The sequence below is a fragment of the Sutterella wadsworthensis genome, assembly GCF_003315195.1.
Taxonomy (GTDB): domain Bacteria; phylum Pseudomonadota; class Gammaproteobacteria; order Burkholderiales; family Burkholderiaceae_F; genus Sutterella; species Sutterella wadsworthensis.
This window is the reverse complement of the sequence record NZ_QNRV01000006.1, coordinates 1-57,671: the sequence shown is the minus strand read 5'-3', so window position 1 is coordinate 57,671 and position 57,671 is coordinate 1. Positions and strand designations below refer to the sequence as shown.

At 53.2% G+C, this 57,671-nt stretch carries 43 protein-coding genes, 1 tRNA gene, 1 pseudogene and 1 riboswitch (1 of these 46 running past the window's edge); of the genes and pseudogenes, 28 read left to right on the top strand and 17 right to left on the bottom strand.

The annotated features are described in order from the left end of the window. The 6 genes from dnaG to DES29_RS04490 form a co-directional block, all read left to right on the top strand. Nucleotides 1-269 carry the end of a DNA primase gene (gene dnaG, locus DES29_RS04510; RefSeq protein WP_021994810.1) on the top strand. The gene continues 2,332 nt to the left of window position 1, outside the view, so 269 of the gene's 2,601 nt are visible here — the last part of the coding sequence; the start codon falls outside the window, past its left edge; the stop codon is at nucleotides 267-269. Nucleotides 270-326: 57 nt separating this feature from the next. Continuing rightward, a complete protein-coding gene (locus tag DES29_RS12345; protein ID WP_021994811.1) occupies nucleotides 327-599 on the top strand; it encodes a hypothetical protein in 273 nt (90 codons plus the stop codon). A 170-nt stretch (nucleotides 600-769) separates the two neighbouring features. Beyond that, a complete protein-coding gene (gene rpoD, locus DES29_RS04505; protein WP_021995954.1) occupies nucleotides 770-3,526 on the top strand; it encodes an RNA polymerase sigma factor RpoD in 2,757 nt (918 codons plus the stop codon). A gap of 714 nt (nucleotides 3,527-4,240) precedes the next feature. Further along, a complete protein-coding gene (locus DES29_RS04500; protein WP_236578847.1) occupies nucleotides 4,241-6,559 on the top strand; it encodes a sigma-70 family RNA polymerase sigma factor in 2,319 nt (772 codons plus the stop codon). Nucleotides 6,560-6,768: 209 nt separating this feature from the next. Beyond that, nucleotides 6,769-6,845, top strand: a tRNA-Ile gene (locus DES29_RS04495). 184 nt (nucleotides 6,846-7,029) lie between these two features. Then, nucleotides 7,030-8,463 carry a DEAD/DEAH box helicase gene (locus tag DES29_RS04490; RefSeq protein WP_016473781.1) on the top strand — a complete coding sequence of 478 codons (1,434 nt, stop codon included), beginning with the start codon at nucleotides 7,030-7,032 and terminating at the stop codon, nucleotides 8,461-8,463. Between the two features lie 137 nt (nucleotides 8,464-8,600). On the opposite strand, the gene DES29_RS04485 is transcribed toward DES29_RS04490, so the two are convergent. Next, nucleotides 8,601-10,133: an SLC13 family permease gene (locus DES29_RS04485; RefSeq protein ID WP_021995955.1), complete on the bottom strand. Its 1,533-nt coding sequence runs from the start codon at nucleotides 10,131-10,133 to the stop codon at nucleotides 8,601-8,603. A gap of 274 nt (nucleotides 10,134-10,407) precedes the next feature. Next, nucleotides 10,408-10,566: riboswitch (SAM-I-IV-variant riboswitch) on the top strand. Between the two features lie 230 nt (nucleotides 10,567-10,796). On the opposite strand from DES29_RS04485, the gene DES29_RS04480 reads away from it, so the two are divergent. Further along, a complete protein-coding gene (locus DES29_RS04480) occupies nucleotides 10,797-11,093 on the top strand; it encodes an AbrB/MazE/SpoVT family DNA-binding domain-containing protein (protein WP_081454024.1) in 297 nt (98 codons plus the stop codon). A gap of 146 nt (nucleotides 11,094-11,239) precedes the next feature. Here the strand turns inward: DES29_RS04480 and DES29_RS04475 are convergent, their stop codons facing one another. Both DES29_RS04475 and ompR read right to left on the bottom strand, forming a co-directional pair. Beyond that, nucleotides 11,240-12,808 (bottom strand): ATP-binding protein, encoded by a 1,569-nt coding sequence (locus tag DES29_RS04475; RefSeq protein ID WP_113854506.1) that lies wholly within the window; start codon nucleotides 12,806-12,808, stop codon nucleotides 11,240-11,242. 166 nt (nucleotides 12,809-12,974) lie between these two features. Then, the gene (ompR, locus tag DES29_RS04470) at nucleotides 12,975-13,697 is read right to left on the bottom strand and encodes an osmolarity response regulator transcription factor OmpR (RefSeq protein ID WP_005431167.1); all 723 of its coding nucleotides are present in this window, start codon (nucleotides 13,695-13,697) and stop codon (nucleotides 12,975-12,977) included. A gap of 491 nt (nucleotides 13,698-14,188) precedes the next feature. Between ompR and DES29_RS04465 the strand changes: the two genes are divergently transcribed. After that, nucleotides 14,189-14,659, top strand: a complete 471-nt coding sequence (locus DES29_RS04465; RefSeq protein WP_005431165.1) for a hypothetical protein — start codon at nucleotides 14,189-14,191, stop codon at nucleotides 14,657-14,659. Nucleotides 14,660-14,719: 60 nt separating this feature from the next. Here the strand turns inward: DES29_RS04465 and DES29_RS04460 are convergent, their stop codons facing one another. Beyond that, entirely contained in the window at nucleotides 14,720-15,340 is a 621-nt protein-coding gene (locus DES29_RS04460) for a TetR/AcrR family transcriptional regulator (protein ID WP_005431163.1), read from the bottom strand. A gap of 219 nt (nucleotides 15,341-15,559) precedes the next feature. Here DES29_RS04460 and tsaB point away from each other — a divergent pair, with 219 nt between their 5' ends. The 5 genes from tsaB to panF all read left to right on the top strand — a co-directional run bounded on the left by tsaB (nucleotide 15,560) and on the right by panF (nucleotide 19,960). Continuing rightward, nucleotides 15,560-16,309, top strand: a complete 750-nt coding sequence (gene tsaB, locus DES29_RS04455) for a tRNA (adenosine(37)-N6)-threonylcarbamoyltransferase complex dimerization subunit type 1 TsaB (protein ID WP_021995959.1) — start codon at nucleotides 15,560-15,562, stop codon at nucleotides 16,307-16,309. Then, the gene (rimI, locus tag DES29_RS04450) at nucleotides 16,306-16,872 is read left to right on the top strand and encodes a ribosomal protein S18-alanine N-acetyltransferase (RefSeq protein WP_021995960.1); all 567 of its coding nucleotides are present in this window, start codon (nucleotides 16,306-16,308) and stop codon (nucleotides 16,870-16,872) included. The genes tsaB and rimI overlap by 4 nt, the downstream gene beginning before the upstream one ends. Next, nucleotides 16,869-17,819, top strand: coding sequence for a uracil-DNA glycosylase (locus DES29_RS04445; protein WP_021995961.1), 951 nt, complete (start codon nucleotides 16,869-16,871; stop codon nucleotides 17,817-17,819). Before rimI ends, DES29_RS04445 begins: the two co-directional genes overlap by 4 nt. A 228-nt stretch (nucleotides 17,820-18,047) precedes the next feature. Next, nucleotides 18,048-18,410, top strand: coding sequence for a DUF997 family protein (locus DES29_RS04440; protein WP_021995962.1), 363 nt, complete (start codon nucleotides 18,048-18,050; stop codon nucleotides 18,408-18,410). Further along, entirely contained in the window at nucleotides 18,407-19,960 is a 1,554-nt protein-coding gene (gene panF, locus DES29_RS04435; RefSeq protein WP_021995963.1) for a sodium/pantothenate symporter, read from the top strand. The genes DES29_RS04440 and panF overlap by 4 nt, the downstream gene beginning before the upstream one ends. A 71-nt stretch (nucleotides 19,961-20,031) precedes the next feature. Here the strand turns inward: panF and trpA are convergent, their stop codons facing one another. The 7 genes from trpA to DES29_RS04400 form a co-directional block, all read right to left on the bottom strand. Continuing rightward, a complete protein-coding gene (gene trpA, locus DES29_RS04430) occupies nucleotides 20,032-20,859 on the bottom strand; it encodes a tryptophan synthase subunit alpha (RefSeq protein WP_113854505.1) in 828 nt (275 codons plus the stop codon). A 57-nt stretch (nucleotides 20,860-20,916) separates the two neighbouring features. Then, nucleotides 20,917-22,152, bottom strand: coding sequence for a tryptophan synthase subunit beta (gene trpB, locus DES29_RS04425; RefSeq protein ID WP_021995965.1), 1,236 nt, complete (start codon nucleotides 22,150-22,152; stop codon nucleotides 20,917-20,919). Between the two features lie 50 nt (nucleotides 22,153-22,202). Then, nucleotides 22,203-23,813 carry a bifunctional indole-3-glycerol-phosphate synthase TrpC/phosphoribosylanthranilate isomerase TrpF gene (trpCF, locus tag DES29_RS04420; RefSeq protein WP_021995966.1) on the bottom strand — a complete coding sequence of 537 codons (1,611 nt, stop codon included), beginning with the start codon at nucleotides 23,811-23,813 and terminating at the stop codon, nucleotides 22,203-22,205. A gap of 32 nt (nucleotides 23,814-23,845) precedes the next feature. Then, nucleotides 23,846-24,892, bottom strand: a complete 1,047-nt coding sequence (gene trpD / locus DES29_RS04415) for an anthranilate phosphoribosyltransferase (protein ID WP_021995967.1) — start codon at nucleotides 24,890-24,892, stop codon at nucleotides 23,846-23,848. A 384-nt stretch (nucleotides 24,893-25,276) separates the two neighbouring features. Then, nucleotides 25,277-25,972: a carbonic anhydrase gene (locus DES29_RS04410; RefSeq protein WP_005431147.1), complete on the bottom strand. Its 696-nt coding sequence runs from the start codon at nucleotides 25,970-25,972 to the stop codon at nucleotides 25,277-25,279. Between the two features lie 571 nt (nucleotides 25,973-26,543). Then, nucleotides 26,544-28,382 carry an aryl-sulfate sulfotransferase gene (locus DES29_RS04405; RefSeq protein WP_113854504.1) on the bottom strand — a complete coding sequence of 613 codons (1,839 nt, stop codon included), beginning with the start codon at nucleotides 28,380-28,382 and terminating at the stop codon, nucleotides 26,544-26,546. Between the two features lie 161 nt (nucleotides 28,383-28,543). Then, on the bottom strand, nucleotides 28,544-29,500 hold the full coding sequence (locus DES29_RS04400; protein WP_005431145.1) for a LysR family transcriptional regulator: 957 nt from the start codon (nucleotides 29,498-29,500) through the stop codon (nucleotides 28,544-28,546). A gap of 595 nt (nucleotides 29,501-30,095) precedes the next feature. Between DES29_RS04400 and DES29_RS04395 the strand changes: the two genes are divergently transcribed. From DES29_RS04395 to DES29_RS04325, 15 genes are all read left to right on the top strand, one after another. Beyond that, nucleotides 30,096-32,768 (top strand): autotransporter outer membrane beta-barrel domain-containing protein, encoded by a 2,673-nt coding sequence (locus DES29_RS04395; RefSeq protein ID WP_236578846.1) that lies wholly within the window; start codon nucleotides 30,096-30,098, stop codon nucleotides 32,766-32,768. 22 nt (nucleotides 32,769-32,790) lie between these two features. Next, the gene (locus DES29_RS04390) at nucleotides 32,791-32,985 is read left to right on the top strand and encodes a Flp family type IVb pilin (RefSeq protein WP_005431143.1); all 195 of its coding nucleotides are present in this window, start codon (nucleotides 32,791-32,793) and stop codon (nucleotides 32,983-32,985) included. Further along, nucleotides 32,975-33,409 (top strand): prepilin peptidase, encoded by a 435-nt coding sequence (locus DES29_RS04385; protein ID WP_231293700.1) that lies wholly within the window; start codon nucleotides 32,975-32,977, stop codon nucleotides 33,407-33,409. The genes DES29_RS04390 and DES29_RS04385 overlap by 11 nt, the downstream gene beginning before the upstream one ends. Nucleotides 33,410-33,411: 2 nt before the next feature. Continuing rightward, a complete protein-coding gene (cpaB, locus tag DES29_RS04380; protein ID WP_021994595.1) occupies nucleotides 33,412-34,299 on the top strand; it encodes a Flp pilus assembly protein CpaB in 888 nt (295 codons plus the stop codon). A 56-nt stretch (nucleotides 34,300-34,355) separates the two neighbouring features. Beyond that, entirely contained in the window at nucleotides 34,356-35,921 is a 1,566-nt protein-coding gene (locus DES29_RS04375; RefSeq protein ID WP_021994594.1) for a type II and III secretion system protein family protein, read from the top strand. A 25-nt stretch (nucleotides 35,922-35,946) separates the two neighbouring features. Then, entirely contained in the window at nucleotides 35,947-36,549 is a 603-nt protein-coding gene (locus tag DES29_RS04370; protein WP_021994593.1) for a hypothetical protein, read from the top strand. Nucleotides 36,550-36,564: 15 nt separating this feature from the next. Further along, the gene (locus DES29_RS04365) at nucleotides 36,565-37,734 is read left to right on the top strand and encodes a CpaE/TadZ family protein (protein ID WP_021994592.1); all 1,170 of its coding nucleotides are present in this window, start codon (nucleotides 36,565-36,567) and stop codon (nucleotides 37,732-37,734) included. Beyond that, nucleotides 37,725-38,999, top strand: a complete 1,275-nt coding sequence (locus DES29_RS04360; protein ID WP_005431128.1) for a TadA family conjugal transfer-associated ATPase — start codon at nucleotides 37,725-37,727, stop codon at nucleotides 38,997-38,999. Before DES29_RS04365 ends, DES29_RS04360 begins: the two co-directional genes overlap by 10 nt. After that, nucleotides 38,996-39,874 carry a type II secretion system F family protein gene (locus DES29_RS04355; protein ID WP_021994591.1) on the top strand — a complete coding sequence of 293 codons (879 nt, stop codon included), beginning with the start codon at nucleotides 38,996-38,998 and terminating at the stop codon, nucleotides 39,872-39,874. The genes DES29_RS04360 and DES29_RS04355 overlap by 4 nt, the downstream gene beginning before the upstream one ends. Nucleotides 39,875-39,892: 18 nt before the next feature. After that, complete coding sequence (locus tag DES29_RS04350) at nucleotides 39,893-40,786, top strand: type II secretion system F family protein (protein ID WP_113854502.1); 894 nt, start codon at nucleotides 39,893-39,895, stop codon at nucleotides 40,784-40,786. Nucleotides 40,787-40,818: 32 nt separating this feature from the next. Continuing rightward, a complete protein-coding gene (locus DES29_RS04345; RefSeq protein ID WP_021994589.1) occupies nucleotides 40,819-41,613 on the top strand; it encodes a tetratricopeptide repeat protein in 795 nt (264 codons plus the stop codon). After that, nucleotides 41,610-42,116: a TadE/TadG family type IV pilus assembly protein gene (locus DES29_RS04340; protein WP_021994588.1), complete on the top strand. Its 507-nt coding sequence runs from the start codon at nucleotides 41,610-41,612 to the stop codon at nucleotides 42,114-42,116. Before DES29_RS04345 ends, DES29_RS04340 begins: the two co-directional genes overlap by 4 nt. Beyond that, nucleotides 42,100-42,726, top strand: coding sequence for a TadE/TadG family type IV pilus assembly protein (locus DES29_RS04335; protein ID WP_021994587.1), 627 nt, complete (start codon nucleotides 42,100-42,102; stop codon nucleotides 42,724-42,726). The genes DES29_RS04340 and DES29_RS04335 overlap by 17 nt, the downstream gene beginning before the upstream one ends. A gap of 36 nt (nucleotides 42,727-42,762) precedes the next feature. Then, nucleotides 42,763-44,442, top strand: coding sequence for a TadE/TadG family type IV pilus assembly protein (locus tag DES29_RS04330; RefSeq protein ID WP_236578845.1), 1,680 nt, complete (start codon nucleotides 42,763-42,765; stop codon nucleotides 44,440-44,442). Nucleotides 44,443-45,398: 956 nt separating this feature from the next. Then, a complete protein-coding gene (locus tag DES29_RS04325; protein WP_236578844.1) occupies nucleotides 45,399-46,580 on the top strand; it encodes an autotransporter outer membrane beta-barrel domain-containing protein in 1,182 nt (393 codons plus the stop codon). Between the two features lie 957 nt (nucleotides 46,581-47,537). Here the strand turns inward: DES29_RS04325 and DES29_RS12730 are convergent. The 6 genes and pseudogenes from DES29_RS12730 to DES29_RS04295 form a co-directional block, all read right to left on the bottom strand. Further along, a pseudogene (locus DES29_RS12730) lies at nucleotides 47,538-47,810 on the bottom strand (Arm DNA-binding domain-containing protein); the annotation flags it as partial. A 384-nt stretch (nucleotides 47,811-48,194) separates the two neighbouring features. After that, nucleotides 48,195-49,760 (bottom strand): glutamine-hydrolyzing GMP synthase, encoded by a 1,566-nt coding sequence (gene guaA / locus DES29_RS04315; RefSeq protein ID WP_021995159.1) that lies wholly within the window; start codon nucleotides 49,758-49,760, stop codon nucleotides 48,195-48,197. Between the two features lie 203 nt (nucleotides 49,761-49,963). Further along, nucleotides 49,964-51,433: an IMP dehydrogenase gene (gene guaB, locus DES29_RS04310; protein ID WP_005431116.1), complete on the bottom strand. Its 1,470-nt coding sequence runs from the start codon at nucleotides 51,431-51,433 to the stop codon at nucleotides 49,964-49,966. Between the two features lie 323 nt (nucleotides 51,434-51,756). Beyond that, nucleotides 51,757-53,598, bottom strand: a complete 1,842-nt coding sequence (locus tag DES29_RS04305; protein WP_021994952.1) for an AMP-dependent synthetase/ligase — start codon at nucleotides 53,596-53,598, stop codon at nucleotides 51,757-51,759. 210 nt (nucleotides 53,599-53,808) lie between these two features. Next, on the bottom strand, nucleotides 53,809-55,668 hold the full coding sequence (locus DES29_RS04300; protein ID WP_005431112.1) for an AMP-dependent synthetase/ligase: 1,860 nt from the start codon (nucleotides 55,666-55,668) through the stop codon (nucleotides 53,809-53,811). A gap of 1,162 nt (nucleotides 55,669-56,830) precedes the next feature. Next, nucleotides 56,831-57,671 (bottom strand): IS3 family transposase (locus DES29_RS04295; protein ID WP_249031201.1); only part of this gene is annotated, 841 nt, incomplete at its 5' end.

Sequence of the window (57,671 nt, the reverse complement as noted above, 5' to 3'; positions counted from 1 at the left end):
CTCGTTCTCGACGTGATGAAATCGCCGCGGCTCTGACGGCACAGGCAGAAAAACGAACAGGACGCACGCTCCAGACAAATGACGAATTCATGAGTGAAGAGTCTTCGTCGGGCCCCATGCCGGAGCCTCCCAAAGGACTTACGGATCTGCCTTCAGACGCTGAACTTGCAGGTTGGTCTGACGATTGGAGCGCAGCGGAAGAAGCCCAAGCAGAACCGCAGATTCCTGCGGACATGCCGCCGAGCGGGTTGGGACGAAAAGCGCGATAAAAACGAGTTGTGCCGTTTATTGGTGAAATCCCTTATATTTCATAAGGGGTTGTCGTGATGAATGCCAATACAGCGCATTATGGCAACGTGTTGCAATTGGAAACACAAAAAAGACTTGCATATCTTGCAATCTTGGGGTTATCTCAAAGATTTGTTCGCGGCATTTTCCACCCCGTGTGGCATTATTTGATATTGATCTCTCCGCTTTGCAGTGGTTCTGCTTCAGGTCCCCTTATTGAGAAGGCTTGTCAACCCCGACTCAATCCTAAGGATATTGGCAGTATTTGTTTGCAAGCGGCGCTTTTTTTACTTTCCTTTAATGCAGAGTGACTTGAGCGCTGGAGAGCAGATCGCATCGGTGTTCCGTGCAGGATGGACGGAATGCTCCAGCTGACGGCTGAATGGCGGCAGACCCACGTGATGTCTGCGGCGGTTCGGCAGGGGCGGCCGGCGGCCGAAGAGAGCTTTCGGGTGCTGGGCCCCCCTCGGGAGAGACGCACATGGCGGTGGCTAAGAAAGCGAAGAAAGACGGCGTGGAAGTCAAAATAGAAACTTCCAATGATGCGCAGAAAGATAAGAAGCACTCGAAGCGCAAAACAAAGACAGCGACCCTCGAGACTTCCGGTCTTACGCTTTCTATCGAATCCGTAGAACCTGAAAAAACGTCCAAGAAGGCCGTAAAGGCAAAGAAAGTCAAAGGCGAAAAAACGCCTAAAACCGCTGAACTTCAGGCTGTGCCTGAAGAGAGTCCTGCAGCTGCGGCCGAACCCGTCAAGCCGACTCGTCTGCGCAAATCAGCCAAGAAGGTCGTTGCCAAGGCGGATGCGGATGATTTGAATACGCCGGAATACCCAGCTGGCGATGAGAAGGCCAAGCCTGTCCGGAAGACTCGCGCGGCGAAAAAAACGGAGCCTTCGGAAGAGACCCTGCCTGCGGCGGAAGCGTCTGCAGCTGCTGAGGGGAAAAAAGCGGTCAGAGCACGCAAGGTCAAAACGGTGAAAGCCAAAGCTCCGGCCGAAGAACTTTCAGCAGAGCAGGCTGAGGCGGCGCCAGTCAAGACGCCCAAATCGAAAGCGGCCAAACCTAAGGCGGCCAAGAGCACCGCGAAGAGCAAAGGACGCAAAAAATCAGCAAAGCCTGTCGACGCTGACAGCGAAGACTTCGATTTTGATGACGACGGCGGAGAAGACATCGCTGGCGTCATTGATGATGAGGATGCCGACTATGAAGACATCCCCGAACTCGATGAGGTCGAAGACATCGAGGCGGTTGAAGATGTCGGGGATGAGACTGACGAAGACGGCGCTGCGGATGCAGAGGCTGCGCCTTCTGAGGCTGAGCCCGAAGCGGCGCCAAAAAAGACGCGCCGCTCCAAGAAGTCGCGCGCTGCGCGTGACAAGGCGCTCATGGAAGCTATGAAGCATGGCTACGGGGCGGCTGAAGAGTCTACGGAAGACCGCCGCTCCAAACTCATCAAGCTGATCAGCTTGGGCAAGGAGCGCGGCTACGTCACCTACAGCGAAATCAATGACAACATCCCCAACACGCTGCTTGACGAAGATGCCATCGAGACGATTGTCAACATTCTTGGCAATCTCAACATCGCGGTGCACGAAGTGGCTCCCGATGAGGAGCAGCTGCTCATTCAGGGCGGTGCTGAGGGGGTTAGTGATGAAGACGCCGAAGCGGAAGCCGAGGCTGCCCTTTCGACGGTAGAAAGTGAATTCGGCCGTACGACCGATCCCGTGCGTATTTACATGCGTGAGATGGGATCCGTAGAGCTTCTTTCGCGTCAGGATGAAATTGAGATCAGCAAACGCATCGAAGACGGCCTCAAGCACATGGTTCTCGCCATTGCTCGGTGCCCAGTAACGGTGCACGAAATCCTTGAAAGTGCTGAACGCATCCGGTCCGGTGAAACGCCCATTGATGAGGTGGTTGACGGCATCGTCACGCCCGATGATCAGAAAAACGTCGTTGGCGCCGTGGAGGATGAGACAGACATGGGCGCTTCCGCTATGACGGTGGGGCAGCTCGAAGATTTAAAGGAAAAGAGCCTTGCGGTGTTTGACCGCGTGGAAGCTCATTTCCGTTCGCTCGTTGAAACCTTTGACGGCAAGGGGCCGCATGCGCCTGAACTGGAGGGGCTCAAGGATCAGATTCAGCGCGAACTCATGGAGATTCGCTTTACTGCCAAAACGGCCGATCGGCTCTGTGAGTCGCTTCGCCGCACGATAGGCATTGTCCGCGGCAGCGAACGTACGGTTTATGACGAATACGTCCGACACCTCCATCTGCCCCGCGAATGGTTCCTCGCCAACTTCATTTCCAATGCCACCCGCATCGGCTGGGTCGATGAGGTGGCGGCAGCCTATCCCGACAAGGCGCAGGTCATTCTTCATATGCGGGCGACGGTTGAAGAAGAGCAGCGCCGTTTGGCACAGCTCGAACGCGAATCCCATATGACGGTAGCGGAGCTGCTCGACACCTATAAGCAGATGGCCACGGGCGAGTCCAAAGCGCGCAATGCCAAGCGCGAGATGACAGAAGCCAATCTGCGTCTGGTGATCTCCATTGCTAAGAAGTACACCAACCGCGGGCTGCAGTTCCTGGATTTGATTCAGGAAGGAAATGTGGGCCTCATGAAAGCGGTTGACAAGTTCGAATATCGCCGCGGCTATAAGTTTTCCACTTATGCCACGTGGTGGATTCGTCAGGCGATCACGCGAAGCATTGCCGACCAGGCCCGCACGATTCGTATTCCGGTGCATATGATCGAAACGATCAACCGCATGAACCGCATTACGCGTCAGGAGCTTCAGGAAACCGGTGTGGAACCTGACAGCCGGCGGCTTGCTGAATTGATGGAGATGCCCGAAGACAAGATCCTCAAAATCATGAAGATTGCCAAAGAGCCGATATCGATGGAAACGCCGATCGGCGACGATGACGATTCTCATTTGGGCGATTTTCTGGAGGATACTCAGACGGTGGCGCCGGCCGAGGCGGTGCAGAATGCTTCGTTGTCGGACACGGTCAAGCAAGTGCTCGACAGTCTTTCTCCTCGTGAAGCGAAGGTGCTGCGCATGCGCTTTGGCATTGAAATGCAGTCCGATCATACGCTCGAAGAGGTGGGCAAGCAGTTTGACGTTACGCGAGAACGTATTCGTCAGATTGAAACAAAGGCACTGCGCAAGCTTCGCCATCCTTCACGTGCCGACAAACTGAAGAGTTTCCTTGACGAAACAGACAATTGATTGCGAAATGCTGTGTCTACAAAGGTCTCATCCAATCATGGATGATTGGGTGAGGCCGTTTGGGCTGTCCGCCTAAAAAGTGCTGTACTGAATGCGCGCATACGCCTAGGTAAACCGCGCAGGCGGCACAGCCATTTGTCATAGCACAAGCGCTTATTTCCAACGAACTTCGCTGAAAATTTGGGAAATTTTTTCGGCGTAAAAGGTTGAAAAGATATGCTGTTTAGCGTATCCTACATCCCTTTTTCGCCGCATCGTCCGGATTCGATTTCCCTTCGAAGCCTGGAATTTCAAGCGGCCTGCTGCTCGCTCGAATAAATATTAGGGCTGCCTAGCGCACGAAGCTGCGCTGGGAGCATCAACGCGGAATGAATTCTCCGCCTCGAAGCAGACAGGCTGCATTGATTTCCAATGGGCTCCAAGGGTTCAGTTGGATTTAAACGTGCGGCGCCGGACCCGGAAGGATCCCTCAACAAGAAGCCGGACCGCTTTCAATCAGCAAGAGGCTCGAAGCGGTGCCGGAGCATTCGCAGCTGCTCGTTCCCTAACGAAGATCGAGTAGCTGCGGTCTCCTGTGCGCAGCTTTTCAAGCGTTTGGCACGGAGAATCTTGGAGAGGGTTTCTTACGGCTGTGAATTCAAGAATTATGCCCGACGCGTTCGAACGGCGGACTCTCTTGGGAGAGCCGTTGAGATGAATGCTGCGGAGTGCACAATGGCCAAGACGACAAAGAAGACGACGGAAGATACGGAAGCCGCTGCCGAACTCACGACTGCGGACACCAAGAAGGTGAAGTCCGAACCAGCCGATACGGCCGAGAAAAAACCAGCTCGAACGAAGCGGGTGAAGAAAGCGGAAGGGGATGGTGCGCTTGATGAAGCGCCGGCCAAACCTAAGCGCACGCGTAAGAGTAAAGCAGAAAAGACTGCTGAAGGTGCCGATGGCGCTGAAGCGGCGGCCAAACCTAAAAAACCTCGTAAAACGGCAGCCTCTAAGTCCAAGAAGGTCAAGGCGGCCGAAGAAGTGCCGTTTGATACGGATGCTGATGATGTTGATGACGAGGTCGACGGCGAGCTTTCGAGCGATGCTGTTCTCGCCGATGACGATGACGGAATGGTCGACGAGGAGGTTGCCGAACTCGATGCCTGGCAGCCTGAAGGCGAGGATGCTGAGAATATTGACGCTGCCGATGGGTCTGAGGATTCCGATGAGGATGATCAGGACGCCGACAACCGCACGCCGCGCAACGGCTACGGTGAACTCGTGCGTCTGGGGCGTTCCCGCGGCTGGGTGACGCTTGCAGACATCAACGATTATCTGCCCGAAAGCGCACTTCGTACTTCGGAAAATCTTCAGGAAGTAACCGAACAGCTCGGCCGTCTGGGTATTCAGGTTTTTGAGGCCCCGCCGGATGAGGATGACATCCTCATCAACGGCATGGGCGGCGACAACAGCGATGACATTGACGAAGATGACGCCGCTGTGATGCTGACGCCCGAAGAGTCTGTCGGTCTTTCAAAGGATCCGTTGCGTGCCTATCTGCGCGGCGTCGGTTCGCATAAGCTGCTCACACGTGCCGGAGAAATCGAAGTTGCCAAGTCGATTGAACAATTCACGATCAAGCTTGTGGCAACTATCGTGGAGTACCCGATCGCAGTGGAAGAAATCCTGCGGCTTGGAGAGGCGCTTAAAGACGAGAACACCGCGGTAGATACCGTCGTGGACGGCTTTAATGATGCCGCTGCTGAGGAAAATGCCAACTCATCCGCTGATGAGATTGCTACCGACATTGGCGCAGCAGCCATGACGGTGGATCAGCTCGCGGAAATGCGCGCCCGCGTGCTTTCACTTTTTGAGCTCGCCCGCAAATCGCTCGACCGTGTGCGTGAAACCTATGGCGATCCAAAGCGAGAGAAGGAATACCGCAAGGCGCTTGCTGACATGTCGGCAGCTTTGTCGCCGATCCGCTTTTCCGTGAAGCTCGTTACTCAAATGACGGATCACATCAGCCAGCATATGGATGAAGTGAACAATACGCTCAAGAAGATGCGCGCGACCTTGGCTAACCAATGCCGCATGCCGCAAGTGCAGGTTGTAGAGCTTCTCAAGAGCGACGGCGTCACTGATCCCGAGTGCTTTGAAAAAATATCGGCTGCCGGCAAGCCCTGGTCGGATGCAGTGAGTCATTCGATGGCGGTGCTCAAGGAAGAGCAGGCGGTGCTGATCAGCGCAGAACGAGAAGGCTTGCTCAAACATTCTGAGCAGCGTGAGCTCGGCCGTGCGATGAAGCTTGCGCAAACGAACCTCATGCAGGCCAAGGCAAAGATGATTGAGGCTAATCTGCGCCTCGTAATCTCTATTGCCAAGGGTTACGTCAATCGTGGTCTTGCCATGACGGACCTGATTCAGGAAGGCAACTTGGGTCTCATGAAGGCGGTCGACAAGTTCGAATACCGCCGCGGCTACAAGTTCTCAACCTATGCGACTTGGTGGGTTCGTCAATCGGTTACCCGTGCGGTGGCGGATTTCGGCAACACTATTCGCATTCCTGTGCATATGACGGAGTCCTACAACAAGCTGCGCCGTCAGAAGCAGAAGTTCCTGCAGCAGCACGGTCGTCAGCCGACTGAGCAGGAGCTCGCAGAGCTCGCGGATCTGCCGCTTCAGAAAGTAAATTTGCTCACGCAGGCGATGCGCGGAGTGGAATCCATTGACGCCCCGATCGGTGACGAGGAAGATGCGACTAAGCTCGACTTCGTTCGCGGCAATGAGCGCGACGATCCGGGTGTGGCCTTTCAGGACCGCTCAATGATCGACTGTATTCAAAAGTCGCTCAATGAACTCAATCCGCGTGAAGCTCAGGTGTTGCGTTTACGCTATGGCATCGGTACGAATCAGGATCACACGCTCGAGGAAGTGGGCCGTACGCTCGGTCTCACACGCGAACGAGTGCGCCAGATTGAGTCTGCTGCCATCCGCAAACTCCGCACGCCGGACTTTACGGAACGTCTGCGTGACTATCTCCAGAGCTGAGATAACTTCATCTAATACGATGTTATTTCTGTTAAATCTCAGGTGATACGAAGACCTCCGACAGGCATGCCTGCGGAGGTCTTAAATTTTGCTTGGTTCCAATCTCGCATCAACCAAGTATGGCAGCAAATGCTGCAGACATTCGTTTGTAGCGGCAGCTGATGAACTGCTCAATAATCAGCTACAATCGTCATCTTTCTAAGACATGGGGGCCTGTAGCCAAGTTGGTTAAGGCACCGGACTCATAATCCGGCTATCCTGGGTTCAAGCCCCAGCGGGCCTACCATTCAATTCATTCGCGGACGACGACTGCAGCAACGATCGTCCGTCGACGCTTCTTGTTCCGAGCGCGGGAGACCTTCAGCGTCCCGCTCCGGACGCTTCGACGTGTTGTGTTGAAGCCTGTTCCGAGTGTGGCCGCTATTTTGCGGCTTCGCCGTCCCCGCGTTCTCTCTGCCCAAGATATTCGGATGTCTTCTTTCGATCAGTTCGGTCTCGATCCCCGCATTCTTTCTGCCATTGAGCGTATGGGCTACACCCAGCCAACGCCGATTCAGGAAAAAGCTATTCCTGTGGTGCTCATGGGAGGCGATGTGATGGGCGCGGCACAGACCGGGACAGGGAAGACAGCAGGCTATGGACTGCCGCTCATTGCGCGCATTCTGCCCAAGGCGAATACTTCGATGTCGCCGGCTCGCCATCCGGTTCGGGCACTCATTCTGGCTCCCACGCGCGAACTTGCGGATCAGGTTTCCGACAATCTCGTTAAATACTGTGCCGATACGCCGTTGCGCGCCGGCGTGGTTTATGGGGGCGTCGATATTCGGCCGCAGGCCGATATGCTCCGGCGCGGCGTGGAGATCCTCACGGCAACGCCGGGTCGGCTGCTCGACCATGTGCAGCAGCGCTCGGTCAATTTGTCTCAGGTCGAAATTGTGGTGCTTGACGAAGCTGACCGCATGCTTGACATGGGGTTCCTGCCCGATATTTCCCGCATTCTGCAGCTTTTGCCCCAGCATCGACAGAGTCTTCTCTTTTCTGCGACTTTTTCGCCTGAGATTAAAAAGCTCGCCAAGAGCTTCCTCAAGGACAACCCGACAGTAATCGAAGTTGCCCGCGAAAATTCCACTGCTGAGACGGTGACGCAGGAGCTTTTTGCCGTCAATGACCGCGAAAAGACAGATGTGCTCATCGATATGCTTAAGACGCGCGGTCCGGAAGGGACGCCGCTCACGCAGGTGCTCGTTTTCGTCAATGCCAAGATTACCTGTCGTCGTCTTGCACGCACGCTTGAGCGCGTCGGCATCAATGCTGACGCCATTCACGGTGACAAAACGCAGGAAGAACGTCAGGTGGCGCTCGAGGGCTTCAAGAACGGTGCAATCCATGTGCTCGTCGCAACCGATGTTGCCGCCCGAGGTCTTGACATTAAGGAGCTTCCTTTCGTTATCAATTACGACGTTCCTTACAGCGCAGAAGATTACGTTCACCGCATCGGCCGCACTGGCCGTGCCGGCGCAAAAGGTGTGGCAACAATGCTTGCTACGCCTGAAGACAAACGTCTCGTTGAAGCGATTGAGGCTTTGACAAAACAGACCTTTAAGCCGATTTCGATTTCGCCGATGCCGCGTACGCGCCGAGGCTCAGGTGCACCCTATCGCCGTGACGACCGCTCGTCCTATGCTGAACGTGTCGATACGCCTGAGGATGAACGTCTTGCGCGTGAACGCGCTCGTGCGTACATGCCGCCTGCGCAGCGTCATCGTGACCCCATTTTCGATATGCCGTATCTGGAAAATCCGCGGGCGACCTCGTCGGCGCAGAAGGCCGATGCGCCGGTCTTTCTTGAGCGGCAAGAAAAGCGTCGTCCGGTTGCGGCGCTGCTGGGCGGCCGCGGTCGTTAAGGTTCATCTATCTTCAGAGGAAACACAAAGCGGTACGGCGATGTTCGGCCGCTTTTTTGTTTGCGAATATTGAATGAAAAAAAGCCGGTGACAGCTGTGTCAACCGGCTTTTAGCATGGTGATTGAAAATGGATCGGTTAGGTCATCGGAACAATGCCGCGGCCGAAGAAATAGCTCACCAGAACACCAATGATAACGGCGATGAAATTGAGCCAAATGCCAGCCTTCACCATGTCGCCGATGCGGATGCGTCCGGTACCGAAGACAATGGCGTTCGGGGGTGTGCCCACAGGCATCATAAAGGCACAGGACGCTGCAAAGACCGTGGCAAAGAGAATCGGCTCAGGGTTGAAGTGCAGGCTTCCCGCTGCCGCGTCGATCACCGGCATCATGGTTGCTGCCAACGCCGTATTGGAGGTGACCTCAGAGACGAAGGTGACGATTGTGGAGACGCCAAACATCATGGGCAGTTCGCCGATCCCTTCAAAGACCTGAGCTTGAGCACCGATGAGGGCAGCGACGCCGGTTGACTGAATGGCTGCGGCCATAGACAGACCGCCGCCGAATAAAAGCAGCACATCCCAGGCTACGACATCCTTGGCGCTGTTCCAGTCGAGCGCATGAATGCCGCGCTTCGGATCAACGGGAATGATGAAGAGCAAAACGCCTGCGAGCATGGCGATGACTTCTTCAGTCAGGGGTTTGAGCGGTGTTGCACCGCCAATTTCCAGGCCGCGCAGAAATGGTCCAAAGATCCATAGCAGTGCGGTTCCAGCAAAGACGCAAAGGACGATTTTTTCCCCTCGGCTCATGGGTCCGAGCTTTCTCAGTTCATTGCGAATCCACTCGCGGCCGCCGGGAATCCCATCCATCTTGACCGGAAAAAGCACGTTGAGAAGCAGGAAGGTTGCGGGGAGAAGCAGGAGTGTCACCGGAAGGGCAACCTGCATCCAGTCAAGGAATGACACTTCCGTATGGTAGCGGTCGGCAACAAAGCGCGCGAAGATACCGTTGGGGGGCGATCCGACCAGCGTGGCCATACCGCCGATTGAGGCCGCGTAGGCAATAGAGAGGAGGACGACTACACCAAAGTTTTTTTCGTCCGGCGTGATTTCCGGACTTTCTTGTGTTGAACGAATGACACCCATTACCGCGATGGCGATTGGCACCATCATCGCTGCGGTAGCCGAATTGGAAACCCATGCGGAAAGAAATGCTGTCGAGATCATCAGCCCGAAGATGATCTGCTTGGGTTTAGTGCCGAAGATCGAGATGGTTGCCAGTGCGATGCGTCGATCCAGATGCCAGCGATGAATGGCCGCAGCAATCAGAAAGCCACCTAAAAAGAGGAAGATAGTCCCGGAGGCATAGTGCCGCATTGTATTGACGGGAGTGGCTACTTCAAGGAGCGGATAAAGGACGATGGGGATCATCGCTGTCACAGCGATGGGGATTGCTTCAGTGAACCACCACACAGCCATTAGCGTTGTGACGGCGGCGCAGGCTTTGCCGGCGTGCGTGAAAGGGACGGTCTGGCCGGAGGCGTTCACAAACTGATCGGGCATCAGGTAGTAAACAATAACGGCAAGAATGGGGCCGAGAATAAAGGCCCAGATCTTCGTCTGGTTCGACATGGCGTCGATCGAGACGGATGATGATTGGAGTGGCATGGGTGTCGCTCCTTGATTATTGTCAAAGTGGAGGAAATCTTCTTTACAATCCTATCAGGAGTTTGTCAACTGACAAGCGAAGAGCCGTGCTTTATTTCACTTAGGCTACTGAAATGAGATCTGTTAGATGATCAATTAATTGATGTTTATGAAAAAGATAGAAAATGAGGACTATCGAGAATAAGGAAATATTCGTAGCGTATTTTGGGAGGTTTCCAGCTCAAAAGTCGTTTTGAGACTTGCATAATCGGTTTCAGAGGCATAAGCTTTGTCTTCACAGCATGAAGAGAGGTAATCCAGTAAGGGTTTACCCGCCAACCTGCCTTCTCGGGCAAGGTGGTTCGGAGCTGCATCGGAGCCCACCTCCCTGCAGTCCCATGCGGCCGAGAGCCTCTGAGAGAGGTTTCAGCAGTCGGTAAAGAGAGCGAGATCTTCAGTCTCAGTGTCCCCATCATCATCAATCTAAGGGACGAAGAGACTTCCGCCAGAGTGGTGCTCCCGCGGGGAGCCGCCCTGAGACATCAGGGAATGCGGCCTGCCTGCGCTTCAAAATTCAGAGAGTATTGTTCAGAAGTGCGGTGTTGGCTTTTCCTCAGGCGGAATTGTTCCGGATTGCCGAGTTCTGGTCGCAAAAGATCAGACATCGGCTAAAGAGGAGAAGAAATGATGTCCAACCGTTTGACGATCAAGGGTCAGGTCACAATTCCCAAGGCTGTTCGCGATTTTTTGGGTCTGCAGGAAGGCGGCTCGAGCGTTGAATTCACTATCAATGATGACGGTTCCGTTACGGTTCGTAAGGCCTGCGCAGCAGCAGAGCACACGACTGCGGAGTCCGTGCAGACCGCATCGGCTTCGCCCGTGCGTTCACGTCTGCAGCGGCCAACGCGCGGCTTCCGCGCTTCCGCTCCCCGCGCAGCTTCACATTGCGGCGTGTTGGCACTGCTCGCCGGCGGTATTTGATTGGTTGCCCAAGTGAATGGGATGAGAGCAGTGCAGCAGCAAAAGCGGAGTGCTGCAGGCTAACGTTCTGACCGAAAGAAATCAAAAAACGAGAGGCGCTTCTTTTAAGGAAGCGCCTCTCGATGTCTCTGGACAAAGAACAGAGCTCAGGACTGTTGATTTTTGTCGGAGCTTGATGGCTCATGTTGAGCGGTAATGGACTCGCTGGAACTCAAGCTGCCGGCAGACTGCGCCGTTTCTTGCGGCGTTTGGCCGTTGGTTTGCTCGGACGATTGCGGAAGGGCTTCTTGGCTCTTTTCTTCTTCCTTTTCCAGTTTGAGCGCAGCTTTGTCTTGTTCCTTCAAGGCTTTCTTCAAGGTTGAGCGCTGGATTAACGGGAACTGTACTTTAACAAGGAGCCCGTGCGGCAGTGCGTCGCCCAGCACAACTGTGCCGCCGGAACGACGGACGATGCGGTCGACGGTGGCCAGACCAAGACCCGATCCTGTTACGCCGCTGCGGGCAGATTCGCCGCGCTCAAAGGGGCGCATCACACGCGCACGCTGACTTTCCGGCAAACCCGTACCCTGATCGGCGACGTCGAGTTCTGCGGTTTGGTTGTCGGCGCTCTTTTTCACCGTCATAGTGAGACGAAGCTTCCCGTCGTCACTGCGCCCATATCGCTGTGCGTTGACGATTAAGTTCTGGACAGCACGCGAGAGCTCCAGCGGGTGTGCCATCACGAAAACGTCAGGTGCGAGCTGCGTGGTCACTTCCATGGTCGGGTCGGCATCAATACGGGCATTGTGGATGGCCGTTTGAACCGCTTCGCTGAAGTTCACCATCACCTGTTCTTCGTTGGAGCAGCGGGCATAAGCGAGGAATTGGTTGACGATGTTTTCCATTTGCTCAAGGTCACTCACCATGGCCTCACGGGAGTCCTCTGGCAGATGGGAAGCCAATTCAATTTCCAGACGCAGGCGTGTGATCGGCGTACGCAAGTCGTGAGAGACGCCGGCCAAAAGCAGTTCGCGGTCGGCCTCCATGTGCGCGAGATCTTCCACCATACGGTTGAAACTCACATTGACTGCCTGAATCTCAGAGGTGGAAGCGTCTTCTGGGAGCGGTTCCGGTTTGATGCCTTTACTCACTTGATTGGCAAAGTCGGACAATTTGGCAAGGGGCTGCACCACATGACGAGCAAGCAGTGTGGCGCCAAAGAGCGAAGCCAGCCCAGCGGCCACAGCCCACCATAGCCAGGCAGTGCCATACGGGGGATCCAGCACGTCGTCCTTGGTTTGAAGCCAATACTGGTCGCCGTCAATGTCGAAGGTTACCCAGAGACCGGGATTGCCGTTCACGGAGGTCGCCAGAATTGTCTCGGGTCCCAGCGAACTTTTCACCATTTGATCAATCAGACCATTGAAGCTTTCTGAGGGCATCTTGGTGATCGTATCGGTGGGGTCGCGAGGAGAAATGAGCACCCCTTCGCGCACGGCCAGCGTTTTCAAAAGATCGACGCGGTAGAGCGGATCGGCCGTGACGAGGGCGTACTTCGTGAGGTTGACAGTCGAAACGATGTGTTGCGCAACCCCTTGTGAATAGGGCAGTTCAGAAAGTACGCGAAAGCTTTGTAGCCAGCCGATGACAGAAAAGAAGAGCAGGCCGCAGAGCAGGAGAAACGTGCGCCAGAAGAGACTCGGCCGCCGTGTTTTGAGTTGAGAGATCCAGGCCAAAGCGGACTCCTCGCGTCAGAAGGTGAAAAAAGAAGGCGAAGGAAAAAGTTTAGCCATTTGGCAGATGCCGCGGGCGATGAGATTGCCTTCACTAGAGAGCTCTAAGCGCAAACAGGCCCGTGCGGGCCTGTTTGAGAGACGGTCTGTCGAACGCTCGCTTGCGTAATTAAGCGTGACCGTCCGGGATAAAGACGTATCCCAGTCCCCAGACTGTCTGCAGATAGCGGGGCTTCGAGGGATCGGGCTCAAGGAGCTTACGCAGACGCGAAACCTGAACGTCAAGGGAACGGTCAAAGGCTTCATATTCACGGCCGCGAGCCATTTCCATGAGCTTGTCGCGTGAGAGCGGCTGACGGGGATGGCGGGCAAAGGCCTTAAGCACAGCGAATTCACCGGTTGTGAGCGGCACAATTTCGCCGTTCTTTTTGAGAACACGGGTGCCTAGATCCAGTTCAAAGTCGCCGAACTTCACCACTTCATTTTCCATTGAAGGGGCGCCTGGAGCGTCCTGACGCGGACGGCGGCGCAATACGGCGTGGATGCGGGCAAGCAGTTCGCGAGGATTAAAAGGTTTTCCGAGATAATCGTCAGCGCCGAGCTCGAGACCGAGAATACGGTCGACGTCTTCTCCTCGGGCCGTCAGCATGATGACCGGCGTCATATCCTTTTCAGCGCGCAGACGCTTGAGGATGGCCAGACCGTCTTCCCCCGGCATCATCAGGTCCAGAATCAGCACGTCGAAGTGTTCGCGCACCCAAAGGCGCTTCATAGCTTCGCCGTTTTCGCTGACGAGGACGTTGAAGCCATTTTCGCCGAGATAGCGGCGCAACAGGTCTCGTAGACGGGGGTCGTCATCGACAATGAGAATTTTGGGAGTGCGTTCAACCACTTTGGGCTCCTTGGACCGACTTCTTTAATAAATCTATCAAGAAGTGGCGGATGATTTGCAGATGCATGAATTGTTTCATCAGAAACGGCTTTGCGCCACCCTCTGGCAATCGAGAGTTACAAATAGGCGCCTGTGCTTTCGAATTGCAAACTTTTGCGCTGTTTTTGGTGTTGGCAGGTATGGAACAAGCTAGTCTTCAAGAAGAATAGTCGGACTTGATAACTATGAAGAAGGGTAGAAACGGCGGGGTGAATGGTTCATGTTGAGACAATATATGTCGCTTTGACGTGATTGAATCAGTCGATCCAACAGTGATCCCAAGGCAATGTTCTGTCACGCTTTCGAACGCTTCGCTTCAGCTTCTCACTAGAGCGCACTGATATATTCCAATCAAAGAGAAGACCCTGAATACGTGATCTTCGTCAGCAGGCCTCCCATAGAGGCATCTGCTTCGCGAAGCTCCGCAATCCTCGTAGAGAGGCGTTGATTTTATGCTTCATCATCATTCCTGCAGTGCGCTTGTGCTGGCTTGTTGTCTCGCTGCAAGCGGAGCGGCTTCGGCTTGGCCGGATCCGGCCAATTTGGGCAGCAAGACTGCTGGTTCGGACGGCTGTGAACCCGCCAGTACGCCGTGTTTGCAGCTCTGGAGTGAAATGTCTGCTCAGGAGCGTGCAAAGCTTTGGCCGTATCTGGACGAAGCTTCAAAGACTTCTTATTGGCGAGGGCTGAGCAATGAAGAGCGAAACGAACTTCGCTCTTATATGAGTGCAAGAGATCAAGAGGCGCTTCGCCGTCGTTTTTCGCTTGATGCCCGCGGCGACGGCGGTCAGGTGAAGCACCCTAAGCTCTGCCGCGAAGACATGCGCTTGATGCGAGAGCAAATTATGGAAGTGCACATGCAGCACCTAGGAAGTGCCGATCGACGCCATGGGGCGAAGGATCTCAATGCCCCCGGGCACTGAGACAGGCCATTCAATGAACTTGGCAGCCGCTGCGCTCATGAGCTGCTGCGCAATGAAGGCTCATACTTCTTCGAATTTTTTGACGCCGTTGGCGGCGGCTTCAATCACCGCCAGGCAGAGGTCTGCAGCTGCATCACGCTTATGCGCCAGTGCATTGCGTTCAATATAGGCGAATCGCAGCAGAAATCCCGTAGCAGCTTCGACGGCTGCATGTGATGCGGGAGTGTCGGGAAGCTTCAGCAAATCGAGAATCCGACCCGAAAAAAGGCTGGCAGATGCGTTAAACCGTTCCCGCAAAAGCGGTTTGATGTCTGGTGCATTATGAAGCAGTGAAAAACCGTCAGCGCGTTCAGCCGTAAAGTCGAGAAATGCACAAATAAGTCTGCGCAGTGTCTCGCGCGGCGCTTCGCCGGTGAGCGGCTTTATTTCAGCGGCGCGCGCGGCCAGAATCTCACCTTCGGCAACGAGGAGCGCTTCAAGAAGCGATTCATGGTTCTTAAAGTAGTGATAGACCAGATTCCTCGAAATGCCGGCCTCTTGAGCAACATCGGCCAGCGATAAATCAAATGCGCCGTTTCTGACGCAGCATCGGCGGGCGGCTGCAAGAATGGCCTGCCGGCGTTCTTGCGGCGAAAGCCGAGTGCGCGGGCGGGTGGATGAAGTTTCGCAGGATGGTGTCATGAAGGCTGAAGCGGCGTAAAAGGAGAAAACTGTTCAGATACTGAAGCAGGACAAGAGTCGCCGATCAAATCGGTTTAACAATTGAATTTCTTATTATCCTGCAGGCGCGGTGAGCAGACCAAATCGGCCTGAGTGAACAAATGCCCCGACCGTATAATTGCAGCTGTTCCCAGACTTTAAAGGGACGGTTTATGTGTTGAACCGCAGCCCGAGCTTTCCATGACTGACACCTTGATTCCTCATATTCTGGCGCTTGATACAGCGCAGGAAGACTGCGGCGCTGCGATTCTTCTTGCGGACGGTTCGCTTTTCATGCATGTGGAGCACGTAGGCAGCCGCCACAGCGAACGACTGCTGCCGATGGTGCGGGACCTCATTCATGAAGCCGGTATTGAAAAGACGGATTTGGGATTGATCGCGTTCGGCGAAGGACCGGGAAGCTTTACCGGACTGCGCGTCGCCTGCGGTGCGGCACAAGGACTCGCCTGGGCGCTTGAAGTTCCGGTGGCGCAAGTCTCCAACTTGGAAGCGCTGGCTGAATGGCTTCGAGAGACTCATTTGGAGGCTGCTCGTCCGGGAACCCGCATTGCGGTTTTAAACGATGCCCGCATGCACGAGTGCTATGCCGGGATGTGGCGTGTGCCCGCCGCTGCAGAGGATCGCCTCGAGCGGCTGGATGGTCCCGTATTGGTTGCGCCGGAAGATGCTCAGACCTATCTGGAGCGTTTTAAAGCAGATATGCTCTGCGGCAGCGGTTCCAAGGTGTATTCGGAGGCAATGAAGATCAGGAGCGATGGCGGCATCCGCATGGTTAATGCGGCGGATTCGCGTCCGGACGCTATTGCACGCATTGCCCGCCGTATGGCGCTTTCGGGCGGCACCATTCGTCCCGAACTTGCTCATCCCGTCTATGTTCGCAACCGCGTGGCGCTGACGATGGCCGAACGTGCGGCAGGGGAGCGTTTGTGACGACGGCTCCGGCGCCGAATCATTTTTCTGGCGGCCGTCCGCTGAGCGGTCGATCGGATCTCATCGTGCGCGCAATGCGTCCAGACGATGTCGAAACACTGGCTCTATTGGAGGGGCGGGTGGAAGAGTCGCCTTGGAGTGCCGGGAACTTTTTGGATTCGCTCAATACGGGACACCTTTGCCTCGTTGTTCAGTCCGCTTCTGCCTCGGCGTCCGAAGCGGGCTTGGCTGCATGGGCGGTGGCGAGTCTCGTACTCGACGAAAGTGAACTCCTTATCATCGGTACTGCACCCTCCATGCAGCGTCAAGGCATTGGCCGTGCGCTGCTTGCTGAACTAGAAGCCGAGCTCGCGCGGCGCGGTGCATCGTCCCTCTATCTGGAGGTGCGCGAAAGCAATATCCCGGCACGCCGTCTCTATGAGCAGAACGGATTTGTTGTCGTCGGCCGACGCCGAGGTTATTACCGCCATCTGAGCGGTCGGGAAGATGCCGTGCTGATGCGCCGCGAACTTCCGGGAGCCTCTAAAGCGCCGGCAGCGTTAATCGTTGAGGAGGCACTATGACGCAAGAGCTTCAGCAGCCTGCCTTCAGCCGAGAATCGATAGAAATGCTCGATGCCATGGGACTCGGGCCCGTATGGCTTCTGCGTGATTCGATGGATCCGCTGGTGCCGACAGGGGCTTTGCGGCCTGCCGGGCGGCCGCAGTCCCCATCACCGAAACGATCTGCTGTGCCGGCACGGGCTGAACTCACTGCAGCAAAAACGGGAAGTCTCCCGCAGGCTCCTCAATCTGCTCGGGCGGCACAGACTTCCACAGCTTCTCCGACTGTACCCCAGGCAGATGCACAGCCGGCGGTCGGCATGAGTACGGAACTTCTGAACAAAATTGCTTCGGCCGATTGGCAGGCGCTGCAGACACTTTCGCAGCACTGTACTGCTTGTGCGCTTTCTGCGATGGGCCGTCAACATGTTGTCTTCTCCGACGGCGGACCCGGACCTAAACTCGTTGTGGTGGGAGAGGCACCGGGGGCAGAGGAGGATCTTCAGGGCATTCCTTTTGTCGGCAAATCCGGCAAGCTCCTGACCGCCATGCTTGATTCGCTCGGACTGGTACGCCGACGCGACTGTGTGATTTTGAATGTGCTTAAATGCCGCCCGCCGCGCAACCGAAATCCTCAGCCCGAAGAGATTGTTTGCTGCGGACACTGGCTTGCCCGGCAGCTTGAATTGCTCAAGCCCGATGTGCTTTTCCTCGCAGGGCGATTTGCCATTTCGTCGCTTCTGAAGCCTGCTGATGAAATGTTTTCGATCTCTAAGATGCGGGGGCGCATTCATCTGGCGCAGCTTCCCGATGGACGGCAGGTGCCGGCGGTTGCGACCTACCATCCCTCCTATTTGCTTCGATCGCCGGCAGCCAAGTCCAAGGCTTGGGAAGATCTGCTGCTGCTCAAGGCGGCGATGAAGCAGGCAGGGCTGACGCTGCCTGTTCGGGAAAAGCATTGGGATTAAGCCTATTGAGGCTGCGGTTTCAAGTTCTTTTTTGCAGTCCTCTTCGTTTGCAGCGACCAATTTGCTGCTTCCTCATCCAGACGGTAGAATGCGGATGATGCAGGTTTATGCCTATAGATTTGTGCGTCGGGCGAGTATTCTCTGAACGCTGAGGCTTAAAGTTGCCGAGCTTGACAGGATGACCTTTGCTTCTGCCTTTGATCTCCCTAAAGAGGAATACGAATTCAAATGACTTCGTCCAATGACGTTTTCCCTCGAAAAGCGGCCCCCCGCAGTGTGCCTTCAACCCCAACGTATGATGAGGCGCTGCGAATCTGCGGCCGCGAAGCGGCTGTGACGTTCATTGCCGCTTTGGGGCTTTTTGCTTTCTTCTGGGGGAGCATTGCGCTCTTTAAAGATGTTCATGAACGTTTTTGGGGGCTGCCGCTGTGGTTTTGGGTCGCCGTCTGCGGCGGGTATGTGCTCTCAGTGCTGGTGGTGATGTTCATTGTGAAGCGGTATTTCAAGGCGATGCCGCTTGATATGGTGCCCGAGGAGAGGGCGTTTGCCGGTAATCACGAAGACTCTTCAGCAGAAAAGGCAGCGCAATGACCAGCCGGACAGTCCTCATTTTCATTCCGATCCTGCTCTTCTTCGCAGCGCTTGCGGTGACTGCGGTGTGGACGGAGCGGCGCCGCAGCCGAGAAAAAGAAAAGCAGCGCTTTGCCGACGAGTATTTTTTAGGCAGCCGCAGTCTTTCCGGTGTTGTGCTCGCAATGACTTTAGTAGCCACTTACGGGTCCGTCAGCTCGTTTGTGTCTGGTCCGGGCATCGCCTGGAAGCTTGGGCTTGGCTGGGTAGTTTTTGCTGCGCCACAGATCATTGCAGGGTTTTTTATTTTGGGTCTCTTAGGTAAAAAGATGGCGCTGGCATCCCGAGCCTCCGGCGCAATTACCGTAACGGGGCTTCTTGAGGTGCGCTTCGGCAGCCGTGCATTGACGGTGCTGCTGTCGCTTGCATTGCTTATCTGCTTTTGCGCCATGATGACCGGACAGTTCATCGGCGGCGCTGCGATCTTTGCGGAGGCGGCCGGCATTGATCCCGTTTTGGGGCTTCTGCTGTTTGGCCTCCTAACTGTTTTCTATACGACCTTCGGCGGCTTTCGAGCGGTTGCATGGACTGACTTTGTTTGTGCAGTCCTGATGATTGTCGGCATGGTGATGCTGGGGTGGGCCGTCATCGGGGAGGCTGGCGGACTGACTGCCGCTATGGAGCGTGCTGCTGCCGCCCAACTTGCAGATCCGTCAGCGGATTTGTCTTTGAGCCCCATTTTTTCACCCAATGCCAATGGCGCACTTCCCTGGACGCTGTTGTTTTCGGCCTGGATTTTGGTGGGTTTCGGAACGGCAGGGCTGCCGCAGTCGGCTGTGCGGTGCATGAGTTACCAGTCTTCTGCAGACCTTCATCGCGCGATGATCGTGAGTACGATAGTGTGCGGCGCACTGATGATCGGCATTACCGTAATCGGTGTTTTTGCGCGCGGGCTGCCTGACTTTGATCTTGCAGGCGCATCCACGGATCACGTCGTGCCGCGCCTCATTACTCAGCATCTCACGCCGATAGAGGCCGGTATAACCTTGATCGGCCCGCTGGCAGCCACCATGTCGACAGTGAGTTCGCTTTTGATCGCAGCCTCATCGGCGGTTGTGAAGGATTTGCTTTTGGCAGCACGTCCGGAGCTTGAACATCAGCCTAAGGTCCTTCTGCGCATTTCGCGCTGGGCAACGTTGGTGCTGGGACTTGCCGCCATGGCGGCTGCCGCTCGTCCCTTTGATCTCATTGCCTGGATCAACATGGGCAGCTTCGGAGGATTGGAAGTTGCCTTCTTATTCCCATTAGTCTTGGGACTTTTCTGGCGGCGAGCCACAGCCAAGGGATGCGTAGCCTCGATCTCGGTTGGGCTCATGCTCTATGCGGGACTGCTGCTTTTCAAGCCCAACCTTTGGGGATTCCATGCAATCGTTCCGGGGCTCTTTGTGACTGCAGTGGTCTTTGCTCTAGTGAGCTTGCTCACGAAGCAGCACCCCAACGCCAAACTCAGATACTTCTTTCCCAAACCGCGGGCGCCTAAAGCTGCCGGCGGCTGGACGTGCGGCAAATAAAATGCGCCGTCTTGAGGCGTTCAAAGGATCAAGACGGCGCTGATGCCTGACGGATGCAGCCGCTTTGCGTTTCATCTAAGAGCGGTGGCGGCTTTCATTTCTTTAACAAATGCGGTGAGGCGCTCGAGCATCACAGGGACATTGCTGAGGTTCTCCGTGATCACCTGAGCAACGGCAGATCCGGCAATGGCGCCGTCTGCACCTGCTTCAAGCGCAGCACAGACATGTTCAGGGCGCGATACGCCAAACCCCAAAAGCAATGGCGCCGAGCCGGCAGCGCGAAGTGCAGCAATTTCGGCTTCACCGGGACGCCCGGCAGTTTTATCCGTACCAGTAATGCCTGCGCGGGAGAGGAGATAAACATATCCCGTAGAGCGCTGAGCGACTTCTTTATAGAGGTCCGGAGTACCGTTGGGCGGTGCGATGGCAATCAGATGAATGCCGTGCGCTTTGGCGGCAGCGTCCCATTCAGGTTCGGCTTCGCGCATTGAAATCGGAACGTCAGGGATAAGCACAGCATCAACGCCGGCATCCTTGGCGGCCGCAAAGAAGTTTTCGACGCCGGGCGCTGTCACGAGGTTTACATAGAGCATAAGGCTCACTGGAATATCCGGGTGTTTTGCGCGGAACGCTTTGATAATTCCCAGACATTTGGCGGTCGTTGAGCCCGCTGCGAGTGCGCGCTGAGCTGAAGCTTCAATGATCGGACCGTCTGCGCAGGGGTCGGAAAAAGGAATGCCGAGTTCAAGTGCATCGGCTCCGCCGGCTGCTAACGCTTCCAAAATTTGGGACGAGATTTCCGGTGTTGGATCGCAAAGATTGACAAAGGGGACAAAGGCGCCTTCCTTCTTTTGTGCCAGCACGGCAAAACGTGCAGCGAAACGGTCTGACTGCGTCATGAGAGGGAATCCTTGAAAAATTTGGGTTGAATTCATTTCGAGAGATATATCGGGTGATCAGCCTTCCAGGACGGCCTGGGCAGCATCGGCGGCAAGACGGCCGTTCACAAAAAGTCCCTCGTCTTCCAAACGCTGCGAGACCTGAAAGATATCCTTATCGCCGCGGCCGGAGAGATTGACGACAAATTTTTGCTCGCGTTCAGGATTTTGACGTGCCAGCTTGAGGGCATAAGCGAGTGCGTGAGCGCTTTCCAGAGCGGGAATAATGCCTTCGCGCTGGGAGAGTTCAATGAAAGCGGACAGTGCTTCACGATCTGTGATGCCGTGATATTCAGCTCGGCCGATTTCCTGCAGGTGAGCGTGTTCGGGTCCTACGGATGGAAAGTCGAGCCCGGCTGATATAGAGAAAGATTCTTCAATCTGACCGTCCGGCGTCTGCATGTTGTAGGAGCGGGCGCCAAAGAAGATGCCGGGCGTCCCTTTTTCAAGCGTGGCACCATGATCCGGTGTATCAAGACCGCGTCCGGCAGGTTCAACACCGATCAGCTTGACGCTCTTATGCGGTACGAAATCGGTAAAAAGGCCAATCGCGTTTGAACCGCCTCCCACGCAGGCGATGACGGCATCGGGCAGACCGCCCTCGAGTTTGGCAAACTGGGCACGAGCTTCTTCACCGATGATTTTCTGGAATTCACGCACGATGGTGGGGAAGGGATGCGGACCCGCGGCGGTGCCAAGCATGTAATGCGTATCGGCAAAAGAACCAGCCCAGTCACGAAGAGCAGCATTGCAGGCTTCTTTAAGCGTGCTGCGGCCGTTATGTACCGGCACAACCTCGGCGCCCATCAATTCCATACGGAAGACATTGGGTTTTTGCCGTTCAACGTCTTTTGCGCCCATATAGACGCGGCACTTGAATCCAAGCAGCGCACAGGCAATAGCGGTGGCAACGCCGTGCTGCCCGGCACCTGTTTCGGCAATGATTCGGGTCTTGCCCATGCGGCGGGCCAGAAGCGCTTGACCTAGCACTTGATTGGTCTTGTGTGCGCCGCCGTGAACCAGATCTTCGCGTTTGAGATAGATCGTGGTTTTGGTGCCTTGTGTCAGGTTGCGGCACTTTGTCAAAGGTGTCGGACGACCGGCATAGTCAGTGAGCAGTGTGTGAAGTTCCTGTTGGAATGTCGGATCATCCTTGGCGGCGATGAAGGCTTCTTCGAGCTGATCAAGAGCGGGAATAAGGATTTCCGGGACGAACTGGCCGCCGAATCGGCCGAAATAAGGGTTGAGCTTCATGATGGACTGTCCGTTGTAAATGAGAGTTCTGTATAGAGCTGGACTCACAATCAGTGGTGAGGCTTCGGCGCAGGAATGCCGCGGAGAGCGGCAAAGGCCGAATGAATTTTTTCGGCTGATTTAATGCCCGGCGCCTCTTCAACGCCGGAATTGAAATCAAAGCCCGCAGCGCCGGTAAAGGCTGCTTCGGCTGCATTGACGGGCGATAACCCCCCAGCGAGCAAAATCTGGGCAAGTACTTGGGGATCCGTTTGGAGTCCTTCCAGCACGGTGTGATCAAAAGTCGTTCCGGTGCCGCCGGAGCCAGAGGCATTGGCAGCATCAAGGAGCACGTTGGCTGCGCCGGCGTCCAGAAGGCTGCGAACTGCTCTGAGAAGGTGAGCATCCGTTTCGTCTGCGCGGCGGCACTGAATGCTTACGCCAATGACGGGTACGAAGGCCGTGTTGGGATGTGAGTGAACAAGGTTTTCGAGTGCTTCTGCGGAAAGCGTTCCATGGATTTGGATGCGTTCAGGGGCAAATGTTTGCAGGATAGTTGGAATCTGAGAAAGTTCGGCGGCGTCGATTACTGCACAAATCGCTACGGGCAGTTGGAAGCGTTGAGCATTGTCTCGGATGGCTTTTGCCAGTCGCTTCGCCTCCGAGAGGACAACACAGCGCTTTGATCGTGCCGCGAGGATGATTCCAACCGTTAAACCCCCCGCCTCAGCAGCGGCCATTGCATCTTCTGGGCGCGTAATGCCGCAGACTTTTGAATGACCGAACAACAGTTCCCGCACAGCCAGAGACAAGTTGGAGGCTTGCGACAGGGCCGAGCCGCAAAGGAACGCATTTAACCGCGGAGCTGCTGCGACGGCTTTTGCAATGGCGGTGAAGGACGTATAGCCTGATTCAGCAACCAGTACGACATCCGCAGGCAGATCGCCGGTTAATTCTGACGCTATATTCGGCGCGCGGTTGACATCTACTTCGAGCGTACGAAGATTGCGGTTATTGATGCCGATTATTTTGGCACCGAGCTCAAGCGCCACGCGAGCTTCTTCAACGGATGAGGCTTCGGTAAGCACCTCAAGTCCGAGTGCTTTGGCTTTGGCTGCCAAGTCTCGGTAACCGTCAGGGGCTAATACCGAAAGCATCAAGAGGACGGCATCGGCTCCGCAGCGGTATGCGGCGAGCAGCTGCCGATCACTCACAATGAAATCCTTTGCCAGCAGGGGACGTGTGGTGCGTTCACGGACGGCGGCCAGGCGCTCAAAACTGCCGCGGAAGAATTCCGGCTCCGTCAGTACAGAAATGGCATCGGCGTAGGTGCCATAGACCTTCGCATAATCATCCAGATCAATGGCAGTCTTCATGACGCCTTTTGACGGCGATGCGGCCTTGATCTCCAGAATCACTCTGCGGCCTGGAAGGCGCAGGGCAGCCGAAAAAACACCATATCGCTGCGCGAGCGCATTGCCATCAATGCCGACAGCGGCAAAATGTTGGCGCCGCTCCAATTCGGCCGCATCGAATTCGGCGCGTGTGACGGCAGGAAGCGCTGCCGCTCGCTGAACAGACGAGGCAGCAATTTTTTCAAGCACGGTGCTCGCCATGGACGCGTGGTTCAGTGCGGCGCCGGCGTCAGTGGCTTTGGCATTGCGAAAAAGATCAAACTGCATTTTGTCGGTTTTGGTTGTGATGTGGGCTAGGCTCAGGCAGCTTTCTGTGAGGATGCCGTATGGGATGCGGCATATGCACGATGAGCGTTGAGCACTTCGAGCCCCTTGCCGGAAGCCATGGTGCGGCGAGCAAGTTCAACGGCTTCAGGCAGGCTCTTCGCAAGTCCGCCGATTTTCAGAAGCAGTGCCAGATTGGCTGTCACGAAGGCTTGCTGTGCTTCTGTACCCTTACCCGCCAGGATCGCTTCCGTAATGAGGGCGTTGTCTGCAGGGGCGCCGCCTTTGATTTCTTCAATGGAATAGAGGCGCTTTGCCCCAAGGTCGGCCGGTGTGAGCGTGCTGCGCTCGATCGTACCGTCTTCCTTCAATTCTGCAATTTCGGTCGTGCCGTGGACAGCAGCCTCATCGAGACCGCTGCCATGTACAACGTAGGCACGCTTAACGCCGAGAAGACGCAAAGTTTGTGCGACTGTTTCGAGAAGATCTGGAGAATAAACGCCGATCAGCGCATAGTCTGGGTGAGCGGGATTGGTGAGCGGCCCCAGAATGTTGAAGATCGTGCGGGTTTTTAAAGCAGCGCGTACAGGACCGGCAAAACGCATGGCCGGATGGTAGAGCTGTGCAAAGCAGAAGCAAAATCCCGTGGCGTCGAGCAGTTGTGCGCTTTCATCGGGCGTCAGGCGAATGTCGACGCCAAGAGCCGTGAGGAGGTCTGATGCCCCGGTAGGGGAAGAGACGCCGCGGTTGCCGTGCTTAGCAATCTTGAGTCCCGCTGCGGCAGCCAGAAGCGCTGTTGTAGTTGAAACGTTGATCGTTTTCATCCCATCGCCGCCGGTACCGACGATTTCCCCGACTTCCACTCCCCGCGGACGCGGGAAGTGAGCTGCTGCAGCCACCATGGCTCTGGCTGCGCCTTCGATTTCTTCAGGCGTTTCGCCCTTGATCTTCAGCGCAGTGAGAATGCCGGCCAAAAGCGCAGGATCGATCTTGCCCTCGAAGACCTGAGTAAAGAGCGCTTGGGATTCTTCCGTGGTGAGGCTGCGGCCGGCGCAAAGCGTATTGAAATTGAAGGTGGTCATGGTGAAGTACTCCGAATGAATTGCTTGAGAATGGCTTGGGGGATCTCGTTGGACTCACCGCGACTCGATAAAGCAAAAGCCCGCAGGACTCGAGATCCGCGGGCTTATGGATGCTTTTGAAAAGTTCGAAAGCTTTAAGGAACAGCTTCTTTTCTCAGCACGCACACCGACTGAACGCCCGCTCTGTTGAGGGGCGCCACCAATACGCCGTCATGGCGATGGGGGTGCGGGCGTTGTGCTGCATGATGAGAGGACTCAAAAGTATGGGTATTCAACTTGATGGGAAGTGCAATGACTGCACTAACGGAACAAATCATCCCTCAAGGTTTATGAAGGCGTCAATAGGATAAAGAGCGTAGAGGCCGTTGCCTGTTTCTCGAGGGCTCAAAAATGACAGAGACTGGCTTCTTTGGGGCAGTGATGTTCCTGTGAGGGCTCAAAGTCCTCTTTTTCCGCATTCCAGACGTAAAGGGTGCCGGACTTCAGGTCGTAGTAAAGCGCATGAAGGGACAGCGTTCCCTCTTGAACTTTGGCTTCTATCCAGTCGTATGAAAGGAGGTTTTCAATTGACTGCAGCACAGCCCCTTCTTCGACGCGCCGAACAAAATCCGGTGCGGAGGGATCGGGCAGCACTTCCGACGTCGGTTCTGCAGTAAGTTCTCGCCGAAGTTCTTCAGAAACGGGGTGAGCCATCTGCACCCAACGCGACAAGAAAAACTCTTTTTCTATTTTTTCGGGGAAGAGCGCTGCGTGAATGCCGCCGCAGGCAGAGTGCCCCATAACGATCAGATGGTCTACGTCGAGGTGTTTCACACCATATTCCAAGGCCGACATGACCGCATCACGCGGCGACGAAAGTCCGACCGGCGGGATGAGTGCGGCAATGCTTCTCACAACAAACAGATCACCGGGTTTGCCGCCCAAAAGGATAGCGGGATCTACACGCGAGTCACAGCAGGCAATGACAAGACTTTTGGGTTTCTGCCCGTGAGCCAGCTGATCAAAAAATTCCTTTTCCTTCAAGAGATAGGACTCTTGAAAGTTATGAAAACCTGCGATGAGTTCGTGGAAACTGCCCATGACGGTTTGAAGCGATGATGTTGATCACATGACGCAGTGCAAGCCGTTGACTCTTGCGTCTACGAAATTTAGGAACATCATCCTACGCTCAATCTGAGAGTGGTGCTTGAACGAATACCCTCCATGGATCGCAACAAATTTTTTAGTTATCTGATTTATTCGTCAACTCGTTGATGGATATTATTGGAATAATGGAATATTTCTCTTGGTTATGAAGTCTGAGATATATTGTTGAAAGTGATTTTAAGATAATAATTGCGTTGATTAAGTGAGAGTGGGGTGATTGGTTGAATATTTTTTATGAAGGCGATTAATAAATTTATATGAGCAATTTAACAATATTGAGAACGTCTGTTAATATAGGAATTCTTGATAAGTTGTTGTAATTTTGGATTTTTAAATGATAGGATTGGTGTGAGAGAACTGCTAATAAATTTTATTTATAAATCAATATAATAAATCGTCGCCCCATGATCGTGTATTCACTTGAATTATATTTTTCGGGTATATTCAAATATTTTATATGAAATATCAAACAATGGAACGACGATATAGCTAGTATCAATGACGACTATTGTTCAAAAGCTTCTTGTAGATTAAAGGGGAAAGCTTGGTAGCCCATGGCATCATTGAGTTTGATTTCAACTGCAGGTTCTTTTTCTCCCCACCTGAATTCCATTAAATATGGATGAACGCCCTTTGTCATCTTTGCGAGTTCTTCAGGTTTCATTGCAGATGGTTTGCCGAAAAGTCCGGCAGAACCGGAATAGACCATGACAGAGTCTTTATCGGCCTGATATTTAGCGAGCGACGTGACAGGGCTGTACCAATCATTTCCTCGTTCCTGACCGAACTCCCAAACCTGCTGAACTGTCATCTTCTTCTGGTCGATCTTGTAGACGACGGCTCGTGAATACTTCATATTGGGTAGGGCGGGCTGCTCCATGCCTCGACCATCACCGTTGTCAAAGACAGATACGTAGATCACATCCTTGGTTGATTTTTCGTCGACGCGGAAAGCCGAATGCTGCGTCCAGGTCCAGTCGAAGCCGCCTTCACAGGTCGAACCTTCAACTTTGAGTATTTGTCCAGAGGCATTGACAGGCTTAAGGACCTTATCTTTCCACGGACTGCGCCAACCTTCGGGAGATGCCAGAATCCATTTGACTTGATGGTCTCGGCCGATTTTTACAACGGCAGACTGATTGCGTACCGAGAGAATGATCGAATCGTCTGTCGGATCGTAATCAATGGAATTGACGTGCGCCCAGTTGCGGCCAGGACCGACGCCTGCGATATCGCCGAATCGATCGGATTTATCCATCGCCGCAAGATCTGCTGCGGAAAGCGTTTGTCCTTCTTTGGAAAAGTCAATATTGAGACACACCGCACCTTGGTCCATTGTTTTGATGACATTGTCGCGATAACTATCGAGAATTTCCCAAAGACGCCAATCATCAACAACATTGCCGGACTCATCGACCTCAACGATAACGTCGCGTACCGTCCGCACCGTCTTGCCGTCTGGCCGCGCGTAGGCTGCAGCAGCGACGCGCAGGAAATAATTTCCATTTTCCGCAGCACAGAGTGCATGTGAGAAGTCAATATAGGACTGAGGCAGGCGTCGGTTCCAGATCTTCCGTCCCATAATGTCGTATTTCAGGTAGCGCTGACCAAAACCCCAGGTGTAGGCGCCGTCTTTGTTCTGTTCAAAACCAAGCATCGGTCCGCTTTCTAGAACGGAGTATTGATCATGGATCGGGTCCGTGTTCATGAACCAACGCACTTCACCAGTGGTGTCAATAATTGCGTTTTGAGCGCCGCCGCCCCATTCGAGAGCTCCGCCCTGAGGGTTGTTCCAGGTGAATTGTCCTGTTTTCCATGAATTGAGGATTTGGTTGTTGATGAAGTAAAGGCGATCTTTGAATTCAGGATCCACTTTCTTTACTTCTGGATTCATATCCATATTCTTTTGGTCACGTGCACCCGTCGCATAAAAGTAGACGGGCGGTGCATAGATCCGATATGACTCTTTTATCTCTTCGCGTTTGTCTCCGGCGACTTTGGTGTAAGAGACCTCGACCGTATTCACATAATCTGGATACAGTCCAAAAACAGGAATGCCGCCATACGTTTTTGCTTTCTGATTAGTGACCTTGTAAGCGATTTCTTGACCGTTGGCTTTGGGAACAATGCGCACGTGAATATTTTGGATCGTGAAGCCGGCATCACGGATGATCGCTGTAAGCGGGGCGATCTTGTACGGATTCATGTCCACGGCGCCAAGTTGGCCTTGGTGCTGGTAACCGATATGGGCGCCGCTGGGGCCGCCAGCCGCAAAGGCACTTGTCATGCTAAGCGGGGCTAGTGCAGCGATGACGGCTTTTACCAGTGTTCTTCTTTGAATCATGAGACTCTCCTTGAAAGAATTGAGTTGCTGGACTCAGGACATGCTGAGTTTTCCAACAGACAGAAAGAGTCTAGAAATCAAGAAATTTCATCGCTATTGCGGTTTATGAAGATGGTGTATGCAGATTCTGCAAGCCTTAATTTGCAAAATTGCATAAGGTATCAGGAGCCGTTGCCAGTATCTTGGATTGCGATTTCGTATTCGGCGATTTCTGCAGAGGATGGTTTTCCGTAAGCAGCAATCATGGAACGAACCCATTGCATCGCAGGATCAAGATGTGTCCGATCGTGCCAATAAAGTGTGCGCATGCGTTTAACACAGTCCAAACGAATCGGCAGAATGGCGACAGGCCAACGTTTCACAGCATCAAGTGCATAACGAGCTGAAGCAAGGGCAATCCAGTCGGTTTCCAGAATGGTCGGTGCCAAAAGCGATGAATACGGCACCATGACGGCAGGATGGTTCAATGCACCTGGGTGAAGCGACGTAGTCCATTCCAAACCCGTAAATGTACGGTTGACTTGTACGAATTCCCATTGCAGCAGGTCATCGAAATGAAGACTGCCTTTGTGTCGAAGAAGGTCAAAGGCGGGATGTCCTTTTCGCACCAGAGCCAGCAGCTTGGCTTCGTAAAGCTCAAGAGAGTGAAGTTCATTGGGTGCTGTGCATTCAAGTCGCATGGCCATATCGACTAATCCGAGAGAAAGACGACGGAAGGTGTCGGCATTGAGCTGCTGGAGTTCGATGGAAATTCTTGGCGCAATGCGTTTCATTGCGTGGAAGGCGGGAAGAATGATGTATTGCGCCGCGTAATCAATGGCTGCGACACGAAGGTGCAGGTTGAGGGATTCAGGATGGAATATCTCTTTAGCAAAAAGCGCTTCCATCTCGCCGAGCAACTTTGGCAGATGCCCGTAGATCTCGAGCATGCGGTTGGTTGGGACAAGCATAGAACCATTGTGCACAAAGAGCGGATCGTGAAAGAGCGTCCTTGCGCGAGAGAGGGTTCGCGAAATCGTACTTTGACTCTTGGAGAGAGAAAGAGCTGTTTTTGTCTGGGATCCTGTCATGACAAGGGAGCGGAGTATGGTGAGCAGTTCCGAATCTATTTTTTCCATGACAAATCACTGGCAGACGTATGAAAGGTGTGCGTGGCTAACTTTTTATTTTTCCACGAATGATCTGTTGGCGCTTTGTTGACAACAACTTCACATACCTGTTGCACCTGAAACCCGCCAATGAACACCATAACCATCCTTCATTCATAGTGCAAATCGACCGCAATTCGTGATCGTATGTCGACTCAATTTAACTTGCGAAACACATAAGGATGTAAGGTACTTAGGATAAGTATTTAGACCGTTGTTTTCATTATTTTTAGCTCAACAAGCATACGGTGATTATATTTGTTTTCAGCAGTTTTTGCTTTTATTTAGTGTGTACAAATAACGACAAAAAATGCAAATATACTATGTTGTCAGTATGTAGACGAGTGTAATTCTCAGGTTTATTAAGCCAAAAAATATAACAGATTGTCACGCTAAACTAACGTCACAATTCATTACAACTTAATTAGTTTACGTAGTTTTCTTCGTTAAAACGCTTATTAGTGGTCTTAAGTTTACCAAATGAAATAGCACTTTCATTTGTTGGCTTATGAAGCAATTATTTGCAGATTAGAGGGTTGATCTATATATTTGCCGCATAAGGCAAATGAGAATGGTTTTCATTTGCGCAAACAACGCCGTTTCCGCTCTAAACCACAGTATGTTGAAATTCTTATCACCTATACCGGCAACTGATAGTGTTGTCTCAGGTTTAACACGGCTGTCGATTGCTGTTTCGGCAGCCCTCTTTTTCAGCACTATTGCACCTTCTGCCGCCGCTGAGGTTTTCACGGTTGAAGCAGGGAAGGCGGGGGTGCTGTTTGGCAATGACACCAGATCAGAGTACGATGACTATCAAAAAATTAAAGATGGAGATGACTTTTCCTACTCCGCAATTGATCTTTCGCAGGCAACAGGAAAAAACATCAGTATTTTTCAAAAAACTGTCAATTTAGTCAGTGATGGCGGTCAATTTATCGTTGGTACGAATGACGCCGTAATTACATCCTACGGCGGCGGTACTCTGAATGCCGGTACTGAATCTGGAACAAGGGGCAAACTGAAAGCGAAGAGTCTGGTGGCTCGTCATGGCGGCGAGGCATACCTCACGAATATGGATGCTGCGCTTTCGGATACTCTGGCGGCCAATAGTGAGCTTCACCTTAAAAATGCCGTTGTTACGACCAAGACGACGGAGGTCGAAGGCACATTAGTTTTGGAGAATTCCACACTCAATACGGATTTCTTTCTGGGTGGTGGGCCTGATGAAATTAAAATTGTTAAGTCAAGGATAAACAATCCAGTCAAGAAGCAAACCATTATTGATGACGATGGAAAACCTTTTGAAGCGTACGACTATCGCTCTACTCAAAATCGGGAAACGAATGTTGCTGAATTAACGTTGACAGATTCTTCAGCAGAATTTGCCCTTTCTTCTTGGTGGTTGGGAAGCGTCGCGCTTGAAACGTCCTTAACCGAGCAGCATGGTTCTTTTGCGCATTTCCACTTTACAGCCAGCCAATTGGACGGTACTGCCATAGAGGGAAATGGGTTCGGCTCTAATGTGAATTTTAAGCTCGCCGATTACACGACGCTGGCTCTTTCCCATTTGACCTATACCGCCAATGACCGCTTTAAAAAAGGCGGCAATTGGCCGCAGTACGGTACGGAAGCTGATTACGCCGATGAAGCACTGGTTAAAGAGCGGATTACCGCATCAGTGGCGACACTCAAGACGAAGCCAAAGGCAATTTTGTATACGAGTGTGCCTATGCGGTTTCAAACGGTTGGCAGCAATCAAATTTTAGTGGGCTCTGATGCGACAGCGGATGGAAATGCCATCGTATTCGGTTCGAGTTCTCTCTTTCTAGTGGATATGGAGGTTGCCGGGAGCTATTGGCGGATCAAGGGAGAGGAGAACGAACCCTTCTTCAGTACGCTGGACGGCAATCCTATCAAGCTGTCAGTAGCCGATACTTCGCAGCTCTATATCAAGGGACTGACCAAAGATACGCAAAATCTCAAAGTGGTGGACGATCACGTTAAGGCCGATAAGCTTTGGAAGGTAGAGAACATCTTTACGGATAATCCGCTCTATGGCTTTAAGTTTGACGATGACGGCAAAACGATCATCGCTCAGATTCAAACGCCCAAAGCCATTTTTGGCGATGCGATGATGTCCGCAGCGATGTTCGAAGAGGCCTACCGCAAACCTGAAGCGGATCGATCCGACACTGAGCGTTATCTCGTGGAAGTGTTGAATGCACTCGGAAACAACAAGAGTTTCACAACGTTCACCAAGGAACAAATCGTTGAGGTCGGCAATAAAGCGGACATGCTGCTGAATCCGGCTGGGGCGGCGGCTGTTTATTCGACGGCTTTCGATGCTTCGGATGAGGTCATTCAAACCGTTCAAAGAAGTATGGCTTCGGTAAAGGATCCGGAGTCGCACGCTTGGGCGGCGCTACTCGGCGGCAAGGCCAAAATTGATGAATTGCCGGCATCCGTCTCTCGAGCGGGAGCGTCTTCGTCGACACGCGGAGTCACTCAGCGCGTGAAACGCGATGCCTATGGTGTTGCGGTGGGCTTTGATACGCCGGTTGCTTCGGGGGTTCGCGTAGGCCTCGCGGGCGGGTTCTCTTCTGGGAACACGAAAAACGACAGTGTCGGCGTAAAGGACGAATTCGACGCATGGACGTTGATGGCCTATGCCCGCTATGGAATGGGACCATTCACATTGGATGGGCACGCAGCTGCGACACTCCTGCAAAGTGAGGTGTCTAACAACTACAGCCGCTCGAAGGCGGATATGAGCACATGGGTCTACAACCTCGGCGGCCGTGCTTCAGTCGGTGTGCTGCTCGGAGAAACCATTGTCTATCCGTTTGTGGGTGCAGAGTTCTTCCATCTTAAAGGCGAGGAGTATGACGCTGGGCCGGGTATCAAGGCTCGTCCAGGTGCGACAAGCTCTACGGTTATGGTGCCGGTGGGCTTGAATTGGGAAGGCAATTACAAGACTCGGTGGGGTGTTGCATCTCCTGTGCTCGGATTTTCCTGGGCTCGCATATTCGGCGACCGAACGCTTGATGCCAGTTCATCGGCCCTTGGCGAAACGACGAATTACACCTTCACCTTCGCCGACCGGACACTCATGCGCATTGATCTTGGGTTGAGCCTCAAAGGCGACAACTACGACTACAGCTTGTATGGCACCTATGTCGACGGCTCACAGGATCGTCAAGCCTACAAGCTTTCGACCAGCGCCTCTTACCACTTCTGATTTTCCGACCAAAGGACGCATCATGACATTCATTGAACGCATTCGTCTTTTCATTCGCAGCCGCCGCGGCGTGACTGCCATCGAATACGGCATTCTTGCCGCCGGTGTGGCGATCGTAATCGGCGCGCTCGTCTCTTCCGACGGCCCGCTTGCAACGGCGATCAGCGATCTCTTCAAAGGCATCGTTGACCATCTGCCGACGCAAGGTGGCAAATAGCACGGTTCTCGCTGCCGCAGCAATGGCGGTCCTTGTTTGGGCAAGTTGGAGTGATTTGACCAAACGGGAGATTCCAAATGCTGCGGCCGTTCTGCTCGGTCTAACGGCTGTCGTTGACGCATGGATCGGCGGCAGTCCGCTGCAGGCCGGATGGCTGGGGTGTATTTCAATTCTGCTCGTAGGATTCCCAGTTTCGGCGTACCTCGGGCTGATCGGCGCGGGAGATATCAAGCTTTTGGCCGCAGCTGCGCTTTGGACATCCGCAAGAACACTGGATTTGCTGCTCATAACAGCTTGGGCCGGAGGCGTACTTGCACTTTTATATCTCTGCCTGAATTTAGTCAGAACCCGCAGGACGACTGAAATTCCTTATGGCGTCGCCGTCAGTCTGTCACTCCTTTTGATGCTTACTCACATGGTCTAGAAATGAAGATAAAATTTTTGGTCGGAGTAGTTATTGTTGCGCTTGCCGTTGCGGCCGGCATTATGCTGCTCCCGACAAAGGCCGTCCAGAAAGAAGCGGCCGCACCGGTCGTTTCCGAAAATAAAGCTCAAGTTTCCGTAGCTCGCGCTGCGGCGAACCTTTCTCCGGGGAGTTTCCTTTCCGCGCGAGACATCGAGTGGACGGCAGTTGCTCAGAGTGCGGCAAAAGACACTTTTGTTCAAAACGAATCGCAGGATTTGTCCGGCGCCTTAGTCCTTAAGCCCATCAAGGCCGGTGAGGTTATTTCACCTTCGGCATTATTGGCTCGTACGGATCCTGAATTCGTCGCGGCAGTCCTCGCCCCGGGCATGCGAGCTTTCACCATTGAAGTCGATATGGTGACGGGCGGAGCTGGGCTTCTTCGTCCGGGCAACCGGGTTGACGTCATTCTGGCGGCGCAGACTGATCCGCAGAAGAGCCGCGCATTTGCCAGTCAGAAAAACTTTGACGTGGCGCGGACGCTGCTGCATAACCTGCGCGTGATCGCGGTTGACCACACGATTGAACCCAAGGGGTTTGGAGCGGATTCGCAAAGCTCCGACCCGAGAATGGTACGAAGCAGCACGCCGGCGAATATCAACCGCAAGGGCACCGTAACGCTCGAAGTAACGCCCAAAGATGTCGAGCTTTTGACCGTTGCGAGAAGCAACGGCCAGCTTTCGCTCAGTCTGCGCAACAGTCAGAGCGGTGAGGCCGTTCAGACGGGGCTTCCAGAAAAGGAGCTCACCAAACTCGCTGAAATTATCCCGAGCCGCAGCGACAAAACGCCTCCAGCGGCCGTAAAGGTAAAGACCTTCTATGGGTCATCGACTGAACCTCCGCAGCAGTAAAGCGACTCCGTATTTCAGAAATAGAAATCCCGACATATTTTCTTCAGGTATTGAACATGCCTCCATTCTCTAGACTGCGTACGTGCGTACTTGCTTCTGCATTTTTGCTCACTGCTGCGGGCGCGCTCACGGCTGCTCCGCAGCAGCATGCGCCAGACGCGCACATGTCCGTATCGCTTTATCAAGGTAAAGCGCTCTCCTTCAATGAACAGATTGGTGCTGTGTTTGTCGCTCAGCCCTCTATTGCGAGCTATCAGGTTGTCGGCAACCGTAAAGTGGTCGTTTTCGGCAGCTATCCCGGCAAAACGTCATTGATGGTGCTCGGTACTGATGGCCGCACGCTTTACAACGGACTTGTGGAAGTGGCTTACGACGTGTCTTCCATGGAAATGGCGCTTAAGTCGTCGTTCCCGAAACTGAAGCTTCAGCTCGTGGCACTCAATGACGGTGTTGCTGTGCGAGGAAAGGTGGAGACCGCCCAGGAAGCCGCCAATGTCGTGGCTTTCCTCGATGCCATGCTGCAGGTTAATCCCCAGCAAGCGCAGATGGCGGCGGCTGATGTGTCGGCTGCGGGACAGGAAGGCCAGCAGGAAAAGTCTGGTGCTGCTACCGGTACTGGAACGCTTGGCGCACGTATCGGCAAAATCATCAATCAGCTCACCGTAACGACGCCTAATCAGGTGACGGTGCGCGTACGGTTTGCCGAAGTCAATCGCAAGCTTTCCGATCAGCTCGGCTTCAAATGGAAGGGCAGCTATTCAGGAAGTCGGGGCGGCATTACCTTTGGTTCTGCCGATAATCCCATCATTTCCAATCCCAACAATTCACTTGGACATCTGTTTGATCCGGCCACGATGGCCGCACGATTTACTTTTGGCAGTCTTTTTGACGCCATGGCCAGTGAGGAACTCGTATCCATTTTGGCGGAACCGAACTTGACGGTGGTTTCCGGTGAAACGGCTTCCTTCTTGGCCGGCGGTCAGATTCCGTTCCAGTCTTCTGACGGTGACGGCGGATTTGACATTGAGTTCAAGGACTACGGCGTACTGCTTTCCATTACGCCGACGATTCTCTCTGGAAACCGCATCAGTCTGCGGCTGCGCCCTGAGGTATCGGAGCGCTCTGACAGCAACGGCATCCAGTTTATGGGATCAACGCAGCCTGGTTTCATTGTCAGAAGAGCCGAAAGCACGATTGAACTCGCTTCGGGTCAGAGTTTTGCCATTGCTGGGCTTCTCAAAAATGACTTCAGCAATACCGTCAACAAAATTCCTGGCATTGCTGATCTGCCGATTATCGGGGCACTTGCACGTTCCAAGGCTTTTGAACGCGGTGAAACCGAGCTCGTCATTGTCGCTACAGCGTACATCAGCACGCCGAGCGGAGAGCCCTACACCATTCCCAACGAAGAGATGTATGTGCCCACTATCTTTGAGCGCTACTTCATGGATGCCGATCCTCAGGTGTCGAGCGGTACGGCGCTCAAAACGGCGCGTAAGCCGTCGTTTATTTCTGAAAAGTACCGACTCGACAGTGCGCCGGTTGTTAAGCCGCAGCCATCCGCCTCAGCTCCATCGGGGAAAACTTCGCCCGCGGATCTGGTGAGCGAATTCATCTATTAAGGCGATGAGCGTTGGAGAGTCTGTAATGAACCGAATCCGCAATATACAAATTCTTTTCCTGCTCGGTGCCGCAGCCCTTTTAAGTGCCTGCACGAGCGTTACGACGACCGTTCCTTCCGGCAGGGCTCCAGCATTTGAAGCGAGAGCTGATCAAGTGGTGGTGATTGATCCTGCTGATGTAGCGGCCGAACTCCATACACAGGTTGAGCCGCTGCTCGCAGAAACGGCGGGACGAGATCGGGTGATCGTTGTCTCCTACTCATTGGCCCCCAGTGATGAAACCCTGCGGTCTGTGCTGGATTTCATCAAAATGCGGACCGCACCAGGCGACATCGTTAAGGTTGAGCGCGACTTTATCGCGCATTTGGGCCTCGCTGTGACTGTCCGCGATCCCAAAGTTTCGGCTTACCGCTGGTGGAATGCACAGGCGGTGTCAGACAACTTCGCTCACGCCACAGCCCGCAATCTGGCTCAGCAGGCAGCAGTGCCGAGCGATCTCGAAACGCCCAGAGCTTTGGGTGATCCCAATCCGCAGGCCGCGATCGGCGCAGTGGATCGTTATCAGCGCGGATCCGTGCGGCCCTTCGGTGATGTTTCACTCGAAGCGGGCGGCGGCAAGTCCAAGTAATCGGGAGCAAAGCACATGACGAACACTATTCTTAATCGTCGCGGCGTCCCGGCGGGTCTTTTTGTTTCCGATCCGCGTACGGCTGAAGCGCTTGCCGCGAAGCTTGCCGAAAACGGCATTGACGTCGTTCAGCAGACGCACGGCGCTTTTGTCTGGGCCAACATCATTCAGAACACGAACTTTGCGCAGCTTAAGACCGTGGTGATAGAGCTCCCTGCTTCGGGAGACCTTATTGAGGCGGTGAAAGCGCTTGCCAAGCATCTTGATGCGGGAACTTCACTGATTCTTCTCGGTCGTGAGAGCTCTGTCGTTTTCTATCATCAGCTCAAACGAGCCGGCGCGACAGATTACTATCCGCTCACGACAGCACCCGAAGAAATCGCTTACGGCGTTAAAGCTTCGCTTGAACCGCAGCAGGAACAGGAAGCGCCTGTTGGCGGCCGCGTGATTGCCGTTTTTGGGGCAGGCTACGGCATTGGTGCGGGCACGACGGCAACGGTGCTTGCTGCCGAACTCGCTCAAACGGACCCTGTGATTGTGGTTGACGCAGGACTTCTGATGCCGAGCGTGGGGTCATATCTTGGGGTTGATGTTCCCGGCAGTCTGCCCAAGATGCTGCAGGCTCAGGACAGATTGGATGCCGTATTGGTCAACCAGTCGCTGGTTGAACCGCGTAAGGGACTTAAGCTGCTCGACGGCTATGAACCTTTCGGGAGCGGACAGCGCGTGACCGACTGCAGCCGACTGGTGCGCGAATTGGCGCGACAGGCACCCTGGCAAATCTGGCGCATTCCAGTGTCGACGCCTTATGCCAGAAGTCTGGCGGCGCAGGCGGACTTCATTTTGCCGGTTGCAGCCAATACTTTTACCTCCATGCGGTGTGCACAGACCATCAGCACCTTGCTTGCAGATGTGAAGCCCGAAGGCAAGGTATGGTGGATCTTCAATCATCGCAACGCCTCCGATACCGTCAAAACAGAAGAAGCAGCCAAATACCTCAATACGAAGTTCGCCGCAGAAGTGCCGTTTGTGAAGTCGCTCGGCGAGAATCTGATTGAGCCGCTGAAGTGGCTCTCTGGCAATAATGCTTTCAAAAAGACGCTTACTCCCGTAACTGCCGCACTGCAGTCCGGCGCTGAACTCAACGCGGCCGGCGCATCCTTCTGGAGCAGGCTATGGAAGTAGTGGAACAGGTCAATGTTGATCAGGGCGTCTATGCGCGCTTGAGAAGCCTCATCGTCGAACGTATCGACGCGGAGGCAGCGCTTCATATGAAGCCCGAGGAGCTCGAAGAGCAGGTTGCAAGAACCATCGCCAACGCGGTGCAGACGGAGCGGCTCTTTCTGAACGGCCATGAACAGCGGCTTCTTACCCGTGAAATCGTCAACGACATGATCCGGCTCGGGCCGATTCAAGGTGCCATTGATGATCCGGAAGTGACGGATGTTTTGATCAACGGCCCTGATCAGGTGCTCGTGGAGCGCCGAGGCAAGCTTGAGCTCACTTCGATTCGATTCCGCAATGCCGAACATCTGCTCAATCTGGCGCAGCGCATCACGAGCGCCGTCGGCCGACGCATTGATGAATCGTCGCCGATGGTGGATGCTCGTTTGGCTGACGGCAGTCGAGTCAACATCATTGCGCCGCCGCTTTGTCTCAACGGCATCTGCATCTCTATCCGTAAGTTCTCTCGTCTTGTCATGAGTCTTGATGAACTCGCGGCTAGAGGCGCAATGACCGGTGAGATTGCGCAGTTTCTAAAGATTGCGGCTAGAGCCCGTCTCAATATTCTTGTCTCGGGCGGCACGGGTTCAGGCAAAACCACAATGCTCAATGCGCTTTCTCAGCACATTGCGCGTGATGAACGCATCGTCACCATTGAGGATGCGGCAGAACTCCGACTCGATCAGCCTTTTGTCGTTCGGCTTGAAACCCGACCGGCATCTTTGGAAGGAAAGGGCGAAGTAACGCAGCGAGATCTTCTGAAGAATGCGCTGCGTATGCGTCCGGATCGAATCCTTGTGGGTGAGGTTCGCGGCGTAGAGGCTTTCGACATGCTTCAGGCCATGAATACCGGCCATGACGGCTCTTTGTCAACGATTCACGCCAACAGTCCTGCGGATGCGCTTCTGCGTCTGGAAAACATGCTCAATATGGGCGCCAATCAGATGTCGAGTTCACTGATCCGCCGTCAGCTCGCAAGCGCTCTTGATCTTCTCGTCCAAGTAGAGCGCGATGGCCGCGGCATGCGCCGCATCACCGCAGTGTCGGAAATTACGGCGGATGAAACCGGACGCGATGTGATTGCTTTGCCTTTCTTCTCTTTCAAACATGCGGCAGACGGTGCCGGCGGCCAATACTACCGTGCGTCTCCGCGCGAGCCTGGATTTGTGGAGAAGCTCAAGGTTTCCGGTGAGTACGATCAGGCGTGCGAGGTGCTCGGATTATGACCAAAGAGTTTGCCGCGCTTATCTTTATCGGTCTTTTAGTGCTGGTGGTCCTCGTCTATGCGGTGTTCTCTACCCGGGAAAGAAGCGGGGCAGTTGAAGCACGTCTTGCAGCGATGTCGGGATTAGGGGGAGCCAACAACCGCTTAGCGAAGAATGCGCAGCTGGCAGCATTTCTGCGGCAGCCGGAATGTCAGGCGACGATCCTCGTGATGATGGGGGCACTTCTGTTGGGATGGTTTCTCAAGCTGAGCATCGCAGCTGAAGTGCTTCTGCTCGTCATGGTTGGCGCTGCCTCCTGGATCATCGTTCGCAGATGGCGTCTTGATCGCGCGCGAAGAGCTTTTCTTTCAAGGTTTCCAGAGGCGGTCGACAATTTCACGAGATCCATTCAAGCAGGCATTCCGGTTGACCGTGCGCTCAAAATCTTAGGGGAGGCCTATGACGATGAATTTGGCAGGCGCGTCCTCAAACTCTGCCGAGAGATGAAAGTGGGTCTGCCGTTTCGTGAAGCGCTCGGCAATTTTGCAGATGAACTCGACGATCCGGACGTTGACTTTTTTTGCGAGGTGCTGGCGCTCAATCGTGAAACCGGTTCTGCACTCAGTCCAATGCTGGCATCGCTTTCCATGATGCTGCGTGAAAGACGAGCGATCGACCGAAAGCTCAAAGCGCTTACCTCGGAGAGCCGTGCATCGGCTCGAGTGCTTTGTCTGCTGCCGGTCTTCATTTTGGGGCTGCAGGCATTTCTCAATCCCTCGCAGCTGCTTTTTCTGGTGAATGATCCTGCCGGCCGCATTGTGGCGGGATGCGCACTGGCGTGCATGCTGGCGGGTTTCATCATCATTCAGCGCATGTCGCGGTCGCTCAACGGCTAGCTTTTGGAAATATTCGTTATGAACCAAACGCTTATTTTTGCCCTTTTTGTGATGGCGATACTCATTGTGGTCTGCGTGGGCTACAGCGCCTCGCAGGCATGGCGCTCACTTCTCGTCGAACAGCGTCTCAATCAGATCAAGGGCAGCGGCGACTCCCGGCTGGTACGGTGGGAGGATCTGCTCACTTTGATTGCCAGACCGCTGCGTCGGTCTCGGGATTTGGCTGCTGTGGAACGCTCTATGCAGCAGGCGGGTTTCATCAAACCGTGGCAAACGGATCTTTTCTTACTCTTTCGCGCCTTGGTGCTGATCGCTGCTGCTGTGGGCGGTTGGCTGGCCATCGACATCGATCCGACACATTTGGTGCAAAAACCGTTGCCGCCGCTCGCTTATCTGTTCTTGCTTTTTGTCGCGGGGCGCGCTCCCGGATGGTTCCTATCGGAACTGGCCGAACGTCGTCAAAATCGCATTCGTCTTTTTATCCCCAAAGCGGTCGACCTGCTCACGATTTGTATGAGCTGCGGCATGAGTCTTGAAGAGGCATTTGATCGCGTGGCCAGTGAAATTGCCCGTCGGGCTCCGGAGGTGGCCAAGGAATTTCGCATGACACGCTACGAAATGCTGGTGGTGAATCGAACGGTGGCGCTCAAGCGTCTTGAGGCGCGTTCAGGGGTGCGTGAAATGAAAATTCTGGCCAATTCTCTGCTCCAGTCCATTCAATACGGTACGCCGCTCACAGAAGCCCTGCAGTCGATCGCAGCGGAAGCTCGAGCCGGCCAGCTTTCCAAACTTGAACAGAAAGCGGGCCGGATATCCGCTGTCATTGGGGTGCCGCTGATCGTGCTCGTACTCTTCCCTGTTATTGCACTCATCATTGCGCCGGCTGCGATTGAGCTTGCTCGCGCCTTCTGAGTTTTTCTCTTCAAACGTTTCGTATTCTGATCATGCGTCGATCTTTTTTCCCCGCTTCGCTTTCTCTGCTTTTGTGCAGTGCACTGCTTTCTGGCTGCGTCGTCACAAACGACTACATCGCCTTTGATTCCAAAGCGGCACCGTCTCCTCAAATTAAGCGCTATGACGGGAATGAGTGGGCGTCCGAACGTGCCGTCATGGTAGCGGCAGAGAAGACCAACAACTGGCAGACGGTCATTTCTGTCGGCAACGACGTGATTGCCAAAAATCCGACGAATGTAGAAGCGCGGATTTACCTCGCCCGCGCATTTACTAAGACGGGCGATCCTCGCCAAGCCCTGCGAGTGCTCAGCTTTATTTCCGGCGTCGATACCGCTGAACTTCGCATTGAACGTGCACGCGCGCTGATTGCGCTGACAGATTTTGAAGAAGCGGTAAAGCTCTTAAAGCCTCTCACGGATGGTTCCGATTTGCAGAAGCTCTCCGCGGAAGATCGACGTTCTGCGAAGTCGCTCGCAGCCGTTGCGTATTCCATGTCGAAGAACTATGCAGCTGCCGACAAGCTGTACGAGGAACTGCTCGCTGAACTCGACAATCCCATTATTCGGTACAACTACGCCCGCAGCCTTTATCTGGAAGGGCGTGCAGAAGACTCTCTTGCACAGCTTCAGCCGATCATTGATCAGGTGCCTGCCGCCAAACCGGCAGCTGTCGCCGCACTCATGAAGCTGGGCCGAGAAAATGATGTTCGGCGGCTGCTCAAGGGCGAACTCGATGACGAGAAGATTGAAGAATTGATCTCAGCGATCAAGGAGAAGACCAAGTGAAGAACGCTCTCGCGTTTCGCAGTGCGTTCAGTATGTTCCTCCGCAGTCGGCTCGGTGCTGCCGGCGTGGAATTCGCACTGCTTCTTCCCATGGCAGCTTTCGTGCTTGCCGTGGCGCTTGAATCAGCGCGTCTGTCCATTGCTTACGCGCTTATTGAGCGGGCAGTTGAAGAGGGTATCCATGAAGCCAAACTCAATCGCGGAGCAGAGGCAGAAACGCTTGTTAAGGCGGCACTTGAAAAATGGCGCTTCGGCGTTTTTGATCCTTCTGACCTCAAACTCACCTTTACGAGCTCGTCTTCTATGATCGATTTGCTTGCAGGCGCGAATCCTGGAGCCGGAACAGGCGGAGACTCTGTGCATTTGAAGGTTGATGCCCGTTTAGGCATTCTCGAGAAAGTGCTTCCGGAAGGCAATCCTATGAAGGGCAAAGTAGAAATCCATTTCTTCTACATCAATGAGCCCGAAAAAGATAAAGGAGCAGCGAATGGATCCGCGCTCTAAACATCATTCGGCAATGCATCAGTTTCTCATCTCCGGCCGAGGTGCTGTGGCAGTTGAATTTGCTTTTGTACTGCCCATTATTTTGCTGATCATCTGGGCGTTTTGGCAGATGAGCGAGTCATATCGGCTGCAATGGACTTTGAATCGGCAGACTGCATCGCTTGCCGACATGCTGATTAATCAACCCGAACAACTTAATTTTGGAGGCGGTACGGAGTCTGTCACGCTCCCGCTGGAGCAGCAGTTCCCGGTACTCATTGCCAGCGCCAATGAAATGCTGAAGAACGCCATTTCGAAAGATGCTGCAGGCATTCGAACAGGACTGACAGTGGAATACGCGACAGGCAAGATTACCAATGACGGTGTTCCGGTGATCTATACCTTCGCCAATGGAGCAAGATGCGGCGGTATTCCTGGAACGCTTCCGCTCGTTTCATTGCTAGGGGACGGCGGAGGCGCACTGACGCCCCCATCGAGTTCGTCAAACGCCGGCATCCGTGTGCTCAGGGTTCAGAGTTGTATGCAGCGCAAAGAGGCGCCGGCTTATCTAACACTTGTTGCACCGAAGGAATTCCAGAGTCGCTATACGACCCTTCGTAAGGAAGACTGAATTATGGGCTCTCAACATCGTTGCGGACTGCAGCGCGTGCTGCCTCATCTCAAAACCAGAGTTCGGCAATTTATCACTGACCGCCGCGGTGCTGCGGCCATGTTTCTTGGTTTGGGTATTCTTCCTGCTATGGCGCTCGGCACGGGCGCCGTGTTGGTCAACCGTGAATTCATGAATCTTTCTGCGATGCAGTCAGCGGTTGATACTTCTTCGATTGCCCTTGCCAAAATTCAATCCATCGGGGCGGACTCCTATCTGACCACTGCTGTGGCGCAGCGGTGGGTTGATGAGAATTCGAAGTTGTTTGAAGAAACGTTGGAGGTGAAATCTGTTCTGCCGACCTTTGCTGAGAAGAGCATCAGTGTCAGTGCTCAATACGCCTCTAAGCCTCGATTAACTGGAGCTATCGGATCCTTATTCTCCAAGGAAAAGGAATTGTCCGTCCAAGCCCTTGCTCAATTTTTTCCGTCCTCTTTAGAAGTGGTATTTACGATTGACAACTCTGCAGATTCCCCGGCGGGTCAGCAAGTGGCGAGCGGTATGGAGAAAGTGCTCAATAAGCTCTTCGAGGGGAAGCCATATGACAAAACCATCCATGTGAGCGTTTTCGCCGTCGGCACACATATGAACTTGGGGACGAAATACGCTGACATTATCAGTATGGAAAGCAGAGCGCTTCCAAAACCGGGAAGCAAATATTTCGGCTCAACGGAAACGCAGTACAAACACCAGAAGGAAATTTTGGAGGGTATTAGTCCGGCATTGGTGAATGACTTGCTTAACCCCGGAGGTCCGGGTTTCGACGCAGGAGTAGCACTCGTTGCTCGACCGGACATTGCTGAAGACGGTATTGACGGCTATTTGGCTCGACTTGACTATCCGCCGGAAAGCGAAGACGAAAAATTCCGGCTCATTGTGTCAGACAATCGCAAACTGAAAGAAGGCAATAACGATATCAGTTATTTAACAGACTATTTAGCTGGTTTTGGCAGAGGGCTCGGCGGATGGTGGTCCACTTCTTCAACCGTTGATGCGAAGGATTTCTTTTGTGTGCCCGATAATTGGTGGACTATGGGAAATCATGCCGATACCCGCTATGCAGGGTGGTTCTCCGGCGATCCGAATAGTTGGAGCGGATGGCGCTTCAGTGACCTCGGCGAAATAGGAGACGGCGTTGTGCACTTTCCGATGATGGGGCCGCTGATGCCGCTGTTGGCTAACAGTTCGACGGTTTCCGAGATCACGGAACGTGTTAAACAGTCCATTGCTGTTAATACAGGCAGTGTTGACGAACACTTTACATGGTCTTATCGGCTGCTGAGCCCCAATTGGGCAAAAGTCTGGAGCGACGATGGTACCTATCCTGCGCCGTATGGTTCGGGCACGCTGAAGCATGCTTGGATTAACGTAGGACGTCCTACTGGTGGCGGATATTCGAGTCCAGAGGACTTCGATTACGATCAGCCGAATATTTTGCCGGGGATTTTTGCGAAGTTTGCGGAAAGAAAAATCGTACTTCACCTGATTCTTGATGATCCTCCAGAGGGTACGATGAAGGACATTGAAGATGCTATGGACAGGTATGGGAAGACACTGGGGTGGGAGACGATTGATCTCACTGACGGCAAAGGCAGTGATCTGTATGAGCGAATTGCGCAAAACATACAGCGTCCCGCGAGCATGGTTAGACTCGTCGCGAAATTGACTGACAATTAAACAGTCAACTGCTCTGAGGGGGCGATAGACAGCAGATCGGACATCAGTGAACAACCGGCAGCTCAGCCTGCAGCGCAGTTGTAGTCAGCATGGAATGATTGCTCGTGTGGATATTTTTAGGTGCTGATCCCGTTAATTTTACGGATATGCGAAATGCACAAAAAAATCACACATATCGTTTTTTTTGAGATGTTTTTTCTGGAAATATATCGATATAAAAACGGTTATTGATGGTTCTGTTTAGTTCATCTTAGATCATTGCTAATAAAAGAAAATCATATAAACTAAGAAAGTTGTGGGCTAATTATTCATCTTAGTTCAGGCTGTCCCACTTCCAGAAAATAAATATTGATGGCAAAAAACTCTTTAAGCTGCCTAAGTAATTTCAAATATAAATTATAAAAACTTATGCCTCTGTATTATTTATTAGAGACATAATAAAAGTTGTCAGATATCTTCTGTGTATTTTGAACTAACAGACACACAAAATAGTTTATTTTTAAATTCATCCTACATACTTTATGTATGCTTGATGGGGGTACATACCTGAGGGCGGTAAAACAGCCTAATGATGTGGGTAATATATTTTTACTTGGCTCTTTCAGGAAATATATATTTTATTGGATCACTACTCCTTCATTTTGGAGTTATAAAGGAATTGATTGTTGGCCATTATGCCACAAATTATTTGTAAACGTGAAATCATTTATGTGTACGATATGATTTCACACTTATGAAAATTCTTTTGATGAAACGGTTGATGCGGGTATTATAATAAAATTGATAGAAATAGTGATTTTCTATCGTTATGAAATTTCACGGAGTGGAGGGTAAATGGTTCTCTCCGGTGCTGTTAAATTGGCGCTTTCTTCTGAACTTCGTGTTAAAGCCTTTGAGATTGGATAAGAAGTTTTTTATTTTCTCAATATTCAAAGACGCCTACTTGGAGAGAATCTATGAAAAAAGAAAAACTAACGCCATTGGTGCTGACGCTTGGTTTGATAATTTATGGCTGCACTGCATCCGCTGGTCAGAACGATAAAATAGACTCAGATCGTACCTTTACAGTTCACCTGTATTCTCCCATTATCGGTGATGAGGATAGGGGCAGCATCTACGGCTCCGGCTATTCCGGACCCTATCTCGCTCCAGGAGGAGATACCGAAGTTCCTCCTGACCCTACACCAAGTTATCCGAGTATCAACCAGGTGGATGATCAGACGAACGCTTTGATGCTGTCGAGCATTGCGTCAGCGGCGGTGATGTACGCGGCCGACGAGCTTTTAATCGATTCCACGATGAAGTCTCGGCAGGGTGTTCGTCAGACCGGACCCTTTGCGGCGGCACGGATAGGGAAATACGATTTGGATGTTGCTGGAGAATTAGACACCACAGTGATTACTGGCCTTTTAGGCTATGCTTTCAACGTACAGAATTCTGAAGTCGGAGTCTTCATGGAAATGGGGCATGGAACATACGACACTCGGACAGCCACAACTGAACCCGTTGGAGAGGCGGAAGGTGATGGCAAACATAACTATGTGGGTTTTGGTATCTATGGCAATTACGCCACGCCGATCGATTGGCTGCATGTCACGGGATATGTCAAAGGCGGTTGGCTGCGCAACGAATTCTCTGTGTCATTAGATGGAGTAAGCGCAAACTTTGACCGTACCAGCAATTATTGGGGAGCTCACCTCGGTACTTATGGTGAATTTCAAGTTACGGAAAAATTTAAGAACAGAACGTTCCTGAATTATTTCTACGATGGCCGTGAAAGCGAGGCGCATACCTCTTCCTCCGGCTCAATTGAAATTGTTGAAAGTTTTGGCACGTTCAATTCACACCGGGCTCTATTGGGATCGGTGTTTGAATATGCCTATACGCCTACCTTGCGGCCTTATGTTGCGCTGACTTATGAATACGTGTTCAAGGCTGATGTTAAGAGACATGTCGCCGACCACTCTGTCAATTTGATTCTGAGTGGTACCGATCTTGAAGGCAGCACTGGAATCGGCTCGATGGGCTGGACTTACCAAAATGAAGCTAAGAGTTTTGAGTTCGACCTAGGCGTGAACGGATACACAGGCAAGCGTCGAGGAATAAGTGCGCAGCTGCAGGCGGCTTGGAAGTTCTAACCTCGGCAAGCTACAGCACGTAATAGTTCTCGGTGAGACCAAAATGACTGTTATGTTTCATACCGAAAGATCGTTCTAAGGAAGTTGAAGCATAACGGACAAAATAAAAAGAGCCGCAAGCGTTGCGGCTCTTTGATTTTACGTATCATTTAGAATTTCATTGTTTTTGAAAATTTTTTATAATTCTTTTAGCTTTAAGAAACTTTATGTGTTTATCTAGTCCTTTAGGTAAAATGTGATATAGCTTCATTGTATTTTATTGGTTGCATCTAAAATCTCACATCTGCTAAAATTTAACGCCAATTTAGAACGTTTTTTGTCGAGGTCATCATCAAATAAAATCTATTGATTCATCAAGTAATACGGTGTCGATATCAATATAATATCTGATTTTTGTTCATTGGCCATGCTTCATTTTAACCATGAACCAGCAAGGTTTTTGAGTTCGTAAAAATGTCTAGCGCTTGATTTGATAATAGGATGAAGTGGGCGGTACGCATTTTTATACGAGTGGCAGGGATAGTCCAAACAGTTCGGCAAAAGTTGATTCCATCCTATATATATTTCGCCAATTTACTCGTTTAAAACTAAGGTTATTTGCCCCCGCCTTGATTGAAAGTCTACCTCTGATATATTACAAAATATCGAAGTTTTTCAGTTATTTCTTGCGTCGAAAGATTCTGTTCATGGGGTTTGATCTGCGCAATAGATGCTGGGTAAATTCGTTCACAAGGATTTCCCATCTTGTAACTTTGTAATTTTTGCCTAGATGAAGGAAGACATACAGTACGATTTTCGAGCACGCATAGCTACCGCGGGAGCCGCAACAATTTTGTCGAAGAGCAGCCGACGGCGGTCAGTATCAATTTCTTCGAGTTTTAAGCCCTTTTCAAGGTCTCATTTATAGACCGAGGCTCGCATAGCTTTGGTTCAATCAGTCAGTTCGGATACAGCCATCTAGCTCGTCCACCACGGATGAAAAGTGCCAGAGTTAGCGGCAGACCGTCTGAGCGTTAGTTTTTTTCGACAGGGATCGGTGCCTGCCGCAACGTCCTTTTTTGCGGCAAATCGCGCGTCTCGCGCTTCAGCCAAGGTCATGAGTGGAAACTTTCCTAAAGTCAGTGTTCCTCGTCGGTCTCCACGACCGCCCGACCAAAAGTCCCATCGAAAAGCAATGGTGCCGGCAGGGCTCCCGTGTGCGTATAGTCCGTCACGATCGGATATCTTTTTGGTATCGGAAGGCGGATTTCTTCTTTAAGCCTGCAGCGCAGTCGTAGTCAGCACAGAATGATTGCTCGTATCGGTATTTTGAGGTGCGGATCCCGTCAAATTTACCGATACGCGAAATGTACGCAAAATTTCACACATTTAGTTGTTTTATAATGAATTTTTCCGAAAATATACCGATACCGTTCATTATTCCCTGTATCGGTATATTTGTAACAAGCTCATCCTAGCGCAGCTTTATATCGATACAAATACCGATACGAAAACAGTTCTTGTCAGTTCCACTCGGTTCCGCTCAAATCATTGTAAATAAAATAAAACCCCCGAAACTCAAAGAGTTACGGGGGCGATGGTTCAGCTTAGTTCAGGCAGGATCCTCTTCCCGGGTCACTCCCACTCAATAGTGGCAGGCGGCTTGCCGGAGACGTCATAAACCACCCGGTTGATGCCGCGGACTTCATTAATGATCCGGTTGGACACGCGACCGAGAAGGTCGTAAGGGAGCTCGCTCCACTTGGCAGTCATGAAATCGGAGGTTTCGACAGAACGCAGGCTCACAACCCATTCATAGGTACGGCCGTCACCCATGACACCTACGCTCTTTACAGGAAGGAACACAACGAAGGCCTGACTCACCTTGTCATAGAGATCGGCCTTACGCAGTTCTTCAATGAAAATGGCATCGGCTTCACGCAGAAGATCTGCATATTCGCGTTTCACTTCACCCAGAATGCGAACCCCCAGACCCGGACCCGGGAACGGATGGCGGTAGACCATCTCAGCGGGAAGACCGAGGGCAATACCGAGTTCACGGACTTCGTCCTTAAAGAGGCTGCGCAGCGGCTCAAGAAGCTTCAGATGAAGCGTGTCGGGCAGGCCGCCTACATTGTGGTGGCTCTTAATAACCTTGGCTTTTTTGGTTTTTGCACCGGCAGACTCAATCACGTCAGGGTAGATCGTGCCCTGAGCAAGCCATTTGGCGTTTTTGATTTTGGCAGCTTCTTCTTGGAAGACGTTGACGAATTCAAGGCCGATGATCTTACGCTTCTGCTCGGGATCGGAAACACCTGCCAAAGCGTTCATGAAGCGATCAATGGCGTCCACCACAATGAGCTTCAGGCCCATGTTCTTTTCAAAAGTCTCACGAACCTGTTCGCGCTCATTCTTGCGCAGCAGACCATTGTCGACGAAAACGCAGGTCAAACGTTGACCGATTGCACGGTGGATGAGCGCTGCGGTGACGGAACTGTCGACGCCGCCTGAAAGGCCAAGAATCACTTCCTCATCGCCCACTTCGGCGCGAATTTTCTCAACGGCTTCCTTGGCGTAGTCACCCATGATCCAGTCAGGCTTGCATTTGCAGATGTCAAGGACGAAGCGCTGGAGAATTTCACGGCCTTTAACGGTGTGCGTGACTTCCGGGTGGAACTGCACGGCATAGAAGCCCCGGGCTTCATCAAACATACCGGCAATAGGGCACGACGGCGTAGAGGCCATCACTTTGAATCCCGGAGGAAGCTCGGAAACTTTGTCGCCGTGGGACATCCAAACCTTCAGCATGCCTTCGCCAGCTTCGGTCTGGAAGTCTTCGATGCCCTCAAGAAGCTTGGAATGATTGCGGGCGCGGACTTCGGCATAGCCGAATTCACGCTTGGTACCGCTTTCGACCTTGCCGCCGAGCTGCTGCGCCATGGTCTGCATGCCGTAGCAGATCCCGAGGACGGGAACGCCCGCTTCAAAAACGGCTTGGCTCGCTTGGTCGTTGCTTTCCTCATAGGCGCTCATATGGGAGCCCGAGAGAATGATGCCTTTAGGGGCGAATTCACGAATGAAATCAGCAGAGACGTCGTTCGGATGAACTTCGCAGTAGACGTGGGCTTCGCGCACGCGTCGGGCGATCAACTGGGTCACCTGGCTGCCGAAGTCCAGAATCAGGATGCGGTCGTGAGACATGGGTTGGAATGCTTCTTTTGTGGAGGAGACTGAGGTGCGCAGCTTTGCGATTGAAGTGTTTTCAGAGAATCAACATGGCCGAAAACTTTCAAGCGTTGCGCGGGCGTTACTGTAACAGAAATAAGAAAGGCGCCCGCACCGCTTGAGCTTGCTGCCTGCGGGCTTCGGGCGCCTTCTCCGACATAAAGTCGGCTGCCTATCGATTAGTTGGCCTGACGATAGTTCGGGGCTTCCTTCGTGATCTTCACGTCATGGACGTGAGATTCACGCATGCCAGCCGCCGTGATCTGCACGAAGCGTGCGCGGGTGCGCATTTCATCAATCGTGCGGCAGCCGCAGTAGCCCATGGAGGAACGCAGACCGCCGATCATTTGATAGATGATCGCGGAGATGGAACCCTTAAAGGGCACCATGCCTTCAATGCCTTCCGGGACGAACTTATCGATATTGCCCTGGTTGTTGTCCTGGAAGTAGCGGTCGGCAGAACCCTTGCCCATCGCGCCGAGCGAACCCATGCCGCGGTAGGACTTATAGTTGCGGCCCTGATAAAGGATCACTTCGCCCGGAGCTTCTTCCGTGCCGGCGAACATGCCGCCCATCATGACAGAATTAGCGCCGGCCGCGATGGCCTTGGAAATATCGCCCGAGAAGCGGATGCCGCCGTCGGCGATGCAGGGAACACCGGTGCCCTGAAGAGCTTCTGCGACATTGCTGATGGCGGAAATCTGGGGCACGCCGACACCGGCAACGATGCGAGTAGTGCAGATGGAGCCCGGGCCGATACCGACCTTGACGCCGTCAGCGCCGTGTTCGACAAGCGCGAGGGCAGCTTCGCCGGTAGCGATATTGCCGCCGATAACCTGAAGGTTCGGGTAATGCTGCTTGACCCACTTCACGCGGTCAAGAACACCCTTGGAGTGACCGTGAGCGGTGTCGACGACGATAACGTCAACGCCTGCGTCAACGAGCTTTTCAACGCGCTCTTCGGTACCTTGACCAACAGAAACAGCAGCGCCGGCGAGGAGCTTGCCCTGAGCATCCTTGGCGGCGAACGGATGATCGGTCGCCTTGGTAATGTCCTTAACGGTCATGAGACCGGCAAGACGGAAGTCCTTCGTAACAACGAGAACACGTTCGAGACGATGACGGTGCATCAGGTTCTTGGCTTCTTCAAGCGAAGCGCCTTCATGCACAGTGACGAGGCGTTCACGCGGCGTCATGACTTCACGAACCGGAACGCTCATGCGGGTTTCAAAACGAAGGTCACGGTTTGTGACCATGCCGAGCACCGTACCGTCTTCAGCAACCACGGGCAGACCCGAGATGCGGTGTTCGCGCGCGAGAGCAATCACGTCGCCCACGAGCATTTCCGGCCCAATGGTAATCGGTTCGGAAACAACGCCGGATTCATGGCGCTTCACCTTAGCGACTTCAGCAGCCTGCTGATCGGCAGTCATATTCTTGTGAATAAAGCCGACGCCGCCTTCCTGAGCGAGCGCAATCGCGAGCTTGGCTTCAGTGACCGTATCCATGGCGGCTGAAACCATCGGGATGTTGAGCGAAAGACCGCGCGTGAGCTGAGTCTGCAGCTGCGTATCGCGGGGGAGAATTTCCGAATAGGCGGGAACGAGCAGTACGTCGTCAAACGTAAGAGCCGTCTGAAGGAGTCGCATAACAACCTCTGAGTGCAAAAAAAAATACACCGCTTGATTCTCAAAGGCCTGCAGGTCGTCAGGCGAAGAGATCGGGGTACGGCACGTAAATGATGTTCGATCGGCTCGAAGCTTGAAACTTCGAGCGGAAGGTCCGCGAAACACTTAAAGCGGGGATGAGATCCGCGAAGGGCGTTTGGGGAATTTCCGAGATTGATTGCGGCGGCAGTCTAAACGTTTTGAAGACAACTGTGTGCAGATGTAGGGAAAAAGTTTGAGTTTGCCCTACCCCACAAATACGCGACGGGCTCTCTTTGGGACTGAGAGCCCGCCCTTAATGACAATCAAGCCGCGGGATGGCCGGAATAAAGCCCATCAATCAAATCTTTCCATCGAGACAGTATCTTTTCTCGACGAAGTTTCATTGTTGGTGTGAGAAGGCCGTTTTCAACGGTAAATGGCTCGTCCACAACGGCAATGGATCGCGGAATGCCGTAAGAAGGAAAGTCTTTGGCGGCGGCACGCACACGTTTGACCAAATAGCGCAACATGCTTCGATCGTGCAGCGTCTGCGGATCGTCTGCAGAGAGTTCCATTTCGGCACAGAGTGCTTTCCATAGGTCTGGCTGAAGAACCAGTACAGCACTAATGAAGGGGCGATTTTCGCCGCAGACGAATACCTGTTCGAAGAGTGGGTCTTCCTGAATGGCGAATTCGAGATCTACGGGGGCAATCTTTTCGCCAGTGCTCGTGACGATGATTTCCTTGATGCGTCCTTTGATACGCACGCGGCCGCCGTCAGACAAATCTGCCTGGTCACCCGTATGAAACCATCCGTCTTCCGTAAAGGCGTGCTTGGTTTCAGCTGGTTTGTTCCAGTATCCCTGCATGACCTGCGGGCCTTTCACTTGCAGTTCGTCGCGGTCACCGAGGCGAACTTGCGTTTGGGCAACAGGTTGCCCTACACAAGCGGGATGGTTCATTTCGGCACGCGTCAAGGAGACGATGGGACTTGTTTCCGTCAGTCCATAAACCTGACGGAGCGGCACCCCCATCGCGCAGAAATAGCGAGCTACTGACTGATTCAGACTTGCTCCGCCGCAGAGAATCGCTTTCATGCGTCCGCCAAAAAGTCCGCGTACTTTGCGGCCGACATCTTCGTCTAGGACCGGAAGCACGGTTTCGTCGAGCGCTTCTCGGGCGGAAGGTTCAACGGGCAGACCGTTGTCACGGCAGAATCGCCTCCATCCAGCCTCGGCAGCCCACTGAGAGCGGTGCTGCTCGACTTCAGAACCCTTCGCGAGTTCAAGCTGCTGCTTTTGATAAAGACGTTCGAGCACGCGCGGAACCGTACACATGATGGTGGGCTGAACATCAGCCAAGTCGTTCTCAATGTGCTGAACCGATCGGGCAAATGCCATCGAGGCACCGTGAGCAAGGGCTGCGTAATGAGCGACGGTACGCTCAAAAGTGTGGGAAAACGGCAGAAATGAGAGATAGATGTCGGATTCTGTGATGTCGACTGCATCGGAAATCTGGGCCACATTGGCGACAAGATTTGCATGAGTCAGCATTACGCCCTTGGGACGGCCGGTGGTGCCGGAGGTGTAAATGAGCCCGGCAAGATCGTCAGGGCTGGGTTCCGGCGGAAGTGCTTCGCTCGGCGTACCGTTGCCGCGCGCGAGCCACGTCTCCACGCCGGAGATGCGAACGCCGTCGATTACCTCGTCGTCGAGTTCATTCAAAAGCACCACCTGTTCGAGCATCGGCAGTGTTTCGCCTGCTGCCGCATGCAGTGCGTTCCATCTTGCACGCGAGGAGGTCACAAGAATTCTTGCGCCGGAGTCATGAAGGATGTAGGCGGATGATCCCGGTGTGTCAACAGCATGGAGGGGGACAGGTATGAGTCCTGCCGCCAAAGCTGCCTGATCGAAGATGACAGCCTCAATGGAATTGGTGAGCAGCATCGCAGCACGGTCGCCCGGCTTCAGTCCCGACGCATAAAACGCATGCCGCCAACGCAGCACTTGTGCTTCAAAAGCTTTCCAGGTGAGTGAAATCCAACGATTGTCGGCATAGTCGAACTGTCGGAAGGCCTCTCGATCCGGCCACAGGGATACGGTTCGTCGACGAAGTGCGGGAATCGTGACACAGTCAAAAAGTCGAGCGAGGGTGGAGCGCGTCATTTGATGAAAAAATGAGGAACGCCTAAAGCGCGCAGACGCGGGCTGGAGGTTGGGTCCCCTGAAAGTTGGCGGCGAATTTTGTGCGGAGCAGTATGCGTTGCAAAGCGCTCAAAAATAGAAAGATGATTTAAGTGAAAACCCGATGAGCGTTGCTGACGATGCTAAATTGGCTGCGTTCTTCTTCCGCTGAAAAAGAACGCAGCTGCAGACTTATTTCTTTTTAGGCGCAATACCTTCGTAAAGTGCGTCAATGTCAGAGGCATACCGGCGGGTGATGATGCTTCGCTTGAGTTTCAAGGTCGGCGTCAGCATGCCGTTTTCAATTGTCCAAGGTTCGCGGACAAGTTTGACGAGACGTGGAACACCGTAATTCGGGAAGTCAGCTGCAGCCTTTTTAATACGCTTGAGGGCTGCCTGCTGGGCTTCTCGCGAATCAAGCGACTTCGGGTCCTCTGGATCAAGCTTCAGTTCCGCGCAGAGACGCTGCCACTCGTCGGGATTAACGACGGCAACCAGTGCAATGCAGATGCGGTCATCACCTACCGCAAGTGTTTGAGCAAATAGCGGATCGGTTTCGACAGCGGCTTCCAGATCGGCGGGGGGTACTTTTTCGCCCGTGCTCGTCACAATGATTTCTTTAATGCGGCCGGTAATACGAATGCAGCCGTCTTGGTATATCTCGGCAACATCGCCTGTGGAGAGCCAGCCATCATCGGACAGAATGGCTCGTGTAGCTTCTTCTCGGTGCCAATAACCTTGCATAACAGAGGGACCCCGCACCAAAAGCTCGCCTCCATCCCCAAGCTTTACTTCAATGTTGTCAAGTTTGGGACCAACGGTTGAAGGGTGATTTTGTCCGACTTTATTGACAGCAATGATGGGGCTGGTTTCCGTCATGCCGTAGCCTTGGAAGATAGGAACGCCGAGCCCGAGGAATACCTTTGCAACGGCAGGGTTGAGAGCTGCGCCGCCAGAGATGTAGAGGTGAATGCGGTCGCCGAAAACAGAACGAAGCTGCTTGCCGATCTTTTTGTCAAGAAATCCCGCAACAAGCGGATCAAGCCAAGCGCGGCCGGAAGGTTCTATGGGCAGACCATTTTCTCGGCAGAAGCGACGCCAACCGACTTCGACTGCCCAGTTAAAAAGGTAGCGGACGTAAGCGGGCTTCTTGGCGAGGCCATCACGAAGCTTGCCATAGATCATGTCGTATACGCGTGGTACCGACATCAAGATGGTTGGACGAATGGATTTCAGATCGTCCGCCAAAGTTGCGATGGAGCGGTTGAAGGCCAGCGTCAGGCCGGTACCCACTGCGAGATAGTATGAAGCTGTGCGCTCGAATGTGTGTGAAAGCGGGAGAAACGACAAAAGCGTTTCATCGGCATAGGGCTGCAGACTCTGAAGCACACCCCGGAGATTGGAGAGCACGTTGCGGTGAGTAAGCATCACGCCTTTGGGATTACCCGTCGTGCCGGAGGTATAAACGAGTGCGGCAAGATCTGTCGAGCGCGGCCCCGGCGGGAGCGGCGCATCCGGCGTTTTGGCAAGCCACGTTTCTAAGCTCAGCATCGGAATGTCGGCATCGGGGTCATCAGCGAAATCATCGTCTGTGATGACAACAAGTTTCAGGTTGGGGAGCTCGGCAGCTTCACGCACCAAACGCCACTTGAGCTTCTTGTTGGTGACCAAAACTTCTGCGCCTGAGTCGTTGAGAATGTAGGCCGACGATTTTGGCGTATCGATAGCATGAAGCGGCACCGGCGTCAGGGCGTTGGCCAGGGCTGCCTGATCGAAGAGAACGGCTTCGATGCAGTTCGGCAGCAGCATTGCAACGCGAGTGCCTCGAGTGAGGCCAAGACCAGCAAAGGCGTGACGCCAACGCTGAACTTCATCGTAGCCCTGCCGAAACGTCCAGTCGCGCCACGATTTCTTCACCGGATCCCAAGATTTCCAACCGACTGCATCAGGACGCTTTTCTACCTGTAGCGCAAGCATTTCGGGAATGGTCGAGAGTACGTCGAGGTCGCGTATGCGTTCGAGGCCTGCTTCCTTCGGAGAGAGTTTTTCCATGGTCGTTGCGAAATAAGTAAACCAGCATGAGGGCCGCTTCCGACGCATTGAAAGCGCAGAAAGCCAATAGTGTCCTCATTGTATCGGTCGAGCCGTAAATTCAAATAAAGAGTCGTCAAAGAGTCGCGGATGGGAGCTTGTTCATCGGCTGAATGGATGATGGACGAGATAATTGAACGAATAAGAGGTGGTATACGTATATTTACTTAATAGCGCTTTCTTATCATGAGCAAAGAAGGTGGCATACCAAAGTGTTTGCGGTGATTAATTAATGAATAACACCTAAATTGCACCACAATGGTGCGTAGATAAAATATGCCTTAGGGGTTTGCATGTGAATTGTGAAAAGGGTAACTTTAATTCCGCAGCGAATAAAACAAATGCACATGCGTTGCTCCTCAAACGCTTACAAATGATGTGGTTGGTCCTGCATCATCTGATTGGCTGCAAAATTGAGAAAGGCTGACGACGGAAAGGGACGTCGTCAGCCTTTTTCGTATCGGTCTTCTTATGCGTGGGTCAGCATTCACACTATTGGCCTGGCTGGTGATTATTCTGAACAACGCCCGACAGCTGTTCGATTTTCTAGGTACTGCACAGCATAGCGCCCTGAGAGCACGCCTTCATCGAGGTCATGCAGGACATGGATGAGGAGATATGAGTTTCATATCTTGATGAAGTTCTTCTTTTGCACTAGGCAGCCGCTGTTGTCAGCGGAGGCTGAAAGAGCGCAATAAAGCCGAATGTGGCCGGATGTGAAGGGCAGTTTTCTGAATATCTTTGATTGGACAACTTGTCTACAAGCGAAGGCATGACAATGTGCGGATGTACAGGCAGTGTCAAGGAATGAATGTTAGTTGATATGAATCAAAATGTTATATTTTGCAACGCACCGTTTTGGTGCGATTTGATGGAGAGGGATGCCTGAGGTCATGATCGTATTTCTGCGTAGGTTTAGAAATGCGACCTTCGCTGGAAAATTATATGCAAATGAGAATTAAATGCATCTAAGTTTGCGGTCTATTTTTGTAAACAACATCTTGTGTAAAACGTGACCGCATTGCATGGTTTGGACTCTGTATGTGTCCAAAAAATCCATACCACTTCAATGTGCAACGCTTCAACGTGCTCAGTCGTTACTTGTCACTGCCTGATGTTCGCGTCAAGTCCTCAGGAAAGGGCCGTAGAACTGCATGCGATACGCCGCAGGCGTTTGGTTATCAATTACTGAGCACGGGCGCTCGTTGTTGTAGAACTCAACGTAACGGCCAATAAGGTCGTTCTGCGCTTTGAAACTTGGCCTATCCTGCGTCAGCACTGGGTTATAGAGCGCCTCTACCTTGAGCGTGCCGTTGAAGCACTCCATCGTGGCATTGTCGTGGCAGTTAGCCGTTCGCGAGAAACTTTGCGTCAGGCCCATGCCGTCGGCCGCATCCCTGAATGCCTGAGCAGTGTAGATACTGCCGCGGTCACTGTGGAGCATCGCTCCCGGAGCCAAGCCTCGGCCTGATAAAAACTGGAGTGTCGCCAGTCCCAGCCGAACATCCTGCTTTTTGGAGTAGACCCAAGCGACAATGGCGCGATTAAAAAGGTCCTGTACGAGCGACAGATAACCCCAGTGCCATTCGTCGTTTTCGAAGTACGGCACATAGGTGACATCAGTAACGAGGCGGTGCATCGGCCGATCAGCTTGGAACTCACGGTTGAGCAGATTATCCGGCAGCTGCTGCCGGGTTGCCTTGCCGGCGCAAGGCTTCGCCTTGCGCACCTGGCGGATGCGTGCAGTCAAGCCGCGGCGGCTCATGACTCGCTGCAGCGTAGTCTCGCAAACCTCTATGCCGTAACGCTTATGCAGGACGGCACCCATGCGGCGTCGGCCAATTGTGAAGAAGCAGGAGCTTTGAACCTCAGAAATCTTCTCGGCCAACTCATCGGTTTTGATTTGCGCCGGCGTCGTCTTCTGTGAAGCGTAAAAAGTGCTGCGGGACAGGCCCATCAATCGA

What these genes read in the sequence shown, in the direction of transcription:
- DES29_RS12345 (WP_021994811.1), top strand. Translation starts at nt 327, where the DNA reads ATGAATGCCAATACAGCGCATTATGGCAACGTGTTGCAATTGGAAACA.
- rpoD (WP_021995954.1), top strand. Translation starts at nt 770, where the DNA reads ATGGCGGTGGCTAAGAAAGCGAAGAAAGACGGCGTGGAAGTCAAAATA.
- DES29_RS04500 (WP_236578847.1), top strand. Translation starts at nt 4,241, where the DNA reads ATGGCCAAGACGACAAAGAAGACGACGGAAGATACGGAAGCCGCTGCC.
- DES29_RS04490 (WP_016473781.1), top strand. Translation starts at nt 7,030, where the DNA reads ATGTCTTCTTTCGATCAGTTCGGTCTCGATCCCCGCATTCTTTCTGCC.
- DES29_RS04485 (WP_021995955.1), bottom strand. Translation starts at nt 10,133, where the DNA reads ATGCCACTCCAATCATCATCCGTCTCGATCGACGCCATGTCGAACCAG.
- DES29_RS04480 (WP_081454024.1), top strand. Translation starts at nt 10,797, where the DNA reads ATGATGTCCAACCGTTTGACGATCAAGGGTCAGGTCACAATTCCCAAG.
- DES29_RS04465 (WP_005431165.1), top strand. Translation starts at nt 14,189, where the DNA reads ATGCTTCATCATCATTCCTGCAGTGCGCTTGTGCTGGCTTGTTGTCTC.
- DES29_RS04460 (WP_005431163.1), bottom strand. Translation starts at nt 15,340, where the DNA reads ATGACACCATCCTGCGAAACTTCATCCACCCGCCCGCGCACTCGGCTT.
- tsaB (WP_021995959.1), top strand. Translation starts at nt 15,560, where the DNA reads ATGACTGACACCTTGATTCCTCATATTCTGGCGCTTGATACAGCGCAG.
- DES29_RS04445 (WP_021995961.1), top strand. Translation starts at nt 16,869, where the DNA reads ATGACGCAAGAGCTTCAGCAGCCTGCCTTCAGCCGAGAATCGATAGAA.
- DES29_RS04440 (WP_021995962.1), top strand. Translation starts at nt 18,048, where the DNA reads ATGACTTCGTCCAATGACGTTTTCCCTCGAAAAGCGGCCCCCCGCAGT.
- panF (WP_021995963.1), top strand. Translation starts at nt 18,407, where the DNA reads ATGACCAGCCGGACAGTCCTCATTTTCATTCCGATCCTGCTCTTCTTC.
- trpA (WP_113854505.1), bottom strand. Translation starts at nt 20,859, where the DNA reads ATGACGCAGTCAGACCGTTTCGCTGCACGTTTTGCCGTGCTGGCACAA.
- trpB (WP_021995965.1), bottom strand. Translation starts at nt 22,152, where the DNA reads ATGAAGCTCAACCCTTATTTCGGCCGATTCGGCGGCCAGTTCGTCCCG.
- trpCF (WP_021995966.1), bottom strand. Translation starts at nt 23,813, where the DNA reads ATGCAGTTTGATCTTTTTCGCAATGCCAAAGCCACTGACGCCGGCGCC.
- trpD (WP_021995967.1), bottom strand. Translation starts at nt 24,892, where the DNA reads ATGACCACCTTCAATTTCAATACGCTTTGCGCCGGCCGCAGCCTCACC.
- DES29_RS04410 (WP_005431147.1), bottom strand. Translation starts at nt 25,972, where the DNA reads ATGGGCAGTTTCCACGAACTCATCGCAGGTTTTCATAACTTTCAAGAG.
- DES29_RS04405 (WP_113854504.1), bottom strand. Translation starts at nt 28,382, where the DNA reads ATGATTCAAAGAAGAACACTGGTAAAAGCCGTCATCGCTGCACTAGCC.
- DES29_RS04400 (WP_005431145.1), bottom strand. Translation starts at nt 29,500, where the DNA reads ATGGAAAAAATAGATTCGGAACTGCTCACCATACTCCGCTCCCTTGTC.
- DES29_RS04395 (WP_236578846.1), top strand. Translation starts at nt 30,096, where the DNA reads ATGAGAATGGTTTTCATTTGCGCAAACAACGCCGTTTCCGCTCTAAAC.
- DES29_RS04390 (WP_005431143.1), top strand. Translation starts at nt 32,791, where the DNA reads ATGACATTCATTGAACGCATTCGTCTTTTCATTCGCAGCCGCCGCGGC.
- cpaB (WP_021994595.1), top strand. Translation starts at nt 33,412, where the DNA reads ATGAAGATAAAATTTTTGGTCGGAGTAGTTATTGTTGCGCTTGCCGTT.
- DES29_RS04375 (WP_021994594.1), top strand. Translation starts at nt 34,356, where the DNA reads ATGCCTCCATTCTCTAGACTGCGTACGTGCGTACTTGCTTCTGCATTT.
- DES29_RS04370 (WP_021994593.1), top strand. Translation starts at nt 35,947, where the DNA reads ATGAACCGAATCCGCAATATACAAATTCTTTTCCTGCTCGGTGCCGCA.
- DES29_RS04365 (WP_021994592.1), top strand. Translation starts at nt 36,565, where the DNA reads ATGACGAACACTATTCTTAATCGTCGCGGCGTCCCGGCGGGTCTTTTT.
- DES29_RS04360 (WP_005431128.1), top strand. Translation starts at nt 37,725, where the DNA reads ATGGAAGTAGTGGAACAGGTCAATGTTGATCAGGGCGTCTATGCGCGC.
- DES29_RS04355 (WP_021994591.1), top strand. Translation starts at nt 38,996, where the DNA reads ATGACCAAAGAGTTTGCCGCGCTTATCTTTATCGGTCTTTTAGTGCTG.
- DES29_RS04350 (WP_113854502.1), top strand. Translation starts at nt 39,893, where the DNA reads ATGAACCAAACGCTTATTTTTGCCCTTTTTGTGATGGCGATACTCATT.
- DES29_RS04345 (WP_021994589.1), top strand. Translation starts at nt 40,819, where the DNA reads ATGCGTCGATCTTTTTTCCCCGCTTCGCTTTCTCTGCTTTTGTGCAGT.
- DES29_RS04335 (WP_021994587.1), top strand. Translation starts at nt 42,100, where the DNA reads ATGGATCCGCGCTCTAAACATCATTCGGCAATGCATCAGTTTCTCATC.
- DES29_RS04325 (WP_236578844.1), top strand. Translation starts at nt 45,399, where the DNA reads ATGAAAAAAGAAAAACTAACGCCATTGGTGCTGACGCTTGGTTTGATA.
- guaA (WP_021995159.1), bottom strand. Translation starts at nt 49,760, where the DNA reads ATGTCTCACGACCGCATCCTGATTCTGGACTTCGGCAGCCAGGTGACC.
- guaB (WP_005431116.1), bottom strand. Translation starts at nt 51,433, where the DNA reads ATGCGACTCCTTCAGACGGCTCTTACGTTTGACGACGTACTGCTCGTT.
- DES29_RS04305 (WP_021994952.1), bottom strand. Translation starts at nt 53,598, where the DNA reads ATGACGCGCTCCACCCTCGCTCGACTTTTTGACTGTGTCACGATTCCC.
- DES29_RS04300 (WP_005431112.1), bottom strand. Translation starts at nt 55,668, where the DNA reads ATGGAAAAACTCTCTCCGAAGGAAGCAGGCCTCGAACGCATACGCGAC.